This window comes from Alloalcanivorax venustensis ISO4, from assembly GCF_015356855.1.
GTDB lineage: Bacteria > Pseudomonadota > Gammaproteobacteria > Pseudomonadales > Alcanivoracaceae > Alloalcanivorax > Alloalcanivorax venustensis.
Genome location: NZ_ARXR01000014.1, coordinates 1 through 56325 on the forward strand (window position 1 = coordinate 1; position 56325 = coordinate 56325).

At 65.0% G+C, this 56325-nt stretch carries 53 protein-coding genes and 1 pseudogene (1 of these 54 only partly in view); 30 read left to right on the forward strand and 24 right to left on the reverse strand.

Annotated elements, in window-relative coordinates; all coding sequences use genetic code 11:
* Positions 1 to 465, reverse strand: a pseudogene (locus tag ISO4_RS09635) (aromatic hydrocarbon degradation protein); the annotation flags it as partial.
* A 742-nt stretch (positions 466 to 1207) separates the two neighbouring features.
* Between ISO4_RS09635 and ISO4_RS09640 the strand changes: the two are divergent.
* The 5 genes from ISO4_RS09640 to ISO4_RS09660 all read left to right on the forward strand — a co-directional run bounded on the left by ISO4_RS09640 (position 1208) and on the right by ISO4_RS09660 (position 4759).
* On the forward strand, positions 1208 to 1600 hold the full coding sequence (locus ISO4_RS09640; protein WP_194856057.1) for a type II toxin-antitoxin system VapC family toxin: 393 nt from the start codon (positions 1208 to 1210) through the stop codon (positions 1598 to 1600).
* Positions 1601 to 1925: 325 nt separating this feature from the next.
* Positions 1926 to 2771, forward strand: coding sequence for a transposase (locus tag ISO4_RS09645; RefSeq protein WP_194856058.1), 846 nt, complete (start codon positions 1926 to 1928; stop codon positions 2769 to 2771).
* 207 nt (positions 2772 to 2978) lie between these two features.
* Entirely contained in the window at positions 2979 to 3239 is a 261-nt protein-coding gene (locus ISO4_RS09650; protein ID WP_194856059.1) for a type II toxin-antitoxin system HigB family toxin, read from the forward strand.
* Between the two features lie 3 nt (positions 3240 to 3242).
* The gene (locus tag ISO4_RS09655) at positions 3243 to 3644 is read left to right on the forward strand and encodes a helix-turn-helix domain-containing protein (RefSeq protein ID WP_194856060.1); all 402 of its coding nucleotides are present in this window, start codon (positions 3243 to 3245) and stop codon (positions 3642 to 3644) included.
* Between the two features lie 158 nt (positions 3645 to 3802).
* Entirely contained in the window at positions 3803 to 4759 is a 957-nt protein-coding gene (locus ISO4_RS09660) for an Rpn family recombination-promoting nuclease/putative transposase (protein WP_194856061.1), read from the forward strand.
* A 106-nt stretch (positions 4760 to 4865) separates the two neighbouring features.
* Here ISO4_RS09660 and ISO4_RS09665 read toward each other — a convergent pair whose 3' ends face one another.
* Positions 4866 to 5105 (reverse strand): hypothetical protein, encoded by a 240-nt coding sequence (locus ISO4_RS09665; protein ID WP_194856062.1) that lies wholly within the window; start codon positions 5103 to 5105, stop codon positions 4866 to 4868.
* 133 nt (positions 5106 to 5238) lie between these two features.
* Entirely contained in the window at positions 5239 to 5529 is a 291-nt protein-coding gene (locus tag ISO4_RS09670) for a CDGSH iron-sulfur domain-containing protein (protein WP_194856063.1), read from the reverse strand.
* Between the two features lie 88 nt (positions 5530 to 5617).
* On the opposite strand from ISO4_RS09670, the gene ISO4_RS09675 reads away from it, so the two are divergent.
* From ISO4_RS09675 to ISO4_RS09730, 12 genes are all read left to right on the forward strand, one after another.
* Positions 5618 to 6466, forward strand: coding sequence for a GNAT family N-acetyltransferase (locus ISO4_RS09675; protein WP_142949920.1), 849 nt, complete (start codon positions 5618 to 5620; stop codon positions 6464 to 6466).
* A gap of 2 nt (positions 6467 to 6468) precedes the next feature.
* Positions 6469 to 7248, forward strand: coding sequence for a lysophospholipid acyltransferase family protein (locus ISO4_RS09680; protein ID WP_194856093.1), 780 nt, complete (start codon positions 6469 to 6471; stop codon positions 7246 to 7248).
* A gap of 179 nt (positions 7249 to 7427) precedes the next feature.
* The gene (locus ISO4_RS09685) at positions 7428 to 7676 is read left to right on the forward strand and encodes a type II toxin-antitoxin system HicA family toxin (protein WP_142949919.1); all 249 of its coding nucleotides are present in this window, start codon (positions 7428 to 7430) and stop codon (positions 7674 to 7676) included.
* On the forward strand, positions 7677 to 8072 hold the full coding sequence (locus ISO4_RS09690) for a type II toxin-antitoxin system HicB family antitoxin (protein ID WP_142949918.1): 396 nt from the start codon (positions 7677 to 7679) through the stop codon (positions 8070 to 8072).
* A gap of 237 nt (positions 8073 to 8309) precedes the next feature.
* Complete coding sequence (locus tag ISO4_RS09695) at positions 8310 to 8591, forward strand: HigA family addiction module antitoxin (protein WP_142949917.1); 282 nt, start codon at positions 8310 to 8312, stop codon at positions 8589 to 8591.
* A 111-nt stretch (positions 8592 to 8702) separates the two neighbouring features.
* A complete protein-coding gene (efpL, locus tag ISO4_RS09700) occupies positions 8703 to 9269 on the forward strand; it encodes an elongation factor P-like protein EfpL (protein WP_142949916.1) in 567 nt (188 codons plus the stop codon).
* Between the two features lie 85 nt (positions 9270 to 9354).
* A complete protein-coding gene (locus ISO4_RS09705) occupies positions 9355 to 10338 on the forward strand; it encodes an aminopeptidase (protein ID WP_228548038.1) in 984 nt (327 codons plus the stop codon).
* Positions 10331 to 11170, forward strand: coding sequence for a rhomboid family intramembrane serine protease (locus ISO4_RS09710; RefSeq protein ID WP_194856064.1), 840 nt, complete (start codon positions 10331 to 10333; stop codon positions 11168 to 11170). The genes ISO4_RS09705 and ISO4_RS09710 overlap by 8 nt, the downstream gene beginning before the upstream one ends.
* A gap of 73 nt (positions 11171 to 11243) precedes the next feature.
* Positions 11244 to 12080, forward strand: coding sequence for a TRAP transporter TatT component family protein (locus tag ISO4_RS09715; RefSeq protein WP_194856065.1), 837 nt, complete (start codon positions 11244 to 11246; stop codon positions 12078 to 12080).
* A gap of 227 nt (positions 12081 to 12307) precedes the next feature.
* Positions 12308 to 13297, forward strand: a complete 990-nt coding sequence (locus ISO4_RS09720) for a TRAP transporter substrate-binding protein (protein ID WP_194856066.1) — start codon at positions 12308 to 12310, stop codon at positions 13295 to 13297.
* A complete protein-coding gene (locus ISO4_RS09725; protein ID WP_142949912.1) occupies positions 13298 to 13792 on the forward strand; it encodes a TRAP transporter small permease in 495 nt (164 codons plus the stop codon). It abuts the gene before it with no gap.
* Positions 13789 to 15078: a TRAP transporter large permease gene (locus tag ISO4_RS09730; RefSeq protein ID WP_194856067.1), complete on the forward strand. Its 1290-nt coding sequence runs from the start codon at positions 13789 to 13791 to the stop codon at positions 15076 to 15078. Before ISO4_RS09725 ends, ISO4_RS09730 begins: the two co-directional genes overlap by 4 nt.
* 179 nt (positions 15079 to 15257) lie before the next feature.
* On the opposite strand, the gene ISO4_RS09735 is transcribed toward ISO4_RS09730, so the two are convergent.
* Together ISO4_RS09735 and ISO4_RS09740 are read right to left on the reverse strand one after the other, a co-directional pair.
* Positions 15258 to 16058, reverse strand: coding sequence for an NYN domain-containing protein (locus ISO4_RS09735; RefSeq protein ID WP_142949910.1), 801 nt, complete (start codon positions 16056 to 16058; stop codon positions 15258 to 15260).
* Between the two features lie 11 nt (positions 16059 to 16069).
* Positions 16070 to 16660, reverse strand: a complete 591-nt coding sequence (locus ISO4_RS09740; RefSeq protein ID WP_142949909.1) for a TetR/AcrR family transcriptional regulator — start codon at positions 16658 to 16660, stop codon at positions 16070 to 16072.
* Between the two features lie 114 nt (positions 16661 to 16774).
* Between ISO4_RS09740 and ISO4_RS09745 the strand changes: the two genes are divergently transcribed.
* Both ISO4_RS09745 and wrbA read left to right on the forward strand, forming a co-directional pair.
* Positions 16775 to 17995: an oxygenase MpaB family protein gene (locus ISO4_RS09745; protein ID WP_194856068.1), complete on the forward strand. Its 1221-nt coding sequence runs from the start codon at positions 16775 to 16777 to the stop codon at positions 17993 to 17995.
* A 126-nt stretch (positions 17996 to 18121) separates the two neighbouring features.
* Positions 18122 to 18721, forward strand: coding sequence for an NAD(P)H:quinone oxidoreductase (gene wrbA / locus ISO4_RS09750; RefSeq protein WP_142949907.1), 600 nt, complete (start codon positions 18122 to 18124; stop codon positions 18719 to 18721).
* A gap of 69 nt (positions 18722 to 18790) precedes the next feature.
* Here wrbA and ISO4_RS09755 read toward each other — a convergent pair whose 3' ends face one another.
* From ISO4_RS09755 to acnA, 9 genes are all read right to left on the reverse strand, one after another.
* Positions 18791 to 19408, reverse strand: coding sequence for a GNAT family N-acetyltransferase (locus ISO4_RS09755; RefSeq protein ID WP_228548039.1), 618 nt, complete (start codon positions 19406 to 19408; stop codon positions 18791 to 18793).
* A gap of 20 nt (positions 19409 to 19428) precedes the next feature.
* Positions 19429 to 19692 carry a hypothetical protein gene (locus ISO4_RS09760; protein WP_194856069.1) on the reverse strand — a complete coding sequence of 88 codons (264 nt, stop codon included), beginning with the start codon at positions 19690 to 19692 and terminating at the stop codon, positions 19429 to 19431.
* Positions 19693 to 19976: 284 nt separating this feature from the next.
* Positions 19977 to 21683: an ABC transporter substrate-binding protein gene (locus ISO4_RS09765; protein WP_194856070.1), complete on the reverse strand. Its 1707-nt coding sequence runs from the start codon at positions 21681 to 21683 to the stop codon at positions 19977 to 19979.
* 26 nt (positions 21684 to 21709) lie between these two features.
* Positions 21710 to 22729 (reverse strand): ABC transporter ATP-binding protein, encoded by a 1020-nt coding sequence (locus ISO4_RS09770; RefSeq protein WP_194856071.1) that lies wholly within the window; start codon positions 22727 to 22729, stop codon positions 21710 to 21712.
* Positions 22716 to 23714, reverse strand: a complete 999-nt coding sequence (locus tag ISO4_RS09775; protein ID WP_228548040.1) for an ABC transporter ATP-binding protein — start codon at positions 23712 to 23714, stop codon at positions 22716 to 22718. The genes ISO4_RS09770 and ISO4_RS09775 overlap by 14 nt, the downstream gene beginning before the upstream one ends.
* A 2-nt stretch (positions 23715 to 23716) precedes the next feature.
* Complete coding sequence (locus ISO4_RS09780; protein ID WP_142949901.1) at positions 23717 to 24676, reverse strand: ABC transporter permease; 960 nt, start codon at positions 24674 to 24676, stop codon at positions 23717 to 23719.
* 17 nt (positions 24677 to 24693) lie between these two features.
* Positions 24694 to 25653: an ABC transporter permease gene (locus ISO4_RS09785; protein ID WP_142949900.1), complete on the reverse strand. Its 960-nt coding sequence runs from the start codon at positions 25651 to 25653 to the stop codon at positions 24694 to 24696.
* Between the two features lie 369 nt (positions 25654 to 26022).
* A complete protein-coding gene (locus tag ISO4_RS09790; protein ID WP_142949899.1) occupies positions 26023 to 26583 on the reverse strand; it encodes a hypothetical protein in 561 nt (186 codons plus the stop codon).
* Between the two features lie 211 nt (positions 26584 to 26794).
* Complete coding sequence (gene acnA / locus ISO4_RS09795) at positions 26795 to 29545, reverse strand: aconitate hydratase AcnA (protein ID WP_194856072.1); 2751 nt, start codon at positions 29543 to 29545, stop codon at positions 26795 to 26797.
* 193 nt (positions 29546 to 29738) lie between these two features.
* Between acnA and ISO4_RS09800 the strand changes: the two genes are divergently transcribed.
* From ISO4_RS09800 to ISO4_RS09815, 4 genes are all read left to right on the forward strand, one after another.
* Positions 29739 to 30437, forward strand: coding sequence for a hypothetical protein (locus ISO4_RS09800; RefSeq protein WP_142949897.1), 699 nt, complete (start codon positions 29739 to 29741; stop codon positions 30435 to 30437).
* 84 nt (positions 30438 to 30521) lie between these two features.
* Complete coding sequence (locus tag ISO4_RS09805) at positions 30522 to 31001, forward strand: PH domain-containing protein (protein ID WP_194856073.1); 480 nt, start codon at positions 30522 to 30524, stop codon at positions 30999 to 31001.
* Positions 30991 to 32481 (forward strand): PH domain-containing protein, encoded by a 1491-nt coding sequence (locus tag ISO4_RS09810; protein ID WP_194856074.1) that lies wholly within the window; start codon positions 30991 to 30993, stop codon positions 32479 to 32481. Before ISO4_RS09805 ends, ISO4_RS09810 begins: the two co-directional genes overlap by 11 nt.
* 62 nt (positions 32482 to 32543) lie before the next feature.
* On the forward strand, positions 32544 to 33275 hold the full coding sequence (locus ISO4_RS09815) for a TerC family protein (RefSeq protein WP_142949894.1): 732 nt from the start codon (positions 32544 to 32546) through the stop codon (positions 33273 to 33275).
* Here the strand turns inward: ISO4_RS09815 and ISO4_RS09820 are convergent.
* Positions 33272 to 34129, reverse strand: a complete 858-nt coding sequence (locus ISO4_RS09820; RefSeq protein WP_194856075.1) for a sterol desaturase family protein — start codon at positions 34127 to 34129, stop codon at positions 33272 to 33274. The genes ISO4_RS09815 and ISO4_RS09820 overlap by 4 nt on opposite strands.
* A 102-nt stretch (positions 34130 to 34231) precedes the next feature.
* Here ISO4_RS09820 and ISO4_RS09825 point away from each other — a divergent pair, with 102 nt between their 5' ends.
* Positions 34232 to 35251, forward strand: coding sequence for an AraC family transcriptional regulator (locus ISO4_RS09825; protein WP_142949892.1), 1020 nt, complete (start codon positions 34232 to 34234; stop codon positions 35249 to 35251).
* 162 nt (positions 35252 to 35413) lie between these two features.
* Here the strand turns inward: ISO4_RS09825 and ISO4_RS09830 are convergent, their stop codons facing one another.
* The 7 genes from ISO4_RS09830 to ISO4_RS09860 form a co-directional block, all read right to left on the reverse strand.
* A complete protein-coding gene (locus tag ISO4_RS09830; protein ID WP_194856076.1) occupies positions 35414 to 37372 on the reverse strand; it encodes a monovalent cation:proton antiporter family protein in 1959 nt (652 codons plus the stop codon).
* 103 nt (positions 37373 to 37475) lie between these two features.
* Positions 37476 to 39521: a bifunctional metallophosphatase/5'-nucleotidase gene (locus ISO4_RS09835; RefSeq protein WP_194856077.1), complete on the reverse strand. Its 2046-nt coding sequence runs from the start codon at positions 39519 to 39521 to the stop codon at positions 37476 to 37478.
* A 106-nt stretch (positions 39522 to 39627) separates the two neighbouring features.
* Positions 39628 to 40455 (reverse strand): endo alpha-1,4 polygalactosaminidase, encoded by an 828-nt coding sequence (locus tag ISO4_RS09840; RefSeq protein ID WP_194856078.1) that lies wholly within the window; start codon positions 40453 to 40455, stop codon positions 39628 to 39630.
* Between the two features lie 116 nt (positions 40456 to 40571).
* Positions 40572 to 42215, reverse strand: coding sequence for an acetolactate synthase large subunit (locus tag ISO4_RS09845; RefSeq protein ID WP_194856079.1), 1644 nt, complete (start codon positions 42213 to 42215; stop codon positions 40572 to 40574).
* Positions 42216 to 42397: 182 nt separating this feature from the next.
* Positions 42398 to 42625 carry a hypothetical protein gene (locus ISO4_RS09850; RefSeq protein WP_194856080.1) on the reverse strand — a complete coding sequence of 76 codons (228 nt, stop codon included), beginning with the start codon at positions 42623 to 42625 and terminating at the stop codon, positions 42398 to 42400.
* Positions 42626 to 42814: 189 nt separating this feature from the next.
* A complete protein-coding gene (locus tag ISO4_RS09855; RefSeq protein WP_142948744.1) occupies positions 42815 to 44125 on the reverse strand; it encodes a ribonucleotide-diphosphate reductase subunit beta in 1311 nt (436 codons plus the stop codon).
* Positions 44126 to 44191: 66 nt separating this feature from the next.
* A complete protein-coding gene (locus tag ISO4_RS09860) occupies positions 44192 to 47101 on the reverse strand; it encodes a ribonucleoside-diphosphate reductase subunit alpha (RefSeq protein WP_194856081.1) in 2910 nt (969 codons plus the stop codon).
* Between the two features lie 543 nt (positions 47102 to 47644).
* On the opposite strand from ISO4_RS09860, the gene ISO4_RS09865 reads away from it, so the two are divergent.
* The 5 genes from ISO4_RS09865 to ISO4_RS09885 all read left to right on the forward strand — a co-directional run bounded on the left by ISO4_RS09865 (position 47645) and on the right by ISO4_RS09885 (position 53935).
* The gene (locus tag ISO4_RS09865; RefSeq protein ID WP_142948742.1) at positions 47645 to 48367 is read left to right on the forward strand and encodes a response regulator; all 723 of its coding nucleotides are present in this window, start codon (positions 47645 to 47647) and stop codon (positions 48365 to 48367) included.
* A gap of 42 nt (positions 48368 to 48409) precedes the next feature.
* Positions 48410 to 50038, forward strand: coding sequence for an ATP-binding protein (locus ISO4_RS09870; protein ID WP_194856082.1), 1629 nt, complete (start codon positions 48410 to 48412; stop codon positions 50036 to 50038).
* A gap of 113 nt (positions 50039 to 50151) precedes the next feature.
* Positions 50152 to 51642, forward strand: a complete 1491-nt coding sequence (glpK, locus tag ISO4_RS09875) for a glycerol kinase GlpK (protein WP_142948740.1) — start codon at positions 50152 to 50154, stop codon at positions 51640 to 51642.
* Positions 51643 to 51725: 83 nt separating this feature from the next.
* Positions 51726 to 52826, forward strand: a complete 1101-nt coding sequence (locus tag ISO4_RS17165; RefSeq protein ID WP_142948739.1) for a GGDEF domain-containing protein — start codon at positions 51726 to 51728, stop codon at positions 52824 to 52826.
* The gene (locus ISO4_RS09885) at positions 52823 to 53935 is read left to right on the forward strand and encodes a GGDEF domain-containing protein (protein WP_194856083.1); all 1113 of its coding nucleotides are present in this window, start codon (positions 52823 to 52825) and stop codon (positions 53933 to 53935) included. The genes ISO4_RS17165 and ISO4_RS09885 overlap by 4 nt, the downstream gene beginning before the upstream one ends.
* Positions 53936 to 53938: 3 nt before the next feature.
* On the opposite strand, the gene argF is transcribed toward ISO4_RS09885, so the two are convergent.
* Positions 53939 to 54853 (reverse strand): ornithine carbamoyltransferase, encoded by a 915-nt coding sequence (argF, locus tag ISO4_RS09890; RefSeq protein ID WP_194856084.1) that lies wholly within the window; start codon positions 54851 to 54853, stop codon positions 53939 to 53941.
* Complete coding sequence (locus ISO4_RS09895; RefSeq protein WP_142948736.1) at positions 54850 to 56043, reverse strand: aspartate aminotransferase family protein; 1194 nt, start codon at positions 56041 to 56043, stop codon at positions 54850 to 54852. Before ISO4_RS09895 ends, argF begins: the two co-directional genes overlap by 4 nt.
* Positions 56044 to 56203: 160 nt before the next feature.
* On the opposite strand from ISO4_RS09895, the gene ISO4_RS09900 reads away from it, so the two are divergent.
* Positions 56204 to 56325: the 5' portion of a hydantoinase B/oxoprolinase family protein gene (locus tag ISO4_RS09900; RefSeq protein ID WP_194856085.1), read on the forward strand. 1465 nt of this gene lie beyond the right edge of the window; only the first 122 of its 1587 coding nucleotides appear in the window; the start codon lies at positions 56204 to 56206; its stop codon lies off the right edge, out of view.

Consider the following 56325-nt stretch of genomic DNA (forward strand, 5'->3'; position numbering starts at 1 on the left):
CTGGCGGCCGTAGTTGAAGTACTGGCCATCCGGGTCGGTGCGTGAACCGAAGGCGAGCAGCTCGTCACCGAACTTCTCGGAGCCGATCATCACGCCCAGGTACATGGGCTGGCCGAGTTCGGTGAGGGCGCTGCGATCCGCTTTCAGGCCCACCACCACCTGTTGAGTGGGGTCGTCCTGCACCGTGTCGGCGCCGAACTGCTCACTGTCCGCCTGGAGGTTGTGCTCGGCGTGCATCAGGCCGGCGGTCAGCTCGCTCTTGGTGCTGTGCGCCAGATAGGCCGGGTTGTAGTAGGTGGTCGACACCTGGGTGTTGAACATGGACAGGGCCTGGGCGGAGGCGATGTCCGTGGGCAACAGGCCATAAGTAGTGGCGGTGTTGCCCATGTTCGCCAGGGCGATGCTCGGGCTCAGAAAAAGAGCGCCGGCACACAGGCCGGCACAAGAAAGGAAATTTGCGCGCATGGGTGTGAACCCTCCTTTTATTGTTTTCTTCCAAATTGTTGTTTTAGTGATTTGCATCCCGTTATTGGTGCCACGACTGAACGCGGCGTCTCCCGTGGGAGGGATTTGCCGTTGGACGGACGGCACTCAGAGCTTGTGTCCGTGTTCGTCGTGTAGTTAATCGAAAATTGTGAAAAGGGTAGGCCAAAAAAATGAAAACATGGCGTAAGTGTTTGATATAGAGGGGTGACTATACAGTCAAAAAACTGCGAAACAGGCCTGGAATTGCCGTCTGTGAACGTGTGTACCCGTAATGTCCGGCGGATTTATATACACACCTAATTGAATGTTCTACCGATTTTAAAAAGGGGACAGGAAACAGGCGATAATATATTAAAAGGGGACAGAAAATATTTTAAAAAGGCTGGTGAAATCTTGCTCTTTTCTAGCCGGATTAAGCTGGCCTACATGTGTTTCCTTGGGGTGGGGTCATGGGGCGGGGTCAGGTCTTGCGTTTTGCTCCGCCCGGATAAAGCTGGCCTACGTGTCTTTCCGCTTTCTCCGACGCCTGTTTCAGCTATGGCTTACGGAAACTCTATGGTATTCCGGCTAGCTTGAACGGAACTCGAGGATGTGGGCGCGGATACGTTGCGCCTATATCCCCTCCGTCTCGTTTTCGGAAGAGGTAGGTAGCGTGTTCCCTAGGCCGGAAAAGCCAAAGAGCTGGACTTGCAGGCTCGATCCAGAGTTGTACAATTGTCCAATGATTGTTGCCGATACCAATATTTTCCTCGCTACGGCCCTGGACGAGCCGGAGAAGCCGGACATTGTCCGTTTGACGACGGACGCGGGCGTGATCTGCGCACCTGAGATACTGCCTTACGAAATCGGCAACGCCCTAAGTGCGATGTGCCGTCGCCATAAACTGACCGAGGACGAAGCCGCCAGCGCGCTGCGAATAACTTTGCGAATTCCGGTTCGCCTCATGCGCGTGGATGTGGAAAGGGCTTTACGGATGGCCACGGACTTTGGCATTTATGCTTACGATGCGTACTTTCTGGAGTGCGCGAAAAGCCACGGTGGCGCCCTCATCACGTTGGATCAGCAAATGAAGCGCATCGCGTCCCAGCTTGGCCTGCGGGTCTTGGAGCCATGATATGAGAGTCTTCACTTACTCCGAAGCGAGGCAAAATCTGGCGAAGCTGTTGGACTTGGCGAGAACCGAGGAGGTGCGCATTCGCCGCAAGGACGGTTCCCTCTTCATACTGCGCGCGCAAGACGATGAGGTGTCCTCACCCTTCGATACTCCCGGCATCCGAACTCGGGCTACCACCGAGGATATCCTGGACGCCGTGGCTGACACTCGTAGCCGCTGAGTAAATAACGGGGTCAGGTCTTGCCTTTTGCCTGGCTGGTCTGTTGACGCGGGGTGGGGCAGTCTTAAAGCCAAGAATGAAAACCTACTGTCAATGGAGCCAAGGATGGCCAGACCGTTGCGATTGGAGTTCCCCGGGGCTCTTTATCATGTGACCTCGAGGGGGGACCGGCGAGAGCCGATTTATGAGGGCGATGCGGACCGGCACGCTTTCCTGCGGACGTTGGATGAAGTCTGCGACACCTACAATTGGGTTTGCCACGCTTATTGCTTGATGGGAAACCACTATCACCTTGTGATCGAGACGCCGGAAGGCAATTTATCCAAAGGGATGCGGCAATTGAACGGCGTCTATACCCAGACATTCAATCGCCTTCATTGTCGTGTGGGGCATGTATTCCAAGGCCGTTATAAAGCCATTCTTGTGGAAAAAGAAGGCTACCTTCTAGAGCTCGCCCGTTATGTCGTGTTGAATCCGGTTCGTGCCGGGATAGTCAAGACGCCCTTGGAATGGCTGTGGAGCAGCTACCGTGCGACGCTGGGATATCCGGCCAGCCTGGATGCTTTGCGGACGGATTGGCTTCTCTCCACATTTGCCGGGCGTCGTGCGGAGGCGGTGGAGCGTTACAGGGCGTTTGTCGCCGCTGGGGTCAATCAGACTTCCCCGTGGGAGTCGCTGAGGAATCAAGTGTATTTGGGCAGTGAGGCTTTTGTCAGCGAGATGCAGGAGCATGTCGCTGGTGACGAGGTGTTGAGCGAAGTCCCGTCCCGTCAGCGTCGTGCGCCCGCAAAGCCATTGGGATATTTCGCGCAGGCGGCGGGATCCCGGGACGAGGCGATTAGCCTTGCTTATGCCAGTGGCGGCTACAGCATGCAAAGCATCGGCGATTTTTTCGGGCTGCACTATTCGCGGGTCAGCCGCATCATCCGTAAGGCAAAAGACAAGACCTGACCCCGGATTCTATATTTTCTCGCACAGGCACCTTCCGCACCGTAGGACAGATTCCTCGGCCGTGCTGATTCAGGCTTGAACTAAAATCGTTCTCGAGGGGCGTCCATGGACGGGCACAAGAAGGGCATTCCTCTGATTTCCAATATAGCGGTTTGCTATAAATAGCATATTGCTATATTGTAGCTTTGCCGAGCCAAGGAAGGAATCATGCACATCATTACGCAAAAGCGCATTTGGGAAGCCAAGGAGAAGTGGCCGAAGGCTGCGAACGCTCTTGATGCATGGTATCGGCTTATGAAAGCCAGCGCGCCCAAGGACTTCGCTGCGATGAAAGGTATCTTCCCTGCTACTGACAAAGTGGGGCCCCACCACGTCTTCGATATTGGTGGCAACAAGATCAGGCTGATCGCCATTGTGCATTATGGTGCGAGGCGGGTTTATATTCGCGACGGCGAATGGAAGGAGTGACCCATGAATGCCATTCTTGACCAAGCGGCTCAGCACTGGTCGTATATCGCTCCCTTGCTTTCCGAGCCGACCAATGACGACGAATACGACGCCAAGGTGAAGGCCCTGGACGAGCTGCTGGACACCGTCGGCGATGATGAAAATCATCCTTTGGCCGGCCTGGTGGCTCGCTTGGGTGATGTCATCGAAGCCTACGACGAACAGCACCGGCCGATGCCCCCGGTATCCGGTGCCGCTGTTCTGCGCTATCTCATGGATGAGCATGGCGTCACCCAAAGCGAGCTACCTGAAGTGGGTGCTCAATCCGTGGTTTCCGCCATCCTGTCTGGAAAGCGCAAACTTAACTGGCGTCAGATCTGCGGTCTGTCCGAGCGGTTCGGGGTGCCTACTGACGTATTTAAATAGAGGGGTTCTTGAGGGGCAGGTCTTGCGTTTTTGCTCCGCCCGGATCAAGCCGACCTACGTGTCTTTCCGCTTTCTCGCACAAGAACCTTCTGCACTGTAGGACAGATTTCAGAGCTCTTCCCACGCAGACTTGGGCTGAATTGGCTTTCGAGGTGCCCATGGACGAGCACGACACCAGTTACAAGTTGCTGTTTTCCCATGATCGGATGGTGCGGGATCTGCTCACGGGCTTTCTGCCCCGGGAGTGGATAGCGGCGCTGGATCTGGGTTCCCTGCAGAAAATGAATGGCAGTTACGTTACCGACGATCTGCGCGGTCGCCACGGCGATGCCATCTGGCGGGTTCGTTGGGGTGAGGAATGGCTTTACGTGTATCTACTATTGGAGTTTCAGTCTTCTGTAGATCGCTTTATGGCGCTTCGCATCATGGTATATACCGGACTGCTCCATCAGGACCTGATCCGACGCGGTGAACTCGGAGCCGAGCGTCGGCTGCCGCCGGTATTGCCTGTGGTGCTTTATAACGGCGAGCGCCGTTGGCGGGCGCCCACCGAAGTGAGGCCTCTGATTCAGGCCCCGCCGGAAGGGCTGGAAGGCTTTCAGCCGAACCAGGCGTTTCTACTGATCGACGAAGGCGTCTACGCTTCGCGACCGGAGGAGCCGCTCACTAACCTGGTGGCTGCCTTGTTCCGGCTGGAGCATCACCGGTCCTCCGAGGAGGTGGCGGCTCTCCTTCAGCGTTTGCTAAAGTGGCTTGAAGGGCCAGAACAGGCCGGTCTGCGCAGGTCTTATCTGGTATGGCTGCGCCGCCGTCTACCCCGATGGTTCCCCGGCGAAACCTTTCCCGAGATGCACGACCTGCAGGAGGCGTACGAGATGATTACCAACCGCTTCGAGGAATGGAAGGAGCGTCAACGTCTGGTGGGCGTCAGGCAAGGCGTGGAGCAAGGCCGGCTGGACGGTGAGCGTGCCTTGGTTCTGCGTCTTATCCAGCGACGCTTCGGCGAGGTTCCGCCCAGCGTGCACAAACGCCTGCAGAGTGCCGCCCAACACCAGTTGGAAACCTGGGCCGACCGGGTGCTGGATGCCGACAGCCTGGACGACATTTTCGGCTGAGCCCGTTTTGGCTTCGAGGCGTCACATCATCCGAAAGGCAAAAGACAAGACCTGACCCCGGATTCTTTGTTTTCGGCTGAGCCTGTTTTGGCTTCGAGGCGTCACATCATCCGAAAGGCAAAAGACAAGACCTGACCCCGAATTCTTCATCGCGGGATGGCGTTGGGTAGGGATAGTCCAGGTAATTGTCCACGGCGTCCTGAAAGGCTCGTATCAGGCCGATCGCGGTGTCGGCCTGATAGTGCACCGGCACCTCAATGTTGAGCAGGGCGCCGTGCAGGCAGTTGTTTTTCTGGCTGACCTCGACGTAGCCGTAGTATCCGCGGTGTTGGAGCAGTATGGTCATTTTCGTCTCGCCTCCGTGCGAATTGGTATGCGTATACGGTAACGCAGGTCGAAGGCGGCGGAAGTAGGCTCAAAATGACGGAACGTGTAAGAAATATGCCACGCGTGCCGGGGACGAAAGATTACAGCGGTTCTCACCGACCCCGGAACCAGCTCCTGAGCCGCCGCCACCAGGGCTCGCGGTCGCGCAGGCCGATGTGGGCGCCGTCACAGTGGGGCGGGGTGCGGGTGGCGCCGCAGCCGCAGAACAGCACGATCTCTTCCTTGCGCGCGGTATAACTCAGCCGCTCGCCGGTACCGCAACGCTCATCGCTGCAAAACGGCGCCGTGTCACTGTGGCCGCAGGCGCACCAGTGCCGGACTTCACCGGGCGCCAGTTTGACCGGCTGCGGGTAGCGCGGTGTCGCGCGGCGTTCGATACGCATCAGATTCTGTCTCCTAACGGTCACAACCCTGTCACGGGACAGCAATGGGGGGCTTCCAGACTGGCGTAAATCCAATCTGGAGCTCGTTATGCTTGCGCAAGCCGCCGGAAAGATCAAAGCCCTGCGACCGCCATTCAAAGACGTGTTCAAGCCCCGTGATGCGCTCAAAGGGCCGGAAACAGGCGCTCGGTTCAGCGCTTATTTTACCCGGTCCCGCCGGGAGATCCTGAAGATTCAGCGTTTGCGTTACCGGATCTTTTCCCAGGAGTACGGCGCCAGCTTCCACGCGCCGTTCGGTCTGGACCGGGACCGCTTCGACCGCCATTGCCTGCACCTGGTGGTGCGCGATAACCAGAGCGGCGAGCTGGTCGGCTACACCCGGGTGCTGGCCGGGGAGCGCACGCACAAAACCGGCGGTTTCTACTCGGCGAACGAGTTTCATCTTGGGCCGCTGGCCGGTTTGCAGGGGCGTGTGGCGGAAATCGGCCGCACCTGCATTCATCCGGATTACCGGGGTGGGGCGGTGATCACCGTGCTGTGGGCGCGCCTGGCCCAGTACATGCTGGAGAACGACATCGGTTCGTTGATCGGCTGCGCCAGCATCGCGTTGAGCGAAGGCTTTAACGTGGCGGCGATCGATCAGCGCATCCGCGAATCCCATATGACGCCGCCGCACCTGCGGGTGACGCCGCGTTTCCGGCTCGACCGCATGCCCGGCGACGCCCTGGACGGCGCCGGCGAGCGCGGCGGGGTGAAGATGCCGCCGCTGCTTAAAGCCTACCTGCGCATGGGCGCGCGGGTGTGCGGCGAACCCTGCTGGGACCCGGACTTCAACTGCCTGGATTATTTCATCCTGATGGAAGTGTCGCGGCTGCCGGCGCGCTATGTGCAGCACTTCCTGCAGCCCGGCGATGCCCGGCCGGCGGTGGCGGTGTGACGATGCGGGATCTGTCGCTGAACTCGCCGGTGGGGGAGAGTTCGGTACGGGTGACCGCGCGGCGCTGCTGGCGCGCCTTGCGGGTGCTTATGCACCTGCTGGGCGGGGTGCTGGAGGCCATCTGGCTGAGGGCGGGACGGGATCCCCACCGGGTGGTGATTCTGAACGCCAAGCGGCGCTGGTGCCTGCGCTTTCTTACCATTCTGGGGGTGGAGCTGCGCGTTCAGGGGCCGTTGCGGGCGGGGCCGGTGCTGCTGGTCAGCAACCACGTGTCCTGGCTGGATATCCCGGTGATCGCCGCCGCCCGGCCGTGCTACTTCCTGTCCAAGGCGGAGGTGGCGGAGTGGCCGGTGATCGGCTGGCTGGCGCGCGCCGTGGGCACCCTGTTTATCCGTCGCGGCGGCGGTGAGTCCAAGGCCAAGACCGAGGAGATCCGTGGTCGGCTGGATCGCGGCCACGGCATCCTGGTGTTCCCGGAAGGCACCACCACTGACGGTACCGGCGTGCGCCGGTTCTTCCCGCAGTTGTTCGCCGCCGCCGGTGACGACGCGCCGGTGCAGACCGTCGCCGTGCGTTACCGCGACGAGCAGGGCCGACCGGACACCGGCATCGCCTTTATCGACGACGACGAGTTCCACCATCACCTGTGGCGGCTGCTCGGGCGCCGCCGGATCGTGGTTGAACTGACCTTCGGCGCGCCCTTGCCGCCGGACGAACCCCGCGCCCTGGCCCGCGAAGCCTGCGAGCGGATCGTCGCCGACTTGGGCGCCACCGTCGGATAACGTCCCTCCATCTGCCCCAACCCCACCGTACGCCCGGGATCACGGAAAGTTCCGCTCTCGCCGACACGCCGGGTCGTTTCCTGCTTACCTCTAATCTCGCCAGCGTCGGCTAACGTGCTTGATTCAATGCTGCAGCTTTGACAAGCAACTATATTTAGTCGCAAAATGGACGCGTTAATATGACGAGTACCCGACGCCTGATCATCAAATTGAGGGCGCTCGAGCAAGGATTCACCTGGCAAGAGCTTGAAACATTGCTTCGTCGATTGGGGTACGAGCGCAGGCAAGGGAGTGGCTCGCGCGTCAAATTCACGAACGGCGATCCGTTGCAGCTGATAAGTCTGCACCGTCCCCATCCGGGTAATGAGCTGAAACGTTACGCGCGGCGCCAGGTGATCGAGAAGTTAGAGGATGGAGGCCTGATCTAGATGGCGAATCTGCTGCAGTATCGTGGTTACTACGGGTCCATTGAAGCCAGCCCGGAAGACAACTGCCTGTATGGCAAACTGCTTTATATCCAGGCCTTGGTGAATTATGAAGCCGAGACCGTTGCCGCGCTGGAGCAAGCGTTCCAGCAGGCCGTGGACGATTACCTGGCGGACTGCGACGAGTCGGGTCAGCCGCCGGAGAAGCCATGTAAGGGTTCCTTCAATGTCCGGGTCGGTCACGATATTCACTTGGCGGCCGCGCGTGCGGCGACACAAGAAGATTCTTCCCTGAACGAGCTTGTGCGAAAAGCCCTGGAACGCTATCTGGCCGAGCCCCGACAGCACGACGCGATAGCCGAGCCCGCCAGAACATTCGATAAGCGCCGCCGACCCTGACCGGCCTGCTCTTGATGCGCTTTGCTGACATAAAGTTCCGCTCTCGCCGACACGCCGTCTCGTTTCCTGCTTACCTCCGATCGCTTCCTGATCCACTACGCTGACTCCATAACGGGGAGACCAGGCCCTGCCTGTGGTGAGGCTATGTCATCAGGCAGTTCACTGTGTTTCTGTATTGAGGTGCGATACGTTACGGGTTACATTCGTTTTCCTGCATGTTGAATGTGAGGTGCACTGATGCACAACCCTCCCCACCCCGGTGAAGTCATAAAGGAACTCTGTCTTGATCCTCTGGGATTGACGGTGACCGCCGCCGCCGAGGCGTTGGGGGTCAGTCGCAAGACATTGAGCGCCATCCTGAACGGAAAGGCGGGTATCAGCCCGGAAATGGCGATCAGGCTTTCCATCGCATTTGATACGTCCGCGGAGAGTTGGCTCACCCAGCAGGCGCAGTACGAACTCTGGCACGCCGAACAGCACCGAAAGGATTTGAACGTCAAGAAGCTCGTCGCCGCGTAGGTTTGCGGGCCGGTGACGCCGGAGTGGCGTCTTTGGCATGACCCGGCCTACCGGCGACGGTGCCGGGCCTGCTACTATTGGCGCCGTTTTGAGTTGCCATGAGGAAGGCCCGTGACCCGCGCCAGCGACCTGAAAAAATCCGACGTTATTGAACACAACGGCTCTTTGTTCGTGATCCGCCAGATCGAGGTGAATTCCCCCTCGGCGCGGGGCGCGGCCACGCTGTACCGGGTGCGCGCCGCCGCGGTGGGCGGCGGGCCGAAGTTCGAGGAGCGCTACAAGGGCGACGAGGACGTGCCCACGGTGGAGTTGCTGCGCCGGCCGGTGCATTTCTCCTACGTGGACGGCGACGACCATGTGTTCATGGACGACGAGGATTTCTCCCAGTACCCGCTCAAGGCCGAGGATATCCGCGACGAGCTGCCGTTCATCACCGAGGGCTGTGACGGCCTGCTGGCCCTGAAGGTAGGGGATTCGGTGATCGGCCTGGAGCTGCCGTTGTCGGTGGTGCTCACCATCACCGAGACCACGCCGGCGATGAAGGCGGCCTCCGCCAGTGCCCGCACCAAGCCCGCCACCCTGGAGACCGGCCTGGTGGTCCAGGTGCCGGAGTACATCCAGGAGGGCGAGAAGGTGAAGGTGAATACCTCCGAGCGGAAGTTCATGTCCCGTGCCTGAGGATCAGCTTCAAGCTACAAGCCCCAAGCTACAAGCGGGGAGGGGATCGTTTCCCTCCGCCTGCTTGCGGCTTGTAGCTTGTGGCTTGTGGCTGGCCTTGTCCGGCTGCCAGCTCGGCTACTACGGCCAGGCCGTGAAGGGCCACATGGACCTGATGGGCGCGCGCCAGCCGGTGGCCGACGTGGTGGCCGATCCGGAAACACCGGTGGCGGTGCGCCGGCAACTGGCCCTGGCCGGTGACGTGCTCACGTTCGCCGATGAGTCCCTGGCGCTGCCGGCGCGTAACGTCTACCAGGACTATGTGCATCTGCGCGACGACGCGGTGGTCTGGAATGTGGTCGCCGCGCCGCCGTATTCCCTGGAGCCGCGCACCTGGTGCTACCTGCTGCTGGGGTGCCTGAGCTACCGCGGTTACTTCGACCGCGCCGACGCCGAGGCCCTGGCCGAGAAGCTCGACGCGGAGGGGCGGGACACCTACGTGGGCGGCGCCATTGCTTACTCCACCCTGGGGTGGTTCGCGGACCCGCTCACCACGCCGATGATCGACCGCTCCGGCCCGGCCCTGGTGGAGCTGCTGATTCATGAGCTGGTCCACCGGCGGCTGTATATCCGCAACGACACCCGTTTCAATGAGTCCCTGGCCACCATGGTGGCCCGCGAGGGCACGCTGCGCTATCTGGCGCGCCACGATCTGCAGGTGGACCTGGACCGCTGGCAACAGCGCGACCGCGCCCGCGACGCCTTTCTGGCCCTGGTGGGGCAGACCCGGGAGCAACTGGGCGAGCTGTACGCCAGCGGCGCCGATGAAGCCACCATGGCCGAGGGCAAAGCGGCGCTGATTGAGGGTCTGCGCGAGAACTACCGGGCCCGCGCCGAGCAGCTGCCGGCCCTGCGCGCCTACGCCGGCTTTTTCGAGGGGCGGTTGAACAATGCCCGCCTGAACGGCGTCCATGACTATTACGGCCTGGTGGGGACGTTTCAGGAGGTGCTGCTAAGCTGCGGCGGGCACTGGGACTGTTTCTGGGAGGCGGTGGAAGTGCTGGCCGACAAAGAGGATTGGAATGCTTGAATTGGTGCGCCTGAACAACGAGAAGCTCGCCCGGCAACTGGCCCATGTGCTGGGCCGTGAGGGTATCCGCACCCGCGAGGAAGCCGGCGACGGCGAGTTCGTGCTGTTCCTTGAGGATCCGGCGCGCCATGACGAAGCGCGGCGTATCAGCGAGGCGTTCCTGCGTGACCCCGGGGCGCGCCGCTGGCAGGACAACGCCTGGCAGGCCAGCGAGCCGGTCACCGGCCTGCCGCGCCAGCAGGTGTTTTCCGGCGGCTGGTTCGCCAGCATGGGGCCGGTGACGCGCACGGTGCTGGTGGTGACCGCGCTGATCTACGCCTCGCCCTATGTGATCGGCCCGGATATCTATTACGCGCTGATGTTCCCGCAAAGCCTGGACGGCCTGGCGGCCCAGCCGTGGCGGCTGTTCAGCCCGATGCTGCTGCATTTCTCGGTGCTTCACATCATCTTCAACTTGCTGTGGTGGAGTGACCTGGGCCGTTTGATCGAGCGCTTCCAGTCCAGCTTCCAATTGATCTGGATCACGCTGCTGGTGGCGGCGGTCTCCAACCTGGCCCAGTTCATGGATACCGGCCCGCGCTTCGGCGGGCTTTCCGGGGTGGTTTACGGGTTGCTCGGCTATCTATGGCTGTACGGCAAGACCAACCCGGCGGCCGGGTATCAGCTGCGCCGGGAGATTGTGATATTGATGCTGGTTTGGCTGGTGATCTGTTATGTAGGGCTGGCGGACATCGTCGCCAACGCCGCGCATTTGTCCGGCCTGATCACCGGCGCGGCGCTGGGCGCGGGCATCGGACTCTACCGCCGCGCCCGCTATTACAAAGGCGGGTAGGAGCGGGCCCCGCCCGCGAAAGGAGGCGAAGCCTCCGGCAGGATTCCAGAGACGGAGTAGTAATGGTGCCGACATGCGAATAGCCAAATACCTGATGGGGCCAATGCTGGCACTGCTTTTGACCGGCTGCGGGGTGGCGCGTCTGGACGAGAGCCTGGGCCGCGCGGTGATGCAGAACAACGATCTGGCCACCGTCGAGGCGGGCCTGCCCTCCTATCTGCTGATGGTGGACGGGCTGATCGTCAACTGGCCGGAGCGCAGCGGCCTGCTGATGACCGGCGCCGACCTGTACGGCGCCTACGCCGGCGTGTTCGTGGACGACGAAGCGCGCGCCGCGCGCCTGAACGAAAAGGCGCTGGCGTACGCTCTGCGTGGCGCCTGCGCCCACGACGCCGACTATTGCGACCTGCGCGACATCGAGGTGCCGGCGTTCGAGGCGCTGCTCGACGAGGCCGGCCAGGACGACGTGCCGGTGCTGTTTTCGCTGGGCGGCGCCTGGGCCGGCTACATCCAGACCCACACCGAGGACTGGAACGCGGTGGCGGAGCTGTCCCGGGTGCGGCTGCTGATGGAACGGGTGGTGGCGCTGGACGAAGACTACCGCTACGGTCAGGCGCATATGTACCTGGGCGTGCTCAACAGCATCCTGCCGGCCAGCCTGGGCGGCCGCCCGGAGCAGGCGCGTACCCACTTCGAACGCGCCATATCGCTGTCCGACGGCCGTAACCTGCTGGCGCGGGTGCTGTTCGCGGAGCATTACGCGCGGCTGGTGTTCGACCGTGAGCTGCACGACGATCAGCTGCGCAAAGTGCTTGAGGCCGAGCCGGACGTGCCCGACCTGACGCTGCAGAACACCTACGCCAGGCAGCAGGCGCGACAGTTGCTGGACAGCGCCGACGATTATTTTTAGGCCTGCGGGAGCAGGCCTTGTGGGAGCGGGCCCGGCCCGCGAAAGGCCGGCAACGCCGGCCGGCAGGATACCAGAGAGGGTGCTTATGCTGCGGGTAGAGGGCGCTCTGGGATCCTGCCGGCAAGCAAAGCTTGCCTTTCGCGGGCGGGGCCCGCTCCCACAAGGCCGCGCCCGCAAGGCTGGCCCCAACAAGGCCTTTTTGCACTATTTTGATGATGGAGAGAAGGATGTTGCGAATTTCCGTGGCCGTGTTGGCCCTGATGCCGGTGCTGGCCTTCGCCACCACCCTGAAGATTTCCACGCTGTATCCGGACGGCACGGCGGTGGTGAAGGCGCTGAAGCAGGCGGGCGACACCATCGAGCAGGAAACCGACGGCCGGGTCAGCTTGAAGATCTACCCGGGCGGCGTGATGGGCGACGACCGGGCGGTGCAGCGCAAGATCCGCGTCGGCCAGCTGCACGGTCAGATGGCCCAGGGCGGAGCCTTCGCCGGCGCCTACGCGGACAGCCAGATTCTCAACGTGCCGCTCACCTTTAATAACTACGCCGAGGTGGACGCCGCCCGCGCCGAGCTGGACCCGCTGATCCAGCAGGGGCTGGAAGACAACGGCTGGGTCAGCTTCGGGCTGGTGGACGGCGGCTTCGCCTACATCATGTCCGCCAACCCGGTGCGCAGCCTGGACGACCTGCGCGACCAGAAGCTGTGGCTGCCCTCCGGCGACAGCGCCTCCGCCAACGCCGCCGACACCCTGGGGCTGTCGCCGATCGTGCTGAACATCGGCTCGGTGCTGACCTCGCTGCAGACCGGCGCGGTCAACGCCTTCGCGGCGCCGCCGGTGGCCGCGCTCACCCTGCAGTGGTACTCGCGGGTGGATTACGTCACCGACCTGCCGCTGCTCTACACCTACGGCCTGCTGGCGATCCACAAGCGCCACTTCGACCGCCTCGCCGAGGACGACCGGGCGGTGGTGCGCCGGGTGCTGGAAAGCGCCTTCGACACCATCGACCGGGACAGCCGCGAGCAGAACAAGGACGCCTTCCAGGCGGTGCGCAACCAGGGCCTGGAGCTGGTCAAGCCCAGCGACGAGCAACGCGCCGAATGGAAGCGCTACGCCGACAAGGCCACCAATGAACTGGTGGAAGAGGGCGAGCTGAGCCGCGACATGCTCGACCGGCTGCACCGCATCCTTGAGGCCCACCGCGACACGGCCGAATAAATGCGCCGCCTGCTGTTCTGGCTGCACCGCTTCGAGGACGGTCTGATCGTCACCGTGCTGTTGGGCATGGTGCTGCTGGCGGTGGCGCAGATCGGCCTGCGCAACTTCGGCGGCGTCAGCCTGGTGTGGGCGGAGCCGCTGCTGCGCAACGCGGTGCTGTGGATCGGCCTGCTGGGCGCGATGATCGCCTCGCGCAAGGACGAGCACATCCGCATTGATCTGGCCGCCAACTTTTTGCCGGAACGGCTGCTGCCCTGGGTCACCGGGCTGGTGGACCTGTTCACCGCGGGCATCTGCGTGCTCACCGGCTGGTACAGCGTGCAGTTCGTGATCGAGGAATACCAGTTCGGCGCTACCGCCTTCGCCGGCGTGCCGAGCTGGCTGTTGCAGGCGGTGATCCCGCTCGGCTTCACGGTGATGGCGCTGCGTTACCTGGTGCTGTTCGGCCTGGGGCTGCGCGGCCGGCGGCCCAGCATGCGGGAGCCGGTGGCATGATCTGGATCGCCGTACTGGTGCTGCTGTTGCTGGCGCTGCTGGGCGCGCCCCTGTTCGCGGTGCTGCTGGGCGCCGCCGCGCTGGGCTTTTACACCCAGGGCTCGCCGCTGGCGGTGCTGCACATCGACATCTATCAGCTGTCGGATTCGGTGGTGCTGATGGCGCTGCCGCTGTTCACCTTCGCCGGCTTCCTGCTCAGCGAGTCGCGCACCGCCGACCGGCTGGTGCGCCTGAGCCAGGCGGCGTTCGGCTGGATGCCCGGCGGCATGGCGTTCGTGGCGTTGATCGCCTGTGCCTTCTTCACCGCGCTCACCGGCGGTTCCGGTGTCACCATCGTGGCGCTGGGCGCCTTGCTGTTGCCGGCGCTGGTGAAGGCCGGCTACCCGCGCCGCTTCAGCCTCGGCCTGGTGACCTCGTCGGGCAGCCTGGGCCTGCTGCTGGTGCCCTCGGTGCCGCTGCTGATCTACGGCATTATCGCCCAGCAGCTGTCGCAGCAACTGGCGATGCCGGCGGTGGAGATCGTCGATCTGTATCTGGCGGGGATCGGCCCGGCGCTGCTGATGGTGGTGCTGCTGTATTTCTATTGCCTGTGGGCCAACCGCGAGGCGCCGGTGCCGCGCCAGGCGTTCCGCACCCGCGAGCTGATCGACGCGCTCTGGGAAGCCCGCTGGGAGCTGCCGCTGCCGTTCGTGGTGCTGGGCGGTATCTTCTCCGGCTTCCTGGTGGTCAGCGAGGCGGCGGCGGTGACCGCGCTCTACGTGCTGTTCGCCGAGGTGTTCCTGTACCGCGAGATTCCGATGCGGCGGCTGCCGGGCATCACCCGAGAGGCGATGGTCATGGTGGGTGGCATTCTGCTGATTCTGGCGGTGGCCCAGGCGTTCGCCGATTACCTGGTGTACGCCGGCATTCCCGAGCAGCTGTTCCAGTTCATCCAGACCCATGTGCAGAGCAAGATCGCTTTCCTGGTGCTGCTCAACATTCTGCTGCTGGTGCTGGGCGCCTTCCTGGATATCTTCGCCGCGCTGGTGATCATGGTGCCGCTGATTCTGCCGGTGGCGTTGCGCTACGGCATCGACCCGGTGCACCTGGGGATTATCTTCGTGGCCAACATGCAGATCGGCTACATCACGCCGCCGGTGGGCATGAACCTGTTCATCGCCAGCTACCGGTTCCGCAAATCGATCACCGAGCTGTTCGCCGCCACGCTGCCGTTCATGCTGGTGCTGGTGATCGCCTTGCTGGCGATCACCTATATCCCGCAGCTGAGCCTCTGGTTGGTGCGCTGAAGCGGGCTCTTGTGGGAGCGGGCCCTGCCCGCGAAAGGAAGCGAAGCTTCCGGCAGGATCCCAGAGGTCTGTCTAAGGGCACCACGAACAGCGTCTCTGGAATCCTGCGGGGCAACCTTTGCCGGGTGGCTGGCGCCACCCTTTCGCGGGCGGGGCCCGCTCGCACAAGGTGCCTCTAGCTAGCGTTTGCGCTTGTTGCGGACCCGTAAGGCTTTGCTGCCGCCGCTGCCGCCGGCTTCCTGTACTTCGAAGCGGTTGGGGTGGGCTTTGAGCAGCTCGCTGAGTTTCTTGAAGCCGTAGAGGCGGGTGTCGAACGCCGGGCTGCGTTTGTTGAGGTTCTGCCCCAGCGCGCCCAGGTGCACCCAGTCCTCGTCGTCGGAGATGTCCTCGATCACCCGGGCGATAAAGTTGAGCGGCGGCTTTTCCTTGTCGCTCTGGGCCTTGGCGGCCTGCGCCTGGGCCGGCTTGTCCGCCGCCTTGCCGCCGTCGGCGCCGCCGCTCTTGGCGGGCGCCGGCTCTTCCGCGTCGGCGCGCAGAATCTCGGTGTAGATGAATTTGTCGCAGGCGGCCACGAACGGGTTTGGCGTTTTCTTCTCGCCGAAGCCGTAAACGGTGACGCCGGCCTCGCGCAGGCGCGCCGCCAGGCGGGTGAAATCGCTGTCGCTGGAGACCAGACAAAAGCCGCCCAGCTCCCGGGTGTAGAGCAGGTCCATGGCGTCGATGATCAGCGAGCTGTCGGTGGCGTTCTTGCCCTGGGTGTAGGCGAACTGCTGCACCGGCTGGATGGAATAGTCCAGCAGCACCTTCTTCCAGCCGCCCAGATTGGGCTTGGTCCAGTCGCCGTAGATGCGTTTCACGCTGGCGACGCCGTATTTGGCGATCTCTTCGAACAGGCCTTCGACGATGGCCGGTGGCGCGTTGTCCGCGTCGATCAGCACCGCCAGGTGGCGTTGTCCTTCAGCGGGGTTCTTGTCGTCCATGGGGTTCCACCTCAATGGGTCATATAGCCTACTACCATATCAGTAAGACCGGCGGCGATGTCGTCCTCGCGCAGCAGGGCGTCGTTCTGGCTGGCGTGGCGCACCATGGTGAACAGCACGCTGTTGGCGACGATGAACACCCGCACCTGCAGATCCTCGATCGGGTAGTCGCGGTAGTGCTTGATGAAATAGAGCCGGGACAGCTCCATGAAGTGCTGCTGCAGCGCGTCGGCGACCCGGTTGGTGGGCAGCCGGTGCCAGTTGCGCACCAGCTCCAGGTAAAGGCCGTCGCGGGAGTGCAGCACCGCGAAGCCGAAGCGGATGGCGCCCTCCACGGTCTCGCGCAGGCCGGCGCTGTCCGCCAGGGGCAGGCGGCGCAGACCCTGGGCGATGTCGCCGGCGAGCTTGTCCATCAGCGCCTCGACCAGGGCGTCCTTGCCTTCGAAATATTGGTACAGCGACCCCACGCTGACCCCGGCGATTTCGGCGATGCGCACCGTGGTGGTGTGGTCCAGCCCGTATTCCACCAGCGCCCGGCCGGTGGCCTCGATCAGGCTGTCCACCAGTTGCCGGGAGCGCCGCTGGCGGGGATGTTTGCGCATGGCGACTCCTGGGGTAAGCGACGCTGGAACGCGAATTGAATGCGAATACATATTCGCATTAGAGTGCGGACATCGCAACAACCCCGATAACCGCCAGAGCCACCGGAGCCCGCCATGAACGCGTCCGCCCAGCCGCCCGCCGTGCCCGAACGCGCCCGGCCCTACGCCAAGACCCAGGCGCCCACGCCGTACCTGCTGCGCCGCTTTCTGGGCCGCCCGCTGGCGCCCAGCGAGGCGGAGTACCAGGCGGCAACCGAGGGCCTGTGGCACGGTGACCCGGCCATGGACAGCCTCGTGGACTGGATGTACGACCACGGCACCCGCGAGGGGCGGGCGCTGTTCGAGCAGGCCCTGGAGCAGGGCATCGACGCGGTGCCGGCGGCGCCGGAACCGCTGCGGTCGTTCTTCGAACGTGTCGACCGCCGCCCGGACTGGGTGGATCCGGCGTTGATCGACGAGGGCGCCCGCTTTATCCACCGCACCGGGCTTACCGCCACCTATGTGCTGCGCGATCTGGCGTTGATGGGCGGCTACCTGTTGTCCGGCTTCAACCAGTCGCTGGTGCTCACCGGTGCGCTCAGCCAGGGCACCGCCCGGCGCGTGGCGGAAACCGGCAAATGGTGGATCGACTGCACCGAGCCGGGTGGCCTGGACCGTTTCGGCGAGGGCTTCAAGACCACCCTGCGGGTGCGGCTGGTGCACAGCCTGGTGCGCCGCAACCTCAGCGGCCGCCAGGAGTGGGACGCGGCCCGCTGGGGCCTGCCTCTGTGCCAGACCGACATGGCGGCCACCTATCTGGGTTTCAGCGTGGTGATGCTGGGCGGGCTGCGCAAACTGGGCGTGCCAGTCACCGGCCGCGAGGCACGCGCGGTGATGCACCTGTGGAGCTACGCCTGCTGGGTGATGGGCGTGGACGAGCAATGGCTGGCGTTCAACGAACAGGACGGCGCGGTGCGGCTGCACCACTGCCTGATGACCCAGAGCCGGCCGGACTGGACCAGCCGCGAGCTGGGGGCGGCCCTGGCCCGGGAGCCGCTGGAGCGGCATTTCAAGCGCTTCCAGGGCCCGCGCCGCCGGCTGCTGTACCGGCAGCATCTGAGCGTGAGCCGCTACTTCCTGGACCGGGAGAAGATGGGCCAGCTGGGCCTGCCCGCCGGGGTGACGCCCTGGTACCCGCTGCTCACTCTGGTGCCGCGCCTGCTCGGCTACAGCGCCCAGCGCTGGCTGCCCGGCCTGGAAGCCTGGCAACGCCGGCGCGGCCGTGACGCCCAGCACCGCGCTCTGGCCTCCATGTTCGGCGACGGTGAGCGCGCCGTCACCGAGCCGCCGCTGTAAGGGGCGGTGTTAATAGATAGAAAAATCTGATCAATCCGTTCTGCCCAGCCCTGTGCTTTCACCGAACCTTCAGGCGTACAGTTGCATCATCTTTTGCAGACGACTGCGAACAAACTGGAGGTTCCGATGAAACGCATTCTGGTTCTTTACTATTCCATGTACGGCCATATCGAAGCCATGGCGGACGCCGTGGCCGAAGGGGCCCGCCGCGTTGAAGGCGTGCAGGTCGATATCAAGCGCGTCGCCGAGACCATGCCCGAGGACGCCTTCAAGGCGGCCGGCGGCAAGACCGACCAGGCGGCACCGGTGGCCGAACCCGGAGAGCTGAAGGACTACGACGCGGTAATCGTCGGTACCCCCACCCGCTTCGGCAACATGAGCGGCCAGATGCGCACCTTCTGGGACCAGACCGGCGGTCTGTGGGCCAAGGGCGCACTCGCCGGCAAGGTGGCCAGTGTGTTCACCTCCACCGGCACCGGCGGCGGTAAGGAAACCACCATCACCTCCACCTGGACCACGCTGGCGCACCACGGCTTCATCATCGTGCCGCTGGGCTACGCCGACCCCGAGCAGGCGCAGATGGACATCAAGGAAGTGCACGGCAGCACCCCCTACGGCGCGGGCACCATCGCCGGGCCGGACGGTAGCCGTCAGCCCAGCGACAAGGAGCTGGGCCTGGCCCGCTACCAGGGCGAGCAGGTCGCCAAGCTGACCGCGAAGTTGTAATCCCCGAACCCAAGACGCTGATTCTTACCCCCCTTGCCGCTTCTCCCCCCAGAAGCGGCTTTTTTTATTTCAGATCAGGGGTTTGTGCATGCGCCAGCGGGTGAGGGCGACGCCGTCGCGTTCCACGGTTTCCTCGGCGTCGGGTTGGAAGCCGAGGAACAGGAAGAAGTCGTGGGCCACCTGGCTGGCTTCGGTGACCAGGCGCTCGCGGCCCTGGATGCGCGCTTCGTCCTCGAGATGCTGGTAGAGCAGGGTGGCAATGCCCAGGCGGGCGGTGTCCGGGTGGACGTAGATGAGGGTGATGCGGTCGTCCACCAGCTGCGCGAAGCCGGCGGTCTCCTGCTGCCATTCGGCGACCATGGTCAGGCCCTTGGCGAGATCCGCCGGAAAGGCCGGGTCGTCGGCGGCGGCGCTCCAGGCCCGACGCTGGTCAGCGTCGTAGTGATCGGCGGCGGTGACCAGAATGGCGTTGCGGAACACCCGGGCCAGCGCCGCCGCGTCGCCGTCCCGGTAGGGGCGGATTTCGAACGGCAGGCCCGACGTTGCTGAATCCGGCGCCGGGTCGGCGGCCACGGCGGGTGCCGGCTCACGCGCGGGGGGCGGCGGATCGGCCGGGCGCGCCGGCGCGAACGAGGCGCCCGGCGCCGGTGACCCGCCGAACAGCCAGCGGCGCAGTCGTTTAAGCATGGCCGGGGCCGTGGAGAGTGCTATGAGGCAGGCTCTTCATCGGAGGCCTCCTTGAGTTGTTTTAGTTGTTGTTCTAATACCTGCAAGTACCGTTCCTGCTTGCGCAGCAGGGCTTCGGTGGTCTCCTGCTGGCGGCGCAGGTCGTCGGCGCGTTCCAGCAGTTCCTGCTGCTCGCGGGCGGCGGCGCTTTTCTCTTCCTCGGCGGCGGTGCGGTCTGCGTTACCGGCCAAGGCTGGAAAAGGTGACAGCAATGCCAGCATGACGATGAAACGAATGGAAGCCATACACAATACGATCTAAGTGGGACCGGAAATTCCCGAGTCTATCAAGGCCTGCAGGAAGATGCTTGTAGGAGCGGGCCCCGCCCGCGAAAGGGTGGCTTCAGCCACCCGGCAGGATACCAGAGACGCTGTTTGTGCTGCCTTTAGATAGCCCCCTGGCATCCTGCCGGGAGCTTCGCTCCCTTTCGCGGGCAGGGCCCGCTCCCACAAGGTCCGCTCCCACAAGCCAAAAAAAACGGAGCCCGGAGGCTCCGCGATGATGGAGAAGTGTTTAGTCCGAAGCGGACTCAGTCGTTGAGGATCTTGTCCTTGAGTTCCTGGTCGATCCAGATGCGGGCGTAGATGGCGTTGGGCTTGACCGCGCCGATGCGGGTTTCGCCGTGGTAGTTCTTCACCCAGGGCCACCAGGCGGAGTACACCATTTCGGTGGGCAGCCAGACGTGCGGTACCGCTTCCTCGATGATGAAGTCGTTCAGCTCGCGGATACTGGCATTACGCTTTTCGGTGTCCGGCTCGTGGATGGCGGCGGTGATTTTCTTGTCGAAATCCTCGTTGGAGTAGCGCGCCGCGTTCCAGGTCTGGCCGGTCATGAAGCTCTTGCGCAGTACCTGGATGGGGTTGCCGGAGCCGTTGTTCATCAGGTAGCCGCCGGCCTGGTTGTCGCCGCGCATGTTGGAACGGAAGGCGCCGTATTCCAGCGTTTTCACGTTCATGTTGATGCCCACCTGCTGGTAGTACGCCTGCAGCATGGCGACCACGTCCATGTGATAGGGGCTGCAGGAGCAGACCTGGACGTCGAAGCTGAAGCCCTTCGGGTAACCGGCGTCGGCCAACAGTTTTTTGGCTTTCTCCGGATCGTGGCTGAACAGTTCCTTGGCGGCGGGGGAGAGGTCCTCCAGCGGGGTGTAGAACTCGGTCCAGCGCTGCGCGAACGGGTAGTTGAGCAGCTCGCCTTCGCCGTTGAGCAGCGAGGAGAGAATGGCCCGCTGGTCGATGGCCAGGTTCATGGCGCGGCGCACGCGCACGTCATCGAAGGGCTTTTCGTCGGTCTTCAGGGCGATGTAGGTGCCCTGGGTGGCCACGTGCTTGCGGAATTCCAGCTCCGGGGCGGTTTTCTTCAGCTGGTCGACCAGCTGCCAGCGGATCGCTTCCATGATGTCCACGCGGCCGGAGCTGAGCGCCGCCACCGAACTCGATTCGTCCTTGATGATGTGATAGACCACTTTTTCATTGAGCGGCAGCAGGTATTCCTCGCCGTCGATGGTGGTGGTGTCCCAGTAGTTGTCGTTCTTTTCATAAACCTGCTGACGGCCGGTCTGGATGTCGGCGATGCGGTAGGGGCCGGTGCCGGCGGCGTTTTTCCAGTCGGCGCGCTCGTCTTCGCTCAGGTTCTGCCATTCCGGCGGCAGGATGCCGTCGTAGTAGCCCCAGGCCAGGCGGTACGGCCAGTTACCGTGGAATTTGCTGAAGTGTGCCACCACGGTGTGCTCGTCCGGGGCCTCCCAGCGTTCCACGAAGTCCCAGAAGGTGGGAATGGCGCGCGGGTTGTCCCAGCGGGTTTTGAACGAGGTGATCACGTCGTTGGCCACCAGCTCGCGGCTCTCCATGACGCCGGGCACTTCCTGCCAGTAGACGCCCTCGCGCAGATGGAACACCACGCGCATGGGGTCTTCTTTCACTTCCCAGCTTTCCGCCAGGCTGCCTTCCAGCTGGGCGTAGGGAATGTAGGCCTGCTCGACGAAGCTGTTTTCGTTGCTGCCGCGCGGGCCGTATTGAAGATCGCCGCGCAGCAGCGATTCCATTTGCAGGTTGTCGTGGTTGCCTTTCCAGGTCCAGCGCTGCAGGTCCCAGGTGGTGGCGTCCAGGGTGCGGTAGACCGTGGAAACATTGACGGTGCCGTCGGTTTGCGGGGTTTCCGCCGCGGCCGGCCCGGCCCAGGCCAGGGCGGCGGTGGCCGCCAGGGACAGGGCGATTCTCGGTGTACGCAAATTCATGATGCTCTCCTCGTTTTGTTATTTTGTTAAAGGTTGCCGGCCATGGCCTGGGCCCGGTCCGGGTCATGCAAATGGCAGGCAACGCTATGGCGGTCTTCGATTTCCAGGGCGCGCGGCGCTTCCCGGCGGCACAGCTCGGTGGCGTGGGGGCAGCGCGGGTGGAACGGGCACCCCGGCGGCGGATCAATGGGGCTGGGCACTTCGCCGCTCAGTGACGGGTTGAAGTGCTGTTGCACCTCCGGGTCCGGGTTGGCGATCGGGATCGCGCCCAGCAACGCCTGGGTGTAGGGGTGCTGGGGGTTGTCGTAGAGGGTTTCGCGGTCGGCCACTTCCACCACCCGGCCCAGGTACATCACCACGATGCGGTGGCACAGGTGGCGCACCACCGCCAGATCGTGGGCGATGAACAGATAGGTCAGGCCCAGCTCTTTTTGCAGGTCTTCCAGCAGGTTGATCACCTGGGCCTGGATCGATACGTCCAGAGCCGACACCGGCTCGTCGCAGATGATCAGCTCCGGGTCGGCGGCCAGCGCCCGGGCGATGCCGATGCGCTGGCGTTGGCCGCCGGAAAATTCGTGCGGGTAGCGGTCGGCCATCTCCGCTTTCAGGCCCACTTTTTCCAGCAGCCCCATGACTTTTTCCCGGTAGGCGGCGCGGCCCTGGGTAAGGCGGTGCACGCGCAGCGGCTCGCCGACAATGTCCAGCACCTTCATGCGCGGGTTGAGCGCGCCGAACGGGTCCTGGTAGACCATCTGCATGCGCCGGCGCAGCCGCTTCAGCGCCGGCTTGTCCGGGTGGGTGATGTCCTCGCCGTCGAAATGGATGCGGCCGTCGGTGAGCGGGCTCATGCGCAGCATGGCCAGGCCGGTGGTCGACTTGCCGCAGCCGGATTCGCCCACCAGGCCCAGGGTTTCGCCGCGGTCGATATGGAAGGCGACCCCGTCCACCGCTTTCACGGTGCCGGCGTTGCGGCCCAGCAGGCCGGCCTGCAGCGGGAAGTGCACGCGCAGGTCGGAGACTTGCAGAAGCGGTTCAGCGTTTGGCATCGGTATCCACCCAGCAGGCTTTCCAGTGGTTGTCGGTGATCTGTTCCAGGGGCGGCCGTTCGCTGCGGCAGCGCGCTTCGGCAAAGCGGCAGCGTGGATGGAACGGGCAGCCCGGGGGCGGGTCGGAGAGATCCGGCGGCTGGCCGGGAATCGGCGTCAGCCGGCTGCCGGGGGCCTGGTCCAGGCGCGGCATGGATTCCATCAGACCCAGGGTGTAGGGGTGTTTGGGGTGGTGGAAAATCTCTTCCGCGGTGCCTCTTTCCACGATGCGGCCGGCGTACATCACATTGATGCGGTCGGCGTAACGGGCCACCACGCCCAGGTCGTGGGTGATCAGCATCATCGACGAGTTGTTGGCGCGCACCAGGTCGCGCAGCAGCTCCAGAATCTGCGCCTGCACCGTCACGTCCAGGGCGGTGGTGGGCTCGTCGGCGATCAGCAGCTTGGGCAGGCAGGCCAGCCCCATGGCGATCATCACCCGTTGGCGCATGCCGCCGGAGAGCTCGTGGGGATAGGCGTCGAGGCGCTTTTCCGGGTCGCCCAGGCGCACCTGGCGCAGCAGCTCCAGGCAGCGCTCGCGGACCTTCTCCTTGGGCACCGAGCCGTGCACGCGCAGCGGCTCCGCCAGTTGCCGGCCGATGCGCAGGCTCGGGTTCAGCGAGGTCATCGGCTCCTGGAAGATCATGGCGATGTCGCGGCCGCGCAGGCGGCGGATCTGCTCGTCGTCCAGGTCCAGCAGGTCCTGATCGTTGAACAGCACCCGGCCGCCGACGATGCGCCCGGGCGGGCTGGGAATCAGCCGCAGCAGCGACATGGCGGTGATGCTCTTGCCGGAGCCGCTTTCGCCGACGATGGCCAGGATCTCGCCTTCCTTCACGTCGAAGCTGACCTGGTTGACCGCATGGACCTCGTTGCCGTCCTTCTCGAAGACGGTGTGCAGGTCCTGCACGTCGAGCAGGGTGCGGCGGGTAACGTCCGCTTTCATATTCATACGCCGATGGCCCTTTTCACGCGTGCCAGGTAGCGACCGCTGCCGCCGCGCATGCGCGGGTCGAGCATGTCGCGCAGGGCGTCGCCGAACATGTTGATGCCGAACACCACCACGGTCAGGGCGATGCCGGGAATAATCGCCAGCCAGGGGGCCTGGAACATATAGCTGCGCCCGTCCAGGCTGAGCATGCCGCCCCAGCTGGGTGACGGTGGCGGAATCCCCAGGCCCAGGAAGCTGAGGCCGGATTCCGCCAGGATCACCGCCGCCAGGCGGGTGGTGTAGAGCACGATCAGCGGCGCCATCACATTGGGCAGAATGTGGTGCCAGAGAATGCGCGTGCTGGACGCACCCATGGACTGGGCGGCGTGCACATAGACGTTCTGCCGGGCGCTGAGCACCGCGCCGCGCACGATCCGCGAACCGGAGATGCCGAACAGCAGCCCCAGAATGACGATGATCTGCCAGGTGCCGGGGCCGAGCACGGCCACCGCCACGATCAGCAGAATCAGGTCGGGGAAGCACATCCAGCCGTCCACCAAACGCTGAATGAACATGTCCAGGCGGCCGCCGAAGTAGCCGCTGAGAATGCCCAGCAACGCGGAGATCACGATCGACAGGGTGGTGGCGGCGAACGCCACGATCACCGACAGGCGCGCGCCGTGCACCACGCGAGCGAAGATGTCCCGGCCCAGCTGGTCGGTGCCGAACCAGTATTCCGCCGACGGCGCTTTCAGCCGGTCGATGGGGTTGATGGCGTTATAGCCCTGCGGCGCGATCAGGTCGGCGAAAATGCCGGTGAACAGCAGCAACAGGCAGATCAGCGCGCCCACCGCGCCCAGCGGCCGTTCCCGGCACAGGCGGGCGCAGAACGCCAGGGGTTTGGGCAGGGGCTTGCGGCGTTTGGCGGGCCGCGCCGGGGTGGCCGTGACAGCGGCCGGTTCAACGGATGCATTCATACTTCGAGATTCCTGTTTCACCGGTCGAACCGTACTTTCGGGTCGAGGTACCCGTAGCACAGATCCACAATCAGATTAACGAGCATTACCACCACGCCGGTGACCAGAAAGACGCCGGTGATGATCGGGTAATCGCGGGTGCTGACCGCCTCCAGCAGCAGCTGGCCGAGGCCGGGCAGACGGAAGATCTGTTCGATGATCACGGTGCCGCCGAACAGGATCGGCACCAGGATGCCGACCAGGGTGATCACCGGAATCATGGCGTTTTTGACCGCGTGCACCAGCACCACGCTGCGCTCGCGCAGGCCCTTGGCCCAGGCGGTGCGGATGTAATCCTGGCGCAGCACTTCCAGCATCATGGTGCGGGTCATGCGCATGATCACCGCCGACAGCGAGGTGCCGAGAATCAGGCTGGGCACCAGGAAGGTTTTCAGGTTTTCGATCGGGTCCTCGAAGAACGGCGTCATCTCGGTGGGTGGCGACCAGCCCCACCACAGCGCCGGCAGGATCACCACCAGGGTGCCCAGCCAGAAATTGGGAATCGCCAGGGCCAGGATCGAGAAGCTGCGGCCCACGTTGTCGGCCAGGGTCTCCTGGCGTATCGCCGAGAAGATGCCTACCGGCAAGGCGATGATCAGGGCGATGAGCAACGCCAGGATGCCCAGCTCCAGGGTCACGCCCAGGCGGGCGCCGATCTCCTCGGTGACCGGGGTGTTGCGCCACAGGGATTCGCCCAGGTCGCCGCGCAGGGCGTTGCCGGCCCAGCTCAGGTACTGCATGTAGAGCGGCTTATCCATGCCCAGGGCTTTTTCCAGTTGGGCACGGTCGTCGGGGGCGTTGGAGGAGTAGGCGTTCTCGCTGAGCATCAGGTCGAGCACGTCGCCGGGTACCAGCCGCACCACTCCGAATACGATGACGCTGGCGATCAGGAGAGTGGGGATCAACGCCAGCAGACGGCGCAGGACATAAGCACCCATAGGTACATCCGTTATTGTTGTTGGTATTGGGCGCTCTATCGAAGAACGCCATTAAAAAATTATCATTGGTTCAAATAATGAACTTCAATTTCACTTTAGTACGCGGTTTTTGTGACTGTCAAGTCATTCGCGTGGCGGGTTTTTAGGGCTACTTTGTTGATGTAAACAACTGTATTTACGCTGTTTTCGGCTAATAATTAACCAAAATAACGGGATCAGTGAGGGGGTGATCAAAAACGACGGGCGGTGGGGCGAATTTTGAGGGTTGCGGAACGGGTTTCCATTCCTGACAAAATAAGCGGTTTGTTTAATTGATTTGCATTATAAATGCGCGCCGGGAGGGTGTCCTGCCCGCCCGGCGCGGACAGCTCACGGCTCCAGGCCGTGTCGGCGCAGGCGGGCCTCGTTGTCCCGCGCCCACTGCTGGTAGCGGTGGCGCAGCTCATCGTCGTCCGGCACCGGCGCCCCGACCCACTTGCAGCGCTGCAGCACGGCGCGCCGGAAGGCGCCGTAGCCGCCATAGCGGCGCATGGAGAACCATTTCTTGCGACCCCGGTTGGCGGTCACCGAGAAATTGCCGCCCAGGGGCTTTTCCCGGAAGGTGGCGGTGACCCCCACCAGCCCGAACGGGTTGCCGCCGTCACCGATGCGGCCGCTGTCGTCGCCGGCGTAGAGCACCAGCGGGCGACGGTCGCCCATGGCGACGCGCACCCGCGGGTCGGTGATCGCCTGGTCGCGCCAGGCGCGGGCCGCCGTCAGCGCCGCGTTCTTGCCGCCCAGGCGGCTGTCCCGGAACGACCGCCGCCGCTGCCGGCGGCGCCCCTGGCTGTCCACATAGGGCACCGCGCACCACCAGAATTGTGCGGCGTGATTGCGATAAATATAGAGGAATGCATGCACATTGGGTTTGCGTTTTATGGCTTGCTCCATAACGTGGGCTTCCTTCCTGTTTCTTTGTTTTTATTGCGTTCCTGCAATGGGGAAACCGCTCTATTATTACAATAAAAGAGTAATGTTGAGAAACGGGCGGCGCTTAAAATGCGGAAGGCGCATGATATTTTGCGCTTGAACAAGAAATGAGGCAGAAAAAGGGGCGCCGAGGCGCCCCTGATCGGAAGGGTTCTTTTTAAAAAAGAACCGCTCAGTCGGTCATCATCTGGCGCAGCACATAGTGGAGAATGCCGCCGTTCTTGAAGTAGGTGACTTCGGCGCCGGTATCCAGACGGCTGATCGCTTTCACCGTCTGTTCCTTGCCGTTGTCCTTGCGGAACACCACTTCGATTTCCTGGCTGGGTTTGAGGTCATTGCCCAGGTTGGGAATGTCCACTTCCTCGGTGCCGTCGAGGTTGAGCGTTTTGCGCGTGGTGCCTTCCGGGAACTGCAGGGGCAGCACGCCCATGCCGATCAGGTTGGAACGGTGGATGCGCTCGTAGCTCTCCGCGATCACCGCGCGCACGCCGAGAAGGCGCGTGCCCTTGGCCGCCCAGTCGCGGCTGGAGCCGGTGCCGTACTCTTTGCCGGCCACCACCACGGTGGGCACGTTGTCCTTCTTGTAGCGCATGGCGGCGCCGTAGATCGGCATCTCCTCGCCACCGGGGAAGTGCTTGGTGTAGCCGCCTTCGATCTCCGGGGTCATCTCGTTACGGATGCGGATATTGGCGAAGGTGCCGCGCATCATCACCTCGTGGTTACCGCGCCGGGAACCGTAGGAGTTGAAGTCGATCGGCTCCACATCGTGGCCCTGCAGGTAATGGCCCGCCGGGCTGTCGGCCTTGATGGCGCCGGCCGGGGAGATGTGGTCGGTGGTCACCGAGTCGCCGAGCATCGCCAGGATGCGGGCGTTCTTGACCGGCTCCACATCGTCCAGCTCGGCGGTCAGGCCGTCGAAGAACGGCGGGTTCTGGATGTAGGTGGATTTGCTGTTCCACTCGTAGGTTTTGGAATCCGGAATCGGCAGGCTCTTCCAGGTTTCGTCGCCTTCGAACACGCTCGCGTACTGCTTCTCGAACATGTCGTGGTCGACCATCACCACGGCGTCCTGGATCTCCTTGCTGCTCGGCCAGATGTCCTTCATGAACACATCGTTGCCGTCCTTATCCTTGCCGAGCGGGTCTTTTTCCAGGTTGATCTTGACCGTGCCGGCCAGCGCGTAGGCGACCACCAGCGGCGGTGACGCCAGCCAGTTGGTGCGCACGCTCTGGTGAATCCGGCCTTCGAAGTTACGGTTGCCGGACAGCACCGAAGCGACCACCAGATCGCCCTCGGCGATGGCCTTGTCGATCTCGTCGGGCAGCGGCCCGGAGTTGCCGATACAGGTGGTGCAGCCGTAGCCCACCAGGTCGAAGCCGATCTGGTTCAGCGGGTCCTGCAGGCCGGCTTTGTTGAGGTAGTCGGTGACCACCTTGGAGCCCGGCGCCAGGGAGGTTTTCACCCAGGGTTTGCGGGTCAGCCCTTTTTCCACCGCTTTCTGCGCCATCAGGCCGGCGGCCATCATCACGCTGGGGTTGGAGGTGTTGGTGCAGGAGGTAATCGCCGCGATCACCACGTCGCCGTGATCCAGGTGGAAGGTCTTGCCGTCCATGGTCACTTCCACGCCGCTGCCCGGCTCGTGGTTGCCGATGGCGGTCTGGCCGCCTTCGCCCTCAAGCTTGCTGATTTCCTCGTCGTTGAGTTTCAGCTCCTGGCTGATCACGTCGATGATGGTGCGTTTCACCTCGGTCATCGGCACGCGGTCCTGGGGCCGTTTCGGGCCGGCCAGGCTGGGCACCACGTCGTTCAGGTCGAGCTCCAGCACGTCGCTGAATTCCGGATCCGGATCGTCGCTGGAGCGCCACAGGCCCTGGGCCTTGCAGTAGGCTTCCACCAGCGCGATGTCGTCCTTGGGCCGGTTGGTCAGCTCCAGGTATTCGATGGTGCGCTCGTCGATCGGGAAGAAGCCGCAGGTGGCGCCGTATTCCGGTGCCATGTTGCCGATGGTGGCGCGGTCCGCCAGGCTCAGATCGGCCAGGCCGTCGCCGAAGAACTCCACGAATTTGCCGACCACGCCGCGCGAGCGCAGCATTTCGGTGACGGTGAGCACCAGGTCGGTGGCGGTCATGCCTTCGCGCATTTTGCCGGTGATCTTGAAGCCCACCACTTCGGGAATCAGCATCGCCACCGGCTGGCCGAGCATGGCCGCTTCCGCTTCGATGCCGCCCACGCCCCAGCCGAGCACGCCCAGGCCGTTGATCATGGTGGTGTGGGAGTCGGTGCCCACCAGGGTGTCCGGGTAGGCGAAGGTCTTGCCGTCCTCGGTGTCGCTGTACCAGACACCGCGGCCCAGATATTCCAGGTTCACCTGGTGACAGATGCCGGTGCCCGGCGGTACCACGCGGAAATTATTGAAGGCGTTCTGGCCCCAGCGCAGGAACTGATAGCGTTCCTTGTTGCGCTCGTATTCCCGTTCCACGTTTTGCGAGAACGACTGCGGGGTGCCGTATTCGTCCACCATCACCGAGTGGTCGATGACCAGATCCACCGGCGCCAGCGGGTTGATCCGCTGCGGGTCGCCGCCGGCCTTGGCGATGGCGTCGCGCATGGCGGCCAGATCGACCACCCCGGGCACGCCGGTGAAGTCCTGCATCAGGACCCGTGCCGGACGGTAATTGATTTCGCGATCGGAAGCGCGCTTCTCGGTCCAGCGTACCAGGCCTTCGATGTCCTCCACGGTGACGGATTCACCGTCTTCGTGGCGGAGCAGGTTTTCCAGAAGAACCTTGAGTGAAAAGGGAAGCTTGCTGAGATCACCCCAGCCCTTATCGGCGACGGCATTGATATCGTAATAATGATAGGTCTTGCCGCCGACATCGAGGGTCTTGGCGCTATTCAGGGTGTCCTGGCCAATCCGTGTCACTGCGCACCTCCTTAGTTGGCGATGTATCTGTACTTGGGTGATTTGATACTACGCCCTTATTGCGGGCACATGAACCAGGCCTTAAGGCTAACGCCGGCTATCACCGCCATGGACCGCGGCGATACCGGGCCGGCGCGCTCAGGTTTTACAGCTTTTCGCAAAGCGGGCCGGCGCGGCGCGGTACAGTTCACGCATGTTTGACTGGATATCGCAAAATAAGGACGTTCTGAACGTATTGATCGGCTTCGCCACGCTGATGGTGTGGGTGGTCTATGCGCAATTGCTTTACAACGGCTACAAGCGTCAGCGCCGCCCGCGGGTGGTGATCAACCGGGGTCGCCACAAGGGTGTCGACGCCCTCTGCCTGATCAGCAACATGAGTGCCGAATCGATCTTCATTCAGCACATCGTTGCACGCCTGGAAACCGACCAAGGCACCTATTTCCAGGATGTCACCGAGCTGGAGCAGAATTACCAGGAAGGCGACGAGGAACGCGAGCGGCACAGTAGCGGTGATACCCCGTCGCTCAGCGACAGCACCCGCCAGGGGCCGCTCGGGGCCGGTGAGTTCGTGCATATCGGCGCTTTCAACAGCGTCATCGAGCGCATCGCCCAGCGCGAGGGGCTGCGCCTGGATCAGCACCGCGACGACCGGGCGGAAAGCGAAAAAGGCATTGTGCGTTTGCGCTCGCTGACCATTCAGCTGGTGGCCATCTACGGCTCCGACGATTACCCCATCGGCGTGGAACGGCGCTTCCTGATCCGCGACCTGGACGAAGGCCGCCTGCTGGTGCCCGCCACCTGGGACAGCAAACGCCTGACCAGCCGCCGGCACCGCAAGCAGGTGCGGCAGCTGATTCAGGACCTGGCCCGCGAGGAAGCGCGCAACTGACGCCGGGTGTTCTTGGCCACCGCATCGATGCGGTATCCTCCTGACTGATCCATCGTTGATGGCCATCGTCATTGGGGGAACCGCATGTCGCTTGAATCCGTGAGCCCGGCCACCGTGCCGGTGTGGCGCCTGCGTGCCTTGGGCACCGCCGTGGTGCTGGCGGGCGCGCCGGTGGGCGCCGCCCTGACGCTGTTACCGCTGGACCCCGGCCCGCTGCTGGCGCTGGCGTGCCTGGGCTGGACGCTGCTGGTGTTCGGCCTGGCCTGGTGGCTGCCCGGCGCCTGGTTCCGGCACCTGGGCTACCGCCTCGACCCGCACGGCCTGGTGATTCGCCAGGGCATTTTCTGGCGTCACCGTATTGCCATTCCGCGGGTGCGCATCCAGCACTCCGACGTCAGCCAGGGCCCGCTGCAGCGCCGCTATGGGGTCGGCACCCTGAAGCTGTACACCGCCGGCAGCCGCTTCACCTGCAACGAGCTGCCCGGCCTCGACCACGACACCGCCCTGACATTGCGCGACACCCTGCTGCGTCAGGACGACGGGGGCGACGGCGATGCGGTATGAGGGTGGCCAGCCGCTTCCGGAAAAACGCCTGCACCCGCTCAGTTGGGTGTTCCAGCTGGTGGGCAGCCTGGGCGCGGTGATCCCGATCGGCGTGGCGGTGGCGCTGGGCGCCGAGCGCGGCGGCCTGTTCTGGGTGGTGGTGCCGCTGCTGTTGCTGGGGCCGCTGGGCGCGCTCTGGCACCAGTGGGTGTACCGCTACGATTTCGCCGACGACGGCCTGGTGATCCGCGACGGCCTGATTTTCCGCAATCTGCGCCAGATCGACTATCGCCGTATCGAGAACATCGACACCCAGCGCAACCTGCTGCACCGCCTGCTGGGCGTCGCCGACGTCAAGGTGGAGACCTCCAGCGGCGGCGGCGCGGAAGCGACCATCCGGGTGTTGTCCCTGGACGACGCCCGCACCCTCAGCGATACCGTGTTCGCGCGCCGCGACGCCCTGAAGGGCGCGACATCGACCGGCGATCACGGCGCCGGCGAGCCCGCCGAAGGCACCACCTTGCTGACCCTGCCGCCGGGCGAACTGGTGATGCTGGGTCTGATCGATAACCGCAATCTGCTCTGGGTGGGCGCGGTGCTGGGCGCTTTCATGCAGGTGGTGAACGTGGAGACGCTGCAGCGCCTGTTGGGGCCGGTGTTGCGCGACGCCGGCGTCGCCTGGCTGGATCAGCTGGGGCTGGCGGTGGCGGTGCTGCTCGCTCTGGCCACGCTGGTGGCGGTGCTGGCGGTGGGTAAGATCTTGTCCGTAGTGGCCGCGCTGGTGAAGTATTACGGCTACCGTCTGGACGAGCAGGGCAGCGATCTGCGTGTGCGCCACGGCCTGTTCACCCGGGTGTCGGTGACCCTGCGGGTGCCGCGCATTCAGGTGGTGCACCAGCTGGCCACGCCGTTGCATCGGCTGTTCCGGCGCGTGGCGCTGCAGGTCGACCAGGCCGGTGGCGGCGGCGACCCGGAGGCCGGGCAAAGCGGCGGCGCCCGGCCGCTGGCGCCGATCTGCACGCCGGCCCAGGCCGAGGCGCTGATCGCCCGCGCCTTGCCCGGCATGACCGGCCACCAGCCGGAGTGGCAGTCGCTCTCCAGCCGCACCCGCCACCGTCTGGCGCGATTGTGGCTGCGGTGCTGGACCGCGCTGACGCTGCCGCCGGGGCTGTGGTGGCTGGGCGTGCACGGCCTGTGGCTGCCGCTGGCCGGCGTGCCCCTGGCGCTGATCCACGGTCACCTGTACGCCAAGTACACGCGCTGGGCGCTGACGCCGGACCTGCTGCTGTTTCACCGCGGCTGGCTGTGGCGCCGGCTGGCGGTGGTGCCGCGCAACCGCATTCAGGCGATCCGCCTCACCCGCAGCCCGTTCGACCGGCGCTACCGCATGAGCGAACTGGAAGTGGACACCGCCGGCGGCGGCCTCGGCAAACGGCGGGTGCGGCTGCCGTATCTGGACCGCCGCGTGGCGGCCCGCCTGGGTTCGGCGCTGTACCACTGAATTCGCTTGCAAGATGCCCGCCGCCGGTTTCGAATGGCGGTTTTACTTAACCGGGATTCACCATGCTCGAATGGATCACCATGCCGGAGGCCTGGATTGCCCTGGCCACCCTGACCGCCCTGGAAATCGTGCTGGGCATCGACAACATCATCTTTCTGTCCATCCTGGTGGACCGGCTGCCGGAGAAGCAGCGCCCCAAGGCGCGCCTGATCGGTTTGTCACTGGCCATGGTGATGCGCCTGGGCCTGCTGGCGTCGCTGGCCTGGCTGACCAAGCTCACCGCCGATCTGTTCATGGTGCTGGGGCAGGGCATTTCCGGGCGCGATCTGGTGCTGATACTGGGCGGCCTGTTCCTGCTGGTGAAATCGGTGCTGGAGATTCACCACTCCATCGAGGACGCCGGCGAGACCCACGAACTGGCCAAGCCCAAGGTGGGCGGCTCCTTCATGGGCATCCTGATTCAGATCGCGATTCTCGACATGGTGTTCTCGCTGGACTCGGTGATCACCGCGGTGGGCATGGCCGACCACATTGAAGTGATGGTGATCGCGGTGGTGATCGCGGTGGGCTTCATGATGGTGTTCGCCAACGCCATCGGCCGCTTTATCACCGAGCACCCGACGCTGAAGATGCTGGCGCTGTCGTTCCTGGTGCTGGTGGGCACGGCCTTGATCGCCGACGGCCTGGAGTTCCACATTCCCAAGGGCTACATCTACTTCGCCATGGCGTTCAGCTTCGGCGTGGAAATGCTCAACCTGCGCATCCGCGCCAACCGCAAGAAGGCCGCCGGTTAATCATCCTCGCGCCGCCACTCCGGCGGCGCCCAGAAATGCTTCAGGCGCTGCTTGAGCGGCCCCGGCCGGGCCGCATCCCGAAACATGTCAATGGCCTCGTGCAGGGTCAGGGTGATCGGGTTGTGGCTGTTCACCGGCCGGGTGATGCCGTACTCCACCGGCACGTCCTCTTTCTCTTCCACGAAGGTGCCGAACAGGCGGTCGTAGAGAATCAGAATGCCGCCGTAGTTGCGGTCGATGTACTCCGCGTTGCGGCCGTGGTGGGCGCGGTGGTGGCTGGGCGTGTTGAACACGAACTCAATCGCCGGGTGCAGCTTGCCGACCCACTGGGTGTGGATGAAGTACTGGTAGGCCAGGTTCACGGTGAGCATGAAGAACACCCAGATCGGCTCGAAGCCGAGGAACGCCAGCGGCACATAGAACAGCCAGTTGCCGACGATGCTGTAGATGGCGCTCTGCCGCATGGCGGTGGAGAAGTTCATCAGAGTGCTGGAGTGGTGCGCCACATGGGCGCTCCAGAACCAGCGGATGCGGTGGCTGGCGCGGTGGAACCAGTAGTAGCAGAACTCCAGGGACACGAACAGCAGCAGCCCGGTGAGCGGGGTCATGGTGATGTCGAACAGGCGGTGCTGGTAGGCCCAGGAGAAAATCAGCGCCACCAGGGTCACCGTCACCAGGGTGTCGAACACCATGTACAGCGAACCGAGGCCCATGCTGGCCATGGAGTCCTTGAGCGTGAGGCGGCCCTGGCCGCGGAACCGCCAGGCCTCGGCGATCAGCACGGCGACGAACACCGGCACCATGGCCGGCAGCACCAGGGTGCGCCAATCCAACTGCTGAAGAAGATCGTTCATGTCCCAACACTCCGCTTATCATGCAGATCAATAACATCAAGATAGCCGGGTGGGGGCACGCCGGGCTTGACAGAGCCCTCCTATTTTTTGACAAATGGCGCCATGACTTCCGTTTCCCGCGCCGCCCATAACACCCCGCCCACCAGCAATTACGTGGCGGCCACCTATGTGCAGCTGCTTTACGACTACCTGGAGGCGCGCGGCCAGGACGCCCGGGCGCTGCTCGGGCCGATGCCGGTGGAGCGCTCGCCGGTGGGGCTGGAGCGGGTCGCTTTGGGGTTCTGGGAACAGAGCCTGGCCACCGCCAGCGCCTTGCTCGGCGATCCGGCCCTGGGGGTGGCGGTGGGCCGCACCATCACGCCGCGGCATTTCGGCCTGCTTGGCTACGCGGTGCTCAACTGCGCCGACCTGGGCCAGGCCCTGGCGCGCATGGAGCGCTATCACCGGCTGATTTACGACGTGAACCCGGCGCGCATCGAGGTGGACGGCGACCGGGTGGAGGTGCGCTGGGGCGTGGAGCGGGGGCTGTCCGGGCAGCTGGTGGACGAGACCGGCATCGCCGCGGTGGTGCAGATGACCCGCGATCTCACCGGCGAGCCGCAGCTGGTGGAGCGGGTCTGTTTCGTCAATCCGCCGCCGGCGGACACCGGCCCCTACGAACGCTTCTTCGGCGGTGAGGTGCGTTTCAACCAGCCGGAGACGGTGATCCGGGTGCCGCTGGAGTACCTGGCGCTGCCGCTGCGCGAGCCGGACGCCAACCTGCTGGCCATTCTCGACCGCCAGGCGGAGGCGCTGCTGGCCCGCCAGGGCGAGGCCGCCGACCCGCTGGAAGGGCAGCTGGCGCGGCTGATGCGTGAACGGCGCCCGACCCTGGAGGCGCTGGCGGCGGCCAACCACCTCAGCGTGCGCACCCTGCAGCGGCGCCTCAGCGAGCGCGACGACAGTTTCCAGGCGCTGCTGGCCCGCACTCGCTACCGGCTGGCCAAGGAATACCTGCGCGACCCGCGCCTGGAGCTCACCGACGTGGCGGCGCTGCTCGGTTACTCCGAGCACAGCGCCTTTACCCGCGCCTTCCGCCACTGGAGCGGCGAAAGCCCCGCCCGCTGGCGCCGCCGCTTGTAGGAGCGGGTTTTGTGGGAGCGGGTCTTGCCCGCGAAAGGGGGCGGAGCCCCCGGCAGGATTCCAGAGACCTGTTTCCAGGGCGCCGCTTGAGAGGCCTCTGGGATCCTGCCGGCAAGCAAAGCTTGCCTTTCGCGGGCAGGGCCCGCTCCCACAGTGATTTCTTTAGCCGCCCAGCAGCTTCTCCTCGCTGGCTTCCACCGCCTCCAGCGGACCGTAAAGAATCAGGATGTCGCCGTCCTGCAGCACTTCGTCGTCCGCCGGGCGGTCGATGGTGCGGTCGCCGCGCCGCAGGGTCTGCACTTCCACCTTGCTCTCGTTGAGCTTCAGTTCGTCGAGGCGCTTGCCGAGGCAGGCGGCGCGGCCGTGCAGGGTGACCGCGTGCAGCAGCCGGTAGGGGTTGCCGGCGCTGTCGGACGTGGGCAGCGATTCGCCGTGGTAGTAACCGCGCAGCAGCTTGTAGCGCTCGCGGCGGCTCTGGCGCAGCATCGCCAGCACCTTGCCGAAGGGTGTGTCGAGCATCATCAGGGCGTGGGCCACCAGCATCAGCGACGCTTCCAGCACCTCCGGCACCACCTCGGCGGCGCCGGCCTGGATCAGCTCGTCCAGGTGGGTGTCGTCGCGGGTGCGCACCAGCACGCGCAGGTCCGGGCACAACTGGTGGACGGTGTGCAGGATGCGCTCCGCCTGGCGGGCGTCGTCGAAGGTGACCACCAGCAGGCTGGCGCGGTGGATGCCGGCCCGCTCCAGGATTTCCTTGCGGGTGGCGTCGCCGAAGATAATCCGCTCACCGGCCTGGCTGGCTTCCTGGATGCGCACCAGATCGGTGTCGATGGCCACCGCCTGGTGGTGGAAGCGGGTCAGGTAGCGCATCAGGTTCTGCCCCACGCGGCCGTAGCCGCACAGCAGCACATGGCCGGTGGTGGCCTCGTCCACCGCCGGGGTGTCCGGCTCCTGCTCCCACTGGCGCAGTAACCGGCGGGTGAGCGCGCCGCTGTTGTCCAGCAGCGCCGGGGTCACGGCCATGGTGAGCACGGTGATCGACACCAGCACGCCGGCCTGTTCGTTGTCCATCAGCCCGTGGCTCACCGCCAGGGCCACCAGCACGAAGCCGAACTCGCCGCCCTGGGCCAGCAGGATGCCGCTGCGCAGGGCGGTTTCGGTGCGCTCGCCCAGCCAGCGCAGCAGCAGGCTGATCAGCGCCAGCTTGAACAGCATCAGCACCGCCGCGCCGAGCAGGATCCAGTGCCAGTGGGTGGCGAACAGCGCCGGCGACACCAGCATGCCCACACCCATGAAAAACAAACCCAGCAGCAGATCCCGGAACGGCCGGATGTCCGCCTCGATCTGATGGCGGAAGTGGCTTTCGCCCAGCATCATGCCGGCCAGAAACGCGCCCAGCGCCATGGACAGGCCCAGCGCATGGGTCACCCAGGCGGCCAGCAGGGCGAGCAGCAGGGCGGTCATCACGAACACTTCGTCGGAGCGCGCCCGGCCGGTCTCCTCCAGGGCGCGCGGCAGCACCCACTTGCCGATCACATAGATGCCGATGAACAGCGCCAGGGCCTTGCCCAGGGTGACCGCCGCCGCGATGCCGGGATGCCCGCTGTCCGGGTTGGCGAGCACCGGCAGCAGCACCAGCATGATCACCGCCGCCAGATCCTGGAACAGCAGCACCCCGGTGGTGGCGCGTCCGTAGCCGGTGTTCACCGCGCCGCGTGTGATCAGATCGCGGATCACGATGGCGGTGGAGGAGAGCGCGAAAGCGCCGCCGGCGATCAGCGCCACCGCCGGCGTGAAACCCAGCAGCCACATCAACGCCGCCACCGGCAGCCCGGTGAGCAGCACCTGCAGCGGGCCGGCGCCGAACACCACCCGGCGCAGCGCCAGCACTTTGGGAATCGAGAATTCCAGGCCCAGGGAAAACAGCAAAAAGACGATGCCGAATTCCGCCAGGTGCAGCATGCCCTCGGTGTCGCCGACCCAGCCCAGGCCGCCGGGGCCGGCGAGAATGCCGGCGCTCAGGTAGGCGAGAATCGGTGGCAGGTGCAGGCGCCGGAACACCACCACGGCCAGCACCGCCATGGCGAGCAGGACCACTACCTGGGTTAATGCTCCGGTCATGCTGTGGATCCCCCCTGCCTGTTGTTCACGGGGGTACTGTAATACATGCACGGAGCGGAAAGGAGACGGGGCGCCGTTAAAGGCGCCCCGGGGTGGGATGGGGTCAGGGCAGGACGGTGTCGGTGCGGCGGCTCAGGTTCTGAATGCGCAGGTCCTGATCGGCGTCGGTTTCCGCCTGGTTGAAGGGCGTGCTTTCGCCGATCCGGTCGAGCAGGTACTCGGCCAGGGCGTCCTGTTCGCTGCCCGGGTTGGCGAAGGTGGCCAGGTTGCTGCCGCCGCCGGGGATCGCCTCGGCGTCCAGGTCGATGCGGTTCTCCAGCGGGAAGTCGAACGGGTAGCCGTCGCCGCCCAGACCGCTGCCGCCTTCGGTGGCCAGGAAGCCCAGGGTCACCAGGCGGATCACCCGGTTAGCGTCGCCGACCACGGCGCCGTTTTGCACCAGGGTGTCGAGCACCGCGCCGTTGTCATCCACCAGCGCCAGGCTGCGCACCCGCTCGCCGGCCTGGTCGACGTCGTCGCCGTTGGCGGTGCTGCGCAGACCCTGGCGGGTGGGGTCGAAGCTGAAGCGCAGGCCCGCCACCTGCGGGAACTGGCCGGCTACGCCCTCGACCTTGGCCACCGCGTGCTCGAGCAGCTGGTGGAGTTCGGCGGCGGTGACGTCGCCCACGGTGAGGGTGTTGTTGAAGCGCAGCGAGCCTTCCAGGTCGAACTGGGAGATGTCGCCTTCCGCTTTGCCGGCGCTTTCGTTGGCCGCCGGCGGGAAGAATTCCAGGTCGTCCTCGGAGGTGGAGCCCGGCGGGATCACGAAGTAGCCGATGTCATCACGGATGCCGCCGCCGTTCTTGATCGACACCTGCACGCTGGGGTCGTACTGGCGGGACAGCCACAGGTTGGCGTCGGCGGTCAGGTTGCCCAGGTTGGTCTCCTGGGTGCGCACCTGGTTGCGGCGGCCGTCCAGGTAAACGGCGGTGCGGCCGAGGATGTTGCCGTCGCGGGCGGCGAGCACGTCTTCCAGGGCGGTGACGATGGTGGTGACGTCGCTGTTGGGGGTGCCTTCCAGGTTCTCGGCCATGGTCTCGTCGGTGACGTAGGCGCCGTTGACGGTGTCGTCCAGGCTGTCGGTGAGCAGGACGCCGTCGTCGTCGAAGCGCACCACCAGGCGGCCCAGGTATTTGTAGTCGCCGTCGGTGTTGACCACCAGCACCGGCTCGTCGGCGGCGGAGGTGAAGGTCAGCGGGTAGTCGTCGGCGGCGCTGTCGCCGTCGCGCAGGCGGTCGTTGTCGTCGGCGAGCAGGGTGTTGGAGCCGCCGGCGACGATGATGTCGACGCCTTCCAGCAGGGTGGCCAGCTCTTTCTCCACGCTGAGGGTCTGCATATGGGCAAGCATGATGATCTTGTCGACGCCCTGGTCGCGCAACTCGTCAATTTTCGGCTGCAGCACGTCGGCCAGCGCCTGGTTGCCGCCGCTGGACGGGTTGATGGTGATGTCGCCGGTGCTGGTGATGTTGCCCAGCGACGGCGTGGAGGCGCCGATCACACCCAGGGTTTCGCCGCCCACTTCCACGGTGCCGTAGCCGGACAGGCCGTTGGGCATGGCCGCCAGGCTCTGGCCGTCGCTTTGCACCAGGCCGGCCAGGTTGGCGTCGGTGGTGAAGTCCAGGTTGGCGCTCAGGTAGGGGAAGCGGGCGCCGGGGTAGTTGCCCTCGGCGGCCAGGATACCGGCGAATTCGGCGGTGCCGCCGTCCAGGTCGTGGTTGCCGACGGCGGCGCCCTGCAGGCCCATGGCGTTGAGCATGGCGATGTCGGCGCGGCCGTTACCGGCCACGGCGACGCCGGGCACGCCGTCCATGGCCGGGTCGGCGGCGGCGAAGTAGCGCGGACCGGGAATAAAGTTGTCGCCGGAGCTGAGCACCAGGGTGTTGTCCGGGTATTCGGCGCGCAGGGCGTCCAGCACCGCGGAGAACGGCTCCACGTTCTGCAGCGCGCCGGTGGCGCCGTCCATGTCCGCGAAGTGCAGCAGTTGCAGCTGGAAGCCGGCTTCCGCCGGCGGCGCCGGTGCCGGGTCGTTGTCGTCGTCGCCGCCGCAGGCGGAAAGGGCAAGGGCCGCCAGACAGGCGGTGGTGAGTTTTCGCAGGGCGCTGGTGTCCATCGTCCGACCTTTTGTTAGCAGTGATAGGGAGGCGGCCTCGGCCGACACTCCCCAGCTAAGCAAGGGGCGATGAAAGCGATGTTACCGGGGCGGGTCGGTTTTATGTCTACGGGTTACAGCTGTAGCGGAAGCTGCCGTCGAGCATTTGCGGCAGGGTCAGGGTGTTGAAGCCCAGGCCGCGGGTGTACAGGCACAGCTCGGCGCGGCCGATCGGGTCGTCGGCGTACAGGTAATTGATGTGCACCACCGGCTTGCCGGCCTCGATAAAGGGCATCAGCAGTTCGCACTCGTCCCACTCATGGCAGGATTCGTTGATGGCGAAATCGAAGTGCGCCACCAGGTCGTCGATCTGACCCAGGTCGTTCTTCAGCGAGATCGCCAGGCCGCGCTGGTGCGCCTGCTCCGCCAGCCAGGTGTTGTAGTCGATCTGATCCTGGTAGGTGAGCGGCAGGCCGGTGCGGTTGGAATAGCCGTCCACGTTGTCCGGGTCGACGCCGTCGCAGCCGCGCTGCACGGCCAGGTCGAGACGGTCGGCCATGATCGCGCGCACGTTCTGCGAGCGAACGTCCAGCCAGCGCTCACCGGGCCAGTTGCCCAGGCGGCGGCCCTTGTCGGCGGCGGTGAAGCGGCCGGCGTCGTCGCGCCAGTTTTCGAAGGTGCCGGCGGAGAAATAGCAGATCATTTTGCGGCCGTCAGCGTGCAGCGCATCGATCACGGCGCTGTCGGTATCGAACAGGTCGAGAACGTAGAGCTCCACGTCGTAGCTGATGTTGGGGGTGCCCTGAAGCTGAACCTGGGCGTTCACGTCCACCGCCGGGCGATACCAGTCGCCGCTGGTGACGGCGGGATCGGTGGCCGGGGCGGCCGCCGTGCCGGTGGAGAGAACGGCGCTCAGCACCGAGGGGAGAAGGTTGGATAAAGAGGTGGTTGCCATGCCGGCGCTCCCTGCGCGAATTGGGTGGGGAGCGGCAGATTAGCACCGCCGCCGGGAGCACCGGGAGCGCTTTCCGACGAGCGGCGTACCGCTCGTCGGGAGGGCGTTTGGCGGTATTAAACCTTGCGGCTGAGCTCGCGGATTTCCTGGTTGAGGACGCGGTCGTTGTCGCTGTAGTCCACCGGCAGATCGATCACGTGCACGCCGCCGGCGGCGAAGCACTCCTCCACCAGCGGGCCGAGGCCTTCGGTGGATTCCACGCGGTGGCCCTGGGCGCCGTAGGCTTTGGCGTAGGCGACGAAATCCGGGTTCTGGAAGTCCAGGCCGAAGTCATGGAAGTCCATTTGCTTCTGCTTCCACTTGATCATGCCGTAGCCGTCGTCACGCAGAATCAGCACCACTAGGTCCAGGCGCAGGCGCACGGCGGTTTCCAGCTCCTGGGAGTTCATCATAAAGCCGCCGTCGCCGCACACCGCCATCACGCGGCGATCCGGGTGCACCATCTTGGCGGCCATGGCCGACGGCAGGCCGGCGCCCATGCTGGCCAGGGCGTTGTCCAGCAGCACCGTGTTGGGGTGCGTGGCCGGGTAATTGCGCGCGAACCAGATCTTGTACATGCCGTTATCCAGCGCGATGGTGCCGTCGTCGGGCATCACCTTGCGGATCTCGCGCACCAGGCGCGGCGGCAGGATCGGGAAGCGGTCGTCGCGCTCGCCCTCGGCGATGTGCGCCTGCAGCGCGTCGCGGACCCGGTGGAAGTCGGCGAAGCTCCAGTGCTCCTGGGGTTCCAGGCGCTCCTTGAGCTGCCACAGGCTGTTGGCGATGTCGCCTACCAGCTCGATCTGCGGGAAGTAGACCGGGTCCACCTGGGCGGAGTTGAAGTTCACGTGCACCACGGTAGCGCCGCCGGGCTGCATGAAGAAGGGCGGCTTCTCCACCACGTCGTGGCCGACGTTGATGATCAGGTCGGCGGCGCCGATGGCACGGTGCACGAAATCACCGTCGGAGAGCGCGGTGTTGCCCAGGAAGTGGGGGCCGGTTTCGTCCACCACGCCCTTGCCCATCTGCGTGGTGATCGCCGGAATGCCGAGCTTCTCGATGAACTGGCGCAGCATCTTGCTGGTCAGTTTGCGGTTGGCGCCGGCGCCCACCACGATCAGCGGCTTGCGGGCGTTCCGGATCGCTTCCACGCCGCGGCAGATGGCCTTGTCCTCGGCGATCGGCCGGCGCGTCAGGCTGGGCTCGAGCACCGGCATGGAGGAGTGCTCGCGGGCGATGTCCTCGGGCAGCTCCAGGTGGGTGGCGCCGGGGCGCTCCTCCTGGGCCAGGCGGAACGCCTCGCGGATGCGCGCCGGAATGGTGTCGCCGCTGACCACGGTCTTGGTGAACTTGGTGAGCGGGCGCATCATATCGACCACGTCGATGATCTGGAACTGGCCCTGCTTGCTGGATTTGATCGGCTTCTGGCCGGTGATCATGACGATCGGCATGGCGCCCAACTGGGCGTAGGCGGCGGCGGTCACCAGGTTGGTGGCGCCGGGGCCCAGGGTCGACAGGCAGACGCCGGCCTTGCCGGTGAGGCGGCCGTAGGTGGCGGCCATGAAGCCGGCACCCTGCTCGTGGCGGGTCACCACCAGCTTGATCGAGCGGGAGCCGCGCAGGGCTTCCAGCAGATCCAGGTTTTCCTCGCCGGGGATGGCGAAGACGTATTCCACGCCCTCGGCTTCCAGGGCGCGAACGAACAAATCCGAAGCTTTCATTCAACCTTCTCCTTCGGAAGATTGGGGTCAGGTCTTGCCTTTTGCCTCGGGGAGGCAAAAGGCAAGACCTGACCCCAATCTTCGAATCATCGTGCCCGACACTATAACGCGCAGGCGGGGCAGGGGGGTATGGTCAATGCTGATGCTTGGGATTGGGAGAGTCGATTCGGCTCTATTCGGCGTCAGTGCCAGGTGCCTTCCGCGTTCTCGCACTGCTCGAGGAATTCCTCGGCGCTCATTTCCACGGTGTCGTCGCCGTCGTCGATATGGGTGGCGACCTGCTCCTTGAGCTGGCTGACCACCGTGGTCATCACCGAGAGGGTTTCCTCCACCTGCTCAATGGTGCTGAGGAGCTCCTGGGCTTCCTGCTTGTAGTCGTCGAAATCGTCGTAGTCTTCGTGGTCGCTCATGGACGCCTCCGGCTTGGGTGCCCTAATGGTGCCAAAGGGTGGCAGAGGAGACAATCGGGCAGCGCTTTTGGGAGCGGGCCCCGCCCGCGAAAGGCCGCCTTGTCGGCCGGCAGGATTCCAGAGGCCCCTGGTATCCCGCCGGCAAGCTCCGCTTGCCTTTCGCGAGCAGGCTCGCTCCTACAAGACGCTTTAATCCCAGCTCAGCGCACCGCCCACCTGATACTCGGTGACCCGGGTTTCGAAGAAGTTTTTCTCCTTGCGCAGGTCCATGATCTCGCTCATCCAGGGGAACGGGTTGGTGACGCCCTTGAACTGCTCGGGCAGGCCCAGCTGGGTGAGGCGGCGGTTGGCGATGAACTGCAGGTACTCTTCCATCATCGCCGCGTTCATGCCGAGCACGCCGCGCGGCATGGTGTCGCGGGCGTATTGGATTTCCAGCTCGGTGCCTTCCAGAATCATCAGCGTGGCCTGATCGCGCATCTCCTGGTCCCACAGGTGCGGGTTTTCCAGTTTGATCTGGTTGATCACGTCGACGCCGAAGTTCACGTGCATGGATTCGTCGCGCAGGATGTACTGGAACTGCTCGGCGACGCCGGTCATCTTGTTGCGGCGGCCCATGGACAGGATCTGGGTGAAGCCGCAGTAGAAGAAGATGCCTTCCAGCACGCAGTAGAACGCGATCAGGTTCTTGAGCAGTGCCTTGTCGGTCTCCGGGGTGCCGGTGGTGAACTGCGGGTCCGAGATTTCACGGGTGTAGTCGACACCCCACTGTGCCTTCTTGGCCACCGAGGGGATTTCCCGGTACATGTTGAAGATCTCGCCTTCGTCCATGCCCAGTGACTCGATGCAGTACTGGTAGGCGTGGGTGTGGATCGCTTCCTCGAAGGATTGGCGCAGGATGTACTGGCGGCACTCCGGGTTGGTGATCAGCCGGTAGATGGCCAGCACCAGGTTGTTCGCCACCAGGGAATCGGCGGTGGAGAAGAAGCCCAGGTTGCGCTTGACGATGCGGCGCTCGTCCTCGGTGAGGCCGCCTTCCTTCTTCCACAGCGCCAGGTCGGCGTTCATGTTGATTTCCTGGGGCATCCAGTGGTTGGCGCAGCCGTCCAGGTATTTTTGCCAGGCCCAGTCGTACTTGAAGGGCACCAGCTGGTTGAGGTCGGCGCGGCAGTTGATCATGCGCTTGTCGTCCACCTCGACCCGGCCGGCGGCGCCTTCCAGCTCGGCGATGCCTTCGGCGGTGTCCATTTCGGCCACCGCCTGCTGGGCGCGCAGTACCGCGTCGCTCAGCGCTCGCTCCCGTGAGGATTCGCCTCGCAGTTCTTCGTGTCCGGGGTGTCCGGTTTCATTTCCCGCATCCGTTCCACTTCCCGCTGCCGGTGCTTGAGGTGCAGGTGCCGCTTCCTCAGATACCGGTTGAGATTGCGGCGGCGCTGTCCGCCCGCCGGGCTGCTTGTGGTTGGGCGTTTCTGGCGCATGAAATTCGTCCCAGCTCAGCATGATCTTTCTCCAATTCTGTCGGGGTGGCGCCGGGGCGCCACCGATGTTGCATTCCGTTCCGCGTGCTTACTGGCACGCCTCGCAATCCGGGTCGTCCAGGGAGCAGGCCTGCGGGACGTCCGCGGGCTGGCTGAAATCGGCCTCGGACGGGGCAGCGGCGGGGGCGGGTGCCGCGTCACCGCCACCGGAAGAGACCCGGTTGAGCTTGTTGTCGTTGACCGTGGACTTCTCGGTCTGGGTGGCGCCGATGGCACGCAGGTAATAGGTGGTCTTGAGACCCAGCAGCCAGGCCATCTTGTAGGTCACGTCCAGCTTCTTGCCGTTGGCCTCGGCGATGTAGAGGTTCAGCGACTGGGCCTGGTCGATCCACTTCTGACGGCGGCTGGCCGCTTCCACCAGCCAGCGCGGCTCGATCTCGAAGGCGGTGCGGAACTCTTCCTTGAGGTCGTCCGGCACCCGCTCGATGGGCAGCACGGAGCCGTCGTAGTACTTGAGATCGTTGACCATGACGTTATCCCACAGGCCGCGCTCCTTGAGGGCGTTGACCAGGAACGGGTTGACCACGGTGAACTCGCCGGACAGGTTCGATTTCACGTACAGGTTCTGATACGTGGGCTCGATGGACTGCGACACGCCGGTGATGTTGGCGATGGTGGCCGTCGGCGCGATCGCCATCACGTTGGAGTTGCGCATGCCCTTGCGGGCCCGTTCGCGCACGCTGTCCCAGTCCAGGGTCTGGCTGCGGTCCACCTTGCAGTAGTCCTCGCCGCGCTGCTTGACCAGGATGTCGATGGAATCGATCGGCAGCACGCCCTGGCTCCACAGGGAGCCGTCGAAGCTCTGGTAAGCGCCGCGCTCCTCGGCCAGGTCCGCGGAGGCCTGGATGGCGTAGTAGCTGACCGCTTCCATGGACTGGTCGGCGAAGGCCACCGCTTCCTGGGAAGCGTAGCTGAAGCCCTGCTTATAGAGCGCGTCCTGGAAGCCCATGATGCCCAGGCCCACCGGGCGGTGCTTCATGTTGGAGCGCTCCGCCTGGGGCACGCTGTAGTAGTTGATGTCGATTACGTTATCGAGCATGCGCACGGCGGTTTTCACGGTGCTCGCCAGCTTGTCGCGGTCAAGAGCGCCGTCGACGATGTGCTGGGCCAGGTTCACGGAGCCCAGGTTGCACACCGCGATCTCTTCCTGGTTGGTGTTCAGGGTGATCTCGGTGCACAGGTTGGACGAGTGCACCACGCCCACGTGCTGCTGCGGGCTGCGCAGGTTGCAGGGATCCTTGAAGGTGAACCAGGGGTGGCCTGTTTCGAACAGCATGGAGAGCATTTTTCTCCACAGATTCACCGCCGGCAGGCGCTTGTACAGCTTCATGCGGCCGTCGCGGGTCATCGCTTCGTATTCTTCGTAGCGCTTCTCGAAGGCTTCGCCGTACAGATCGTGCAGGTCGGGCACGTCGTTGGGGCTGAACAGGGTCCAGTCCTGTTCGTTGATCACCCGCTTCATGAACAGGTCGGGGATCCAGTTGGCGGAGTTCATGTCGTGGGTGCGGCGGCGGTCGTCGCCGGTGTTCTTACGCAGCTCGATGAACTCTTCGATGTCCATGTGCCAGGTTTCCAGGTAGGCACAGACCGCGCCCTTGCGCTTGCCGCCCTGGTTCACCGCCACGGCGGTGTCGTTGACCACTTTCAGGAACGGCACCACGCCCTGGGATTTGCCGTTGGTGCCCTTGATATAGGCGCCCAGCGCGCGCACCGGGGTCCAGTCGTTGCCCAGGCCGCCGGCGAATTTGCTCAGCATGGCGTTGTCATGGATGGCGCTGTAAATGCCGGACAGGTCATCGGGCACCGTGGTCAGGTAGCAGCTGGACAGCTGCGGACGCAGGGTGCCGGCGTTGAACAGGGTCGGCGTGGAGCTCATGTAGTCGAAGCTGGAGAGCAGGTTGTAGAACTCGATGGCGCGCTCTTCGCGGTTGTCCTCGCGCACCGCCAGGCCCATCGCCACGCGCATGAAGAAGCACTGCGGCAGCTCGATGCGGGTCTCGTTGTGGTGGATGAAGTAGCGGTCGTAGAGGGTCTGCAGGCCCAGGTAGGAGAACTGCAGGTCGCGCTTGCCGTCGATGGCCGCGCCCAGCTTGTTCAGGTCGAACTCGGCCAGCTCCGGGCTCAGCAGCTCGTACTCGATGCCTTTCTCGATGTAGGCGCTCAGCGCCTTGGCGTAGAGGTCTTCCATTTCCTGCTGGCTGGCGCGCTCGCCCACGCCCAGGTACTGCAGGGCCTCGGCGCGGATCTTGTCCATCAGCAGCCGGGCGGTGACCTGGGAGTAGTTGGGCTCCATCTCGATCATGGTGCGCGCGGTCATCACCATGGAGGTGTTGACGTCCTTGATGGACACGCCGTCGTACAGGTTCTTGACGGTTTCGGCGATGATCTTGTCCGGGTAGACCTCTTCGAGACCGCTGCAGGCCTCGTGGATCAGGTATTCCAGGCGGGCCATGTCGAGCGGCGCGCGGCTGCCGTCTTCCATGGTCACGGTCATGTCGACCTTGTGCTTGGGCTCGGGCAGGTCGCGGGCGCGTTCGGCGCGTTTGCGCGCCTGCTGGTCGCGGTACAGCACGTAATCGCGGGCCACCTTGTGCTCGCCGTTACGCATCAGGGCCAGTTCCACCTGGTCCTGGATTTCCTCGATATGGATGGTGCCGCCGGAGGGCATGCGGCGCTTGAAGGTGGCGCTGACCTGCTCGGTGAGGCGGTCCACGGTGTCGTGGATGCGCGAGCTGGCCGCCGCGGTGCCGCCTTCCACGGCCAGGAACGCCTTGGTGATGGCCACGGTGATCTTGTCGTCATCGTAGGAAACCACCTTGCCGTTGCGCTTGATGACGCGCAGCTGGCCGGGGGCGGTGGCGGTGACGTCCTGTTCGGCGCTGACTTCGCCGCCGGGCGCGCCCGCGTGGGACTGATCGCGATTCATATCCGTGTGCATGATGCCCTCTCCGTTGTCTCTGTGCTGGCTATTCTGATTGTAAAAACCGTTGTGACCCTGGGTCGGAAACCGCCGGTCCGGCGCCAATGGTGGGCTGGCGCGTCGAAAACACCATATGTTGTGTTCGCGGCGCGCGCCGGGGGCCGGACTGTCGGCGACTTCAGGACTGCATAATTCGGGCCGGAACTCGTAAGCGGCTGATCCGGCGGCATTTTCCGGGGGGCGGAAAGACGTTGGCCTGCTGAACCGGAAAACTTTTACAAAACCCAATATGTTGGGGTCGGTGACCGATAACAGTACAAGTTATAGATGGGTTCCGGCTTTTGCAAGCATTCCGGTTGGGGAAATCCTGTGGATAAACTGTGCGCGGGCTGTGCAGCGGTGTGGGCGAAAAACCGGGGTGCTTGAGAGAGGGGGAACGACCACTATATATTGTGTCGCCCCCGCCGGCTCATTCCGGTTGCTCAACCGCACGGGTATGCGTATAAACAGAATTGGCGGCTGCGCCGCAACAACAACGAATCGATAAGGATAACGACGGGAATGACAAGCGTGCAGGATAACCCGCCGACCATCATGATCGTGGAAGACGATGAGCGTCTCGCCGATCTCACTTGCGAATACCTTCAATCCAACGGCCTCGACGTCAGCGTGGTGAGCGACGGCGAGGAAGCCATCCGCCGCATCCGTTCCGAGCAACCGGACCTGGTGGTTCTTGATCTGATGCTTCCGGGCGCCGACGGTCTGACCGTCTGCCGGGAGGTGCGCGCCACCTTCAAGAACCCGATCCTCATGTTGACCGCACGCACCGACGACATGGATCAGGTCCTGGGGCTGGAAATGGGCGCCGACGACTATGTCGCCAAGCCGGTCAAACCGCGCGTTCTGCTGGCCCGCATCCGCGCCCTGCTGCGGCGGGTGGAAACCGACAGCGAGCGCGACAGCTCGCCGTCGCGGCTGGAATTCGGCGCCCTGGTGATCGACAACTCCGCCCGGGAAGTGAGCCTGCGCGGCAAGTCGGTGGACCTGACCAGCGCCGAATACGACCTGCTCTGGCTGCTGGCTTCCAACGCCGGCACGGTGCTGTCCCGCGAGACCATCTTCGAGAAACTGCGCGGTATCCAGTACGACGGCCAGGACCGCTCCATCGACGTGCGCATTTCCCGCATCCGGCCCAAGGTCGGCGACGATCCGGAAAACCCGAAGCGAATCAAGACGGTACGCTCCAAGGGCTATCTGTTCGTTAAGGAAATGAGCAGCGGATGACGGGGGCGGGCGCCTTCGCCCGCCCGCGCCAGCAGGTGTGATTTGAACAGTATCTTCGTCCGAATCTACGGCGGCATCCTGGTGGCCCTGCTGATCATCGGCGCGCTCACCTATGCCGGCGTGGAGCTGGTCAACGACTATCGTTCCCAGCTGTACCGCGAGCGCATGGCCCGCGGCACCTTCTATTTAATGGCGGAAGGCTACCGGGAACGCGCCGGCGACGACGAACGCCAGGCCTGGTCGCGTTCGCTGAGCCGCATGTTCGGCGCTCCGGTAACCCTGCGCGACGCCGGCGAGCTGGGGCTGTCCTACCGCGACGGCCTGCATCTTCAGGAAGGCCGGGTGGTGTTGCGCGGCAACCCGGACAGCGAGCGGGTGGAGGTGCTGTTCGCGGTCCCCGATGACCCGCTCTATATACGCGCCGTGATGAGCCGTCTCTCCGAACAGCAGGCCCGCGCCACCGCCATGCTGGTGCTCGACTATCTGCGCGCCCGTCCGGCCAACCGGCAGGACCAGGCCCTGGCCGATCTCAACCAGCACTTCGGTTACCCCCTGACGCTGCTGCCGCGCACCGAGCTGGACCTGGACGTGGAGCAGCAGCGGCGCCTGGAGCGCGACGAGGTGGTGTTCACCCTCACCGACAGCACCCGGCGCGACGCCGGCGTGCGGGTGCTGGTGCCGGTGCCCGGCGGCGAGCGCATTCTGGTGATGGGGCCGCTGCATCTGTTCGATCAGTTCCCCTGGGAGTTGCTGGTGATCGCCGGCGTGGTGGCGTTGCTGCTGGTGGCGCTGTCCACCTACCTGCAGGTGCGCCCGCTGCAGACCCGCCTGCGGCGCCTGGACCGGGCGGTGAAGCGGTTGGGCAGCGGCGACCTGGGCGCCTACGCGGATATCCCCGGCAACGACCCGATCGGCCAGGTGGCGGCCACCTTCAACGGCATGACCGCGCACATCCGCCGTCTTATCGAGGCGCAGCGGGAGATGACCCGGGCGGTGTCCCACGAACTGCGCACCCCGGTGGCGCGGCTGCGCTTCGGCCTGGAGATGCTGGCGGACTGCGAATCCGCCGACGAGCGCCGCGAAAAGCTCAACGCCCTGGACCGGGACATCGAGCAGCTGGATGAGCTGATCGATGAGATCCTCACCTATGCGCGGTTGGAGGAGGGCACCCCCAACATCGAGTTCCAGCCGGTGTTCCTGCTGGAAGTGTGCGACCAGCTGATCGGTGAGCTGGAGGACATTCGCGGCGACATCCTGATCGACGCGCGCGGCTCCCGGGACCTGACCGTGGAGGGGGACCCGCGCTACCTGCACCGGATTCTTCAGAACCTGGTCACCAACGCCCTGCGGTACGCGAAAACCCGGGTGCGAATGACGGTGACCGAACAGGACGGCAACCTGATTCTGGACGTGGACGACGACGGCGCCGGCATCGCCGAGCACCAGCGCGAACGGGTCTTCAAGCCGTTCGCCCGGCTCGACAAAAGCCGCCACCGCGCCAGCGGCGGCTACGGCCTGGGGCTGTCCATCGTCAAACGCATCGTCGACTGGCACGGCGGCGACGTGGCCGTGTCGGAGAGCGACTGGGGCGGCGCCCGCTTCCGGGTTATCCTGCCCCGAGAACAACGCCGCCAGCACGTGCTTGGACGACAAAAGACAGTGAAGAGTTAATAGTGAATAGTTAATAGCGAACATAACTCTCAGATAGGCCCGGGCGTCCGCCGGGTTTCGCTGTTCACTATTAACTGTTCACTGTTAACTCTATTTCTATTTTCGGGGTGTGTATGTCCGCTTTCATTCTCGCCATTGATCAGGGCACGACCAGCTCCCGGGCCATCGTCTTTGACCGGGACGGGGTCGCGGTGGGGCAGGCGCAGAAGGAGTTCCGCCAGCATTTCCCCCGCGACGGCTGGGTCGAGCACGATGCGCAGGAGATCTGGAACGACTGCCTGGCGCTGTGCCGGCAGGCGCTGCGCAACGCCCAGGTGGAAGCGGATCAGCTCGCCGCCATCGGCATCACCAACCAGCGCGAGACCACGGTGCTGTGGGACCGGGCCACCGGCGAACCGGTGGCGCGGGCGATCGTCTGGCAGGACCGGCGCACTGCGGATTACTGCCAGCGGCTCAAGCAGGAGGGCCACGAGGACCTGGTGCGCGAGCGCAGCGGCCTGTTGCTGGACCCGTACTTCTCGGCCACCAAGCTGGCCTGGCTGCTGGAGCACGTGGACGGCGCCCGCCGCCGGGCCGAGGCCGGCGAACTGGCCTTCGGCACCATCGACTGCTGGCTGCTGTGGAAGCTCACCGACGGCCGGGTGCACGCCACCGACGCCACCAACGCGTCGCGCACCCTGCTGTTCAATATCCACGGCCAGCACTGGGACGAGGACCTGCTGCGGCTGTTCGACATTCCCGCGTCGCTGCTGCCGGAGGTCCGCGACAGCGCCGGCGAGTTCGGCCGCACCGACCCCCGGGTGCTGGGCGCGGCGGTGCCGGTGACCGGCATCGCCGGCGATCAGCAGGCGGCGCTGGTGGGCCAGGCCTGCTTCCAGCCGGGCATGGTGAAAAGCACCTACGGCACCGGCTGTTTCATGGTGATGAACACCGGCGCGGCGGTGCACTCCGACAACCGTTTGCTGACCACCGTGGCCTACCGGCTGAACGGCGAGACCACCTACGCGCTGGAGGGCTCGATCTTCGTCGCCGGCGCGGCGATCCAGTGGCTGCGCGACGGCCTCAACCTGATTACCCACGCCAGCGAAACCGAGGCCCTGGCCCGCCGTGTCGGCTCCGCCGGCGGCGTCTATCTGGTGCCGGCCTTCACCGGCCTGGGCGCGCCCTGGTGGGACCCGCACGCGCGCGGCGCGCTGCTCGGGCTGACCCGCGACACCGGCATCGCCGAGGTGGTCACCGCCGGTCTGGAGGCGGTGTGCTATCAGTCCCGCGACTTGCTCGAGGCGATGGCCGCCGACTGCGCCCAGCGGCCCACCACGCTGCGGGTGGACGGCGGCATGGTGGTCAACAACTGGCTGGGCCAGACCCTGGCCGATGTGCTGGGGGTGCGGGTGGACCGGCCCCGGGTCACCGAGACCACCGCCCTGGGCGCGGCCTACCTGGCCGGGCTGGGCTGCGGTCTGTTCCGCGATCTGGATGAAATCGCCGAGCACTGGCAGCCGGACCGGGCCTTCGAACCGTCGCTGGAAGAGGGCGAGCGGGAGCGCCGCTACCGGGGTTGGCGTGAAGCCGTGCAGCGGGTGTGTTCGGACAACCGGCAGTGAAAGCCCGACCGAAAGTGTGATTCAGTGCACAGTTTTGATTATCATCCCCGTGCCATAAGAAGACGACCTTGGGGAAGGATCGCATGCACGGACGGCTTGCCACAGTCACCGATCGACGCCAGGCGTTGCGTTTGCGCCGCCTGGCGTTTTCGTTGCTGATGGGCGGCGCCGCGCACACCCTGGTGTGCTGGCTGATCCTGCAATGGGGGTTCTTCCGGGGCGGCGCCACGGTCTTTTACGCCCTGTTCGGCACCATCTGGGCCGGCCACCTGGGCCTGCTGCTGTTCGCCCGCACCGGCCTGAACCGGCGGCTGAACAACCCGGCGATGACCGAGCCGGTGATGATCTGGTGCATCCTCACTCTACTGGCGTCCGCGCTCTACCTGGATCAGGGCCGCCTGGCGGTGATGGCGTTCTTCTTCGCCATCCTGCACCAGGGCGTGTTCCGCGTGCGCCGCCGGCAGGTGGCGCGGGCCGCCGCCCTGGCGGTGGCCGGCTACGCCCTGGTATTGCTCTACCTGAACGCCCGTGGCGACCTGGCGCAGCCGTTGCTGGAGGCGGGCCAGTGGCTGTTGTTCTCCCTGGTCACCCTGGCCATGGTGCTGCTGGCCAGCGAGATCACCACCATTCGTTTGCGGCTGCGCGAGCGTAACGGCCAGCTCGCCGAGCTGCTCGAGCGGATCCAGGACCTGGCGGTGAAGGACGAGCTCACCGGCCTGTACAGCCGCCGCCACGCCATGGAGCTGCTCGCCAAGGCCTGCGGCCAGGCCCGCCGCGGGGCGTTTCTGCTGGCGGTGGGGTTCGTCGACCTGGACCACTTCAAGCGCATCAACGACCGCCACGGGCATCTGTTCGGTGACCAGGTGCTGGTGCGGTTCGCCGAGCTCACCCGCCGCTACCTGGGCGACAAGGACATGGCCGCGCGGCTGGGCGGCGAGGAGTTTCTGATCATGCTGCCGGTGATGGACATGGAGCAGGCGCTCACCAGCGTGGAGCGCCTGATGAGCGCGTTGCGCGCCCAGCGTTTCATGGCCGCGCCGGCGCTGGAAGTGACCGCCTCGGTGGGGCTCACCGTGGTCGGGCATGGCGAAAGCCCGGACGAGGTGCTGGTGCGCGCCGACCGTCTTCTTTATCAGGCCAAGGCCGCCGGCCGCGATCGGATCATCACGGCGGGTCCACCGTGAACAGCCGTTATTGGCGCCGGGCGCGCCGGCTGACGGTCAGTGAGCGGCGTCTGCTGCTTCGCCACGGTCGGTCCCTGGCGGCGGTGGCGCTGTTTCACGCGCTGCTGGTGGTGGCGCTGTGGCTGTGGGGCACGCTGGACGCCGGCGGGCTCTACGTGAGCCTGCTGCTCGGCGCGCTGGCGGTGATCACGGTGGTGTATCTGCTGCTGATCGAAACCGGCGCCACCCTGGAATGGCGGGAATCCAGCCTCTCCGTGCCGATGGCCCTGGGCCTGGTGATCGCCTTTCTGATCGCCGCGTTTCCCATGAACGAGGCGCGCATCAGCGCCATGATTCTGTTCTTCCCGCTGTTGCTGCTGGTGTCGTTCCGGCTCGGCGCCCGCTCGCTGCTGTCGCTGGCGCTACTGGCCAGCGTCGGCTACGCGCTGATGCTGGCCCTGGCGCTGGCGACGCGTGGCCTGCGGCTGAGCCTGAGCCTGGAGCTGCTGCAGTGGCTGATCTTTACTCTGGTGGCGCTGAGCTTCGCGGTGACCGGCAGCGGCGTGAACGGCCTGCGGCGCAGCCTGGCGGTAAAGAACCAGGCGCTGGCGGACGCCCTGGAACAGGTCCGTGACCTGGCGATCCGCGATGATCTCACCGGGCTGTTCAACCGGCGCCATATTCTGGAAGTGCTGGAGCACCAGAAGGCGCTGGCGGACAACCAGATTTACCCGTTCTCGGTGTGCTACGTGGACCTGGACCATTTCAAGCGCATCAACGACGAGTACGGCCACGACATGGGCGACCGGGTGCTGCGCCAGTTCGCCGAGCACACCCTGGACAACCTGCGCGAAGGGGATTACCTGGCCCGTCTGGGCGGCGAGGAATTCATTCTGGTGTTGCCGCAGAGCGACCTCGCCGGCGCCGAGCTGGTGGCCGAGCGGCTGCGTGAAAGCTGGGCGGCGCGCAGCTTCGAGGACCGCCGCGGGCCGCCGGCGGTGAGCCTGTCGGCGGGGGTGGCCAGCTACCGGGGCCAGGAAACCGTGGACCAGCTGCTGGGCCGCGCCGACCGCGCCCTCTACCGCGCCAAGACCGGCGGCCGCAACCGGGTCTGCCGCGAGGACCAATAACCCTTAATGCGTCCCGGTGAGCAGGAACTCCAGCAGCGCCTTCTGCGCGTGCAGCCGGTTTTCCGCCTCATCCCAGACCACCGCGCGCGGGTCGTCGAGCATGTCGTGGCTGACTTCCTCGCCCCGGTGGGCGGGCAGGCAGTGCATGAACAGCGCCTCCGGGTCGGCCCGGCCCATCAGCGCCGGGTTCACCTGGTACTCGGAGAAGCGCTTGATGCGGTCGGCCTGCTCGTCTTCCTGGCCCATGGAGGCCCACACGTCGGTGACCACCAGATGGGCGCCTTTGACCGCCTCGGCGGGGTCGCGCTGCAGGGTGACCCGGTGTGAGAACGCGTCCACCAGGTCCGCCGGCGGCTCGAAGCCCTCCGGGCAGCACACCACCAGCTGGAAATCGAACTGCTCGGCGGCGTTGATGTAGCTGGCGCACATGTTGTTGCCGTCGCCCACCCAGGTCACCGTTTTACCGGCGATGCTGCCGCGGTGCTCGACGTAGGTCTGCATGTCGGCGAGCAGCTGGCAGGGGTGGAACTGGTCGGTGAGGGCGTTGATCACCGGCACCCGCGAGTGGGCGGCGAAGGCCTCCACGGTGTCGTGGTCGAAGGTGCGGATCATCACCGCGTCCACCATCCGCGACAGCACCCGGGCGGAATCCTCCACCGGTTCACCGCGCCCCAGCTGGGTGTCGCGCGGTGACAGGAACACGCTGGCGCCGCCGAACTGGGTCATCGCCACCTCGAACGACACCCGGGTACGGGTGGAGGATTTCTCGAAAATCATCCCCAGGGTCTTGCCGCGCAGGGGCTCGTGGAACTGCCCGGTGTGCAGCATGGTTTTCAGCTCCACGGCGCGCTGTATCAGATACCCCAGCTCCTTGGGCGTAAGGTCCATCAGAGTGAGAAAGTGACGCGGGCTGCTCATGGGTTCTCCTGATCACGGGCAAAGTCGCGGATCACCTGGGCCAGGGTGTCCACCAAGAAACGGAGTTCGTCGTCGTTGATCACCAGGGGCGGCAACAGCCGCACCACCGAGCCGGCGGTGACGTTGATCAGCAGGCCCGCCTCGCGGGCCCGGCCCACCAGTTCGCCGCAGTCGCGGTCGAGCTGCACGCCGATCATCAGCCCGCGGCCGCGCACGCCGGTGACCAGCGGCACGTCGGCCAGCCGGTCGCGCAGCGCCGCGCGCAGGGTCTCGCCCTTGGCGCCGACCGCCGGGATCACCTGGTCGCTGAGGGTCTCCACCACGGTCAGCGCGGTGGCGCAGCCCAGCGGGTTGCCGCCGAAGGTGCTGCCGTGGCTGCCCGGCCCGAACAGCGCCGAGGCGGCGCCGCTCACCAGACAGGCGCCGATCGGGAAGCCGTTGCCCAGGCCCTTGGCGGTGGTCAGCACGTCGGGCCGTACGTCGTCGCCCTGGCACGCGAAATAGCTGCCGGTGCGGCCGTTGCCGGTCTGGATTTCATCCAGCATCAACAACCAGCCGTGGCGGTCGCACAACTCACGCAGGCCGCGCAGGTAGCCGTCGTCGGGCACGTTGACCCCGCCTTCGCCCTGCACCGGCTCCACCAGCACGGCGGCGATGTGGCCGGCCTGGTCGTCGGCCGCGGCGGCTTCCACCGCCGCCAGGTCGTTGTAGGGCAGGTGCTGGAAGCCTTCCACCAGCGGCTCGAAGCCTTTCTGCACCTTGCGGTTGCCGGTGGCGGACAAGGTCGCCAGGGTACGGCCGTGGAAGCTGTTCTCCATCACCAGGATGCGCGGCGTATCGCTGCCCCGGTGGTGGCCGTGCAGACGCGCCAGCTTGATCGCCGCCTCGTTGGCTTCGGCGCCGGAATTGGAGAAGAACACCTTCTCCATACCGCTCAGCGCGCACAGGCGCGCGGCCAGTTTTTCCTGGGCCGGTATCCGGTACAGGTTGGAAGTGTGCACCAGTCGCGCGGCCTGATCCGCCAGGGTGCGGGTCACCGCCGGGTGGGCGTGGCCCAGGTTGCACACGGCGACGCCGGACACGGCATCCATAAAACGGTTGCCGTCGGCATCGTATAGCCATACCCCTTCGCCGCGCTCGAAGCTCACCGGCTGACGGGCGTAGGTGGGGATCAGAAACTGCTCGCTCATGGTCTTTGGCGCTGTAGGTCGATGAAGAACGCTTACAAACAAAAAACGGCAGCCGAGGCTGCCGCGTGGACCCTGAATAATACTGAGGCCGGCGCGGGGACGCAATTCCCGCGCCGGTATCCTGTATCCTGATCGGTGAACCGCATTTTCAGGGGGAGTCATGGACCCGGTACAGCTGAGTATTTTCGCCAACCGCCTGGCGGGTATTTGTGACGAGATGGGCGCCTTGCTGCGCGCCAGCGCGCTGTCGCCCAACATCAAGGACCGGCTGGATTTTTCCTG

Coding starts and splice junctions, on each gene's coding strand:
- ISO4_RS09640 (WP_194856057.1), top strand. CDS start 1,208: ATGATTGTTGCCGATACCAATATTTTCCTCGCTACGGCCCTGGACGAG.
- ISO4_RS09645 (WP_194856058.1), top strand. CDS start 1,926: ATGGCCAGACCGTTGCGATTGGAGTTCCCCGGGGCTCTTTATCATGTG.
- ISO4_RS09650 (WP_194856059.1), top strand. CDS start 2,979: ATGCACATCATTACGCAAAAGCGCATTTGGGAAGCCAAGGAGAAGTGG.
- ISO4_RS09655 (WP_194856060.1), top strand. CDS start 3,243: ATGAATGCCATTCTTGACCAAGCGGCTCAGCACTGGTCGTATATCGCT.
- ISO4_RS09660 (WP_194856061.1), top strand. CDS start 3,803: ATGGACGAGCACGACACCAGTTACAAGTTGCTGTTTTCCCATGATCGG.
- ISO4_RS09665 (WP_194856062.1), bottom strand. CDS start 5,105: ATGACCATACTGCTCCAACACCGCGGATACTACGGCTACGTCGAGGTC.
- ISO4_RS09670 (WP_194856063.1), bottom strand. CDS start 5,529: ATGCGTATCGAACGCCGCGCGACACCGCGCTACCCGCAGCCGGTCAAA.
- ISO4_RS09675 (WP_142949920.1), top strand. CDS start 5,618: ATGCTTGCGCAAGCCGCCGGAAAGATCAAAGCCCTGCGACCGCCATTC.
- ISO4_RS09680 (WP_194856093.1), top strand. CDS start 6,469: ATGCGGGATCTGTCGCTGAACTCGCCGGTGGGGGAGAGTTCGGTACGG.
- ISO4_RS09685 (WP_142949919.1), top strand. CDS start 7,428: ATGACGAGTACCCGACGCCTGATCATCAAATTGAGGGCGCTCGAGCAA.
- ISO4_RS09690 (WP_142949918.1), top strand. CDS start 7,677: ATGGCGAATCTGCTGCAGTATCGTGGTTACTACGGGTCCATTGAAGCC.
- ISO4_RS09695 (WP_142949917.1), top strand. CDS start 8,310: ATGCACAACCCTCCCCACCCCGGTGAAGTCATAAAGGAACTCTGTCTT.
- ISO4_RS09710 (WP_194856064.1), top strand. CDS start 10,331: ATGCTTGAATTGGTGCGCCTGAACAACGAGAAGCTCGCCCGGCAACTG.
- ISO4_RS09715 (WP_194856065.1), top strand. CDS start 11,244: ATGCGAATAGCCAAATACCTGATGGGGCCAATGCTGGCACTGCTTTTG.
- ISO4_RS09720 (WP_194856066.1), top strand. CDS start 12,308: ATGTTGCGAATTTCCGTGGCCGTGTTGGCCCTGATGCCGGTGCTGGCC.
- ISO4_RS09725 (WP_142949912.1), top strand. CDS start 13,298: ATGCGCCGCCTGCTGTTCTGGCTGCACCGCTTCGAGGACGGTCTGATC.
- ISO4_RS09730 (WP_194856067.1), top strand. CDS start 13,789: ATGATCTGGATCGCCGTACTGGTGCTGCTGTTGCTGGCGCTGCTGGGC.
- ISO4_RS09735 (WP_142949910.1), bottom strand. CDS start 16,058: ATGGACGACAAGAACCCCGCTGAAGGACAACGCCACCTGGCGGTGCTG.
- ISO4_RS09740 (WP_142949909.1), bottom strand. CDS start 16,660: ATGCGCAAACATCCCCGCCAGCGGCGCTCCCGGCAACTGGTGGACAGC.
- ISO4_RS09745 (WP_194856068.1), top strand. CDS start 16,775: ATGAACGCGTCCGCCCAGCCGCCCGCCGTGCCCGAACGCGCCCGGCCC.
- wrbA (WP_142949907.1), top strand. CDS start 18,122: ATGAAACGCATTCTGGTTCTTTACTATTCCATGTACGGCCATATCGAA.
- ISO4_RS09755 (WP_228548039.1), bottom strand. CDS start 19,408: ATGCTTAAACGACTGCGCCGCTGGCTGTTCGGCGGGTCACCGGCGCCG.
- ISO4_RS09760 (WP_194856069.1), bottom strand. CDS start 19,692: ATGGCTTCCATTCGTTTCATCGTCATGCTGGCATTGCTGTCACCTTTT.
- ISO4_RS09765 (WP_194856070.1), bottom strand. CDS start 21,683: ATGAATTTGCGTACACCGAGAATCGCCCTGTCCCTGGCGGCCACCGCC.
- ISO4_RS09770 (WP_194856071.1), bottom strand. CDS start 22,729: ATGCCAAACGCTGAACCGCTTCTGCAAGTCTCCGACCTGCGCGTGCAC.
- ISO4_RS09775 (WP_228548040.1), bottom strand. CDS start 23,714: ATGAAAGCGGACGTTACCCGCCGCACCCTGCTCGACGTGCAGGACCTG.
- ISO4_RS09780 (WP_142949901.1), bottom strand. CDS start 24,676: ATGAATGCATCCGTTGAACCGGCCGCTGTCACGGCCACCCCGGCGCGG.
- ISO4_RS09785 (WP_142949900.1), bottom strand. CDS start 25,653: ATGGGTGCTTATGTCCTGCGCCGTCTGCTGGCGTTGATCCCCACTCTC.
- ISO4_RS09790 (WP_142949899.1), bottom strand. CDS start 26,583: ATGGAGCAAGCCATAAAACGCAAACCCAATGTGCATGCATTCCTCTAT.
- ISO4_RS09800 (WP_142949897.1), top strand. CDS start 29,739: ATGTTTGACTGGATATCGCAAAATAAGGACGTTCTGAACGTATTGATC.
- ISO4_RS09805 (WP_194856073.1), top strand. CDS start 30,522: ATGTCGCTTGAATCCGTGAGCCCGGCCACCGTGCCGGTGTGGCGCCTG.
- ISO4_RS09810 (WP_194856074.1), top strand. CDS start 30,991: ATGCGGTATGAGGGTGGCCAGCCGCTTCCGGAAAAACGCCTGCACCCG.
- ISO4_RS09815 (WP_142949894.1), top strand. CDS start 32,544: ATGCTCGAATGGATCACCATGCCGGAGGCCTGGATTGCCCTGGCCACC.
- ISO4_RS09820 (WP_194856075.1), bottom strand. CDS start 34,129: ATGAACGATCTTCTTCAGCAGTTGGATTGGCGCACCCTGGTGCTGCCG.
- ISO4_RS09825 (WP_142949892.1), top strand. CDS start 34,232: ATGACTTCCGTTTCCCGCGCCGCCCATAACACCCCGCCCACCAGCAAT.
- ISO4_RS09830 (WP_194856076.1), bottom strand. CDS start 37,372: ATGACCGGAGCATTAACCCAGGTAGTGGTCCTGCTCGCCATGGCGGTG.
- ISO4_RS09835 (WP_194856077.1), bottom strand. CDS start 39,521: ATGGACACCAGCGCCCTGCGAAAACTCACCACCGCCTGTCTGGCGGCC.
- ISO4_RS09840 (WP_194856078.1), bottom strand. CDS start 40,455: ATGGCAACCACCTCTTTATCCAACCTTCTCCCCTCGGTGCTGAGCGCC.
- ISO4_RS09845 (WP_194856079.1), bottom strand. CDS start 42,215: ATGAAAGCTTCGGATTTGTTCGTTCGCGCCCTGGAAGCCGAGGGCGTG.
- ISO4_RS09850 (WP_194856080.1), bottom strand. CDS start 42,625: ATGAGCGACCACGAAGACTACGACGATTTCGACGACTACAAGCAGGAA.
- ISO4_RS09855 (WP_142948744.1), bottom strand. CDS start 44,125: ATGCTGAGCTGGGACGAATTTCATGCGCCAGAAACGCCCAACCACAAG.
- ISO4_RS09860 (WP_194856081.1), bottom strand. CDS start 47,101: ATGCACACGGATATGAATCGCGATCAGTCCCACGCGGGCGCGCCCGGC.
- ISO4_RS09865 (WP_142948742.1), top strand. CDS start 47,645: ATGACAAGCGTGCAGGATAACCCGCCGACCATCATGATCGTGGAAGAC.
- glpK (WP_142948740.1), top strand. CDS start 50,152: ATGTCCGCTTTCATTCTCGCCATTGATCAGGGCACGACCAGCTCCCGG.
- ISO4_RS17165 (WP_142948739.1), top strand. CDS start 51,726: ATGCACGGACGGCTTGCCACAGTCACCGATCGACGCCAGGCGTTGCGT.
- argF (WP_194856084.1), bottom strand. CDS start 54,853: ATGAGCAGCCCGCGTCACTTTCTCACTCTGATGGACCTTACGCCCAAG.
- ISO4_RS09895 (WP_142948736.1), bottom strand. CDS start 56,043: ATGAGCGAGCAGTTTCTGATCCCCACCTACGCCCGTCAGCCGGTGAGC.